The organism is Amphritea sp. (assembly GCF_050300915.1).
GTDB lineage: Bacteria > Pseudomonadota > Gammaproteobacteria > Pseudomonadales > Balneatricaceae > Amphritea.
In genome coordinates, this window is the sequence record NZ_JBNKYN010000020.1 from 1 (window position 1) to 57,671 (window position 57,671).

50 protein-coding genes are annotated in these 57,671 nt (G+C 50.9%); 9 read left to right on the plus strand and 41 right to left on the minus strand.

Annotation, left to right across the window (positions count from 1 at the left end; translation table 11 throughout):
* From ACQY8X_RS07400 to ACQY8X_RS07430, 7 genes are all read right to left on the minus strand, one after another.
* The coding region (locus ACQY8X_RS07400) for a GGDEF domain-containing protein (protein ID WP_428034509.1) at nucleotides 1-991 on the minus strand (991 nt) is incomplete at its 3' end.
* 224 nt (nucleotides 992-1,215) lie between these two features.
* Entirely contained in the window at nucleotides 1,216-1,662 is a 447-nt protein-coding gene (locus ACQY8X_RS07405) for a GNAT family N-acetyltransferase (RefSeq protein ID WP_428034510.1), read from the minus strand.
* Nucleotides 1,663-1,744: 82 nt separating this feature from the next.
* Nucleotides 1,745-2,428, minus strand: a complete 684-nt coding sequence (locus tag ACQY8X_RS07410; RefSeq protein ID WP_428034511.1) for a type 1 glutamine amidotransferase — start codon at nucleotides 2,426-2,428, stop codon at nucleotides 1,745-1,747.
* Between the two features lie 9 nt (nucleotides 2,429-2,437).
* Nucleotides 2,438-2,752, minus strand: a complete 315-nt coding sequence (locus ACQY8X_RS07415) for a DMT family transporter (protein ID WP_091353196.1) — start codon at nucleotides 2,750-2,752, stop codon at nucleotides 2,438-2,440.
* Between the two features lie 69 nt (nucleotides 2,753-2,821).
* Entirely contained in the window at nucleotides 2,822-3,841 is a 1,020-nt protein-coding gene (locus tag ACQY8X_RS07420) for a heme-dependent oxidative N-demethylase family protein (RefSeq protein ID WP_428034512.1), read from the minus strand.
* Nucleotides 3,842-3,853: 12 nt separating this feature from the next.
* Nucleotides 3,854-4,813, minus strand: a complete 960-nt coding sequence (locus ACQY8X_RS07425; protein WP_428034513.1) for a PDR/VanB family oxidoreductase — start codon at nucleotides 4,811-4,813, stop codon at nucleotides 3,854-3,856.
* A complete protein-coding gene (locus tag ACQY8X_RS07430) occupies nucleotides 4,813-5,334 on the minus strand; it encodes a dimethylamine monooxygenase subunit DmmA family protein (protein WP_428034514.1) in 522 nt (173 codons plus the stop codon). The genes ACQY8X_RS07425 and ACQY8X_RS07430 overlap by 1 nt, the downstream gene beginning before the upstream one ends.
* A 253-nt stretch (nucleotides 5,335-5,587) precedes the next feature.
* On the opposite strand from ACQY8X_RS07430, the gene ACQY8X_RS07435 reads away from it, so the two are divergent.
* Nucleotides 5,588-6,538 carry a cupin-like domain-containing protein gene (locus tag ACQY8X_RS07435; RefSeq protein WP_428034515.1) on the plus strand — a complete coding sequence of 317 codons (951 nt, stop codon included), beginning with the start codon at nucleotides 5,588-5,590 and terminating at the stop codon, nucleotides 6,536-6,538.
* 8 nt (nucleotides 6,539-6,546) lie between these two features.
* Here ACQY8X_RS07435 and arsJ read toward each other — a convergent pair whose 3' ends face one another.
* The 5 genes from arsJ to ACQY8X_RS07460 form a co-directional block, all read right to left on the minus strand.
* On the minus strand, nucleotides 6,547-7,758 hold the full coding sequence (gene arsJ / locus ACQY8X_RS07440) for an organoarsenical effux MFS transporter ArsJ (RefSeq protein WP_428034516.1): 1,212 nt from the start codon (nucleotides 7,756-7,758) through the stop codon (nucleotides 6,547-6,549).
* A 3-nt stretch (nucleotides 7,759-7,761) separates the two neighbouring features.
* Complete coding sequence (locus ACQY8X_RS07445) at nucleotides 7,762-8,772, minus strand: ArsJ-associated glyceraldehyde-3-phosphate dehydrogenase (protein WP_428034517.1); 1,011 nt, start codon at nucleotides 8,770-8,772, stop codon at nucleotides 7,762-7,764.
* Nucleotides 8,773-8,847: 75 nt separating this feature from the next.
* Nucleotides 8,848-9,084 (minus strand): thioredoxin family protein, encoded by a 237-nt coding sequence (locus ACQY8X_RS07450; RefSeq protein WP_428034518.1) that lies wholly within the window; start codon nucleotides 9,082-9,084, stop codon nucleotides 8,848-8,850.
* A gap of 35 nt (nucleotides 9,085-9,119) precedes the next feature.
* Complete coding sequence (locus ACQY8X_RS07455) at nucleotides 9,120-10,109, minus strand: permease (RefSeq protein ID WP_428034519.1); 990 nt, start codon at nucleotides 10,107-10,109, stop codon at nucleotides 9,120-9,122.
* 16 nt (nucleotides 10,110-10,125) lie between these two features.
* Nucleotides 10,126-10,470, minus strand: a complete 345-nt coding sequence (locus ACQY8X_RS07460) for a metalloregulator ArsR/SmtB family transcription factor (RefSeq protein WP_428034520.1) — start codon at nucleotides 10,468-10,470, stop codon at nucleotides 10,126-10,128.
* A 169-nt stretch (nucleotides 10,471-10,639) separates the two neighbouring features.
* On the opposite strand from ACQY8X_RS07460, the gene ACQY8X_RS07465 reads away from it, so the two are divergent.
* Nucleotides 10,640-11,323, plus strand: a complete 684-nt coding sequence (locus ACQY8X_RS07465; RefSeq protein ID WP_428034521.1) for a TatD family nuclease-associated radical SAM protein — start codon at nucleotides 10,640-10,642, stop codon at nucleotides 11,321-11,323.
* 20 nt (nucleotides 11,324-11,343) lie between these two features.
* Here the strand turns inward: ACQY8X_RS07465 and ACQY8X_RS07470 are convergent, their stop codons facing one another.
* From ACQY8X_RS07470 to ACQY8X_RS07485, 4 genes are all read right to left on the minus strand, one after another.
* Nucleotides 11,344-12,969 (minus strand): putative bifunctional diguanylate cyclase/phosphodiesterase, encoded by a 1,626-nt coding sequence (locus ACQY8X_RS07470; protein WP_428034558.1) that lies wholly within the window; start codon nucleotides 12,967-12,969, stop codon nucleotides 11,344-11,346.
* A gap of 358 nt (nucleotides 12,970-13,327) precedes the next feature.
* The gene (gene putA / locus ACQY8X_RS07475; protein ID WP_428034522.1) at nucleotides 13,328-16,951 is read right to left on the minus strand and encodes a bifunctional proline dehydrogenase/L-glutamate gamma-semialdehyde dehydrogenase PutA; all 3,624 of its coding nucleotides are present in this window, start codon (nucleotides 16,949-16,951) and stop codon (nucleotides 13,328-13,330) included.
* 290 nt (nucleotides 16,952-17,241) lie between these two features.
* Nucleotides 17,242-18,711 carry a sodium/proline symporter PutP gene (putP, locus tag ACQY8X_RS07480; protein WP_428034523.1) on the minus strand — a complete coding sequence of 490 codons (1,470 nt, stop codon included), beginning with the start codon at nucleotides 18,709-18,711 and terminating at the stop codon, nucleotides 17,242-17,244.
* A gap of 492 nt (nucleotides 18,712-19,203) precedes the next feature.
* A complete protein-coding gene (locus ACQY8X_RS07485; protein ID WP_428034524.1) occupies nucleotides 19,204-23,997 on the minus strand; it encodes an NAD-glutamate dehydrogenase in 4,794 nt (1,597 codons plus the stop codon).
* Between the two features lie 291 nt (nucleotides 23,998-24,288).
* Here ACQY8X_RS07485 and ACQY8X_RS07490 point away from each other — a divergent pair, with 291 nt between their 5' ends.
* Together ACQY8X_RS07490 and ACQY8X_RS07495 are read left to right on the plus strand one after the other, a co-directional pair.
* Nucleotides 24,289-24,750, plus strand: coding sequence for an Lrp/AsnC family transcriptional regulator (locus ACQY8X_RS07490; RefSeq protein WP_428034559.1), 462 nt, complete (start codon nucleotides 24,289-24,291; stop codon nucleotides 24,748-24,750).
* A 20-nt stretch (nucleotides 24,751-24,770) separates the two neighbouring features.
* On the plus strand, nucleotides 24,771-25,646 hold the full coding sequence (locus ACQY8X_RS07495; protein WP_428034525.1) for a DMT family transporter: 876 nt from the start codon (nucleotides 24,771-24,773) through the stop codon (nucleotides 25,644-25,646).
* A 9-nt stretch (nucleotides 25,647-25,655) separates the two neighbouring features.
* Here ACQY8X_RS07495 and ACQY8X_RS07500 read toward each other — a convergent pair whose 3' ends face one another.
* From ACQY8X_RS07500 to ACQY8X_RS07565, 14 genes are all read right to left on the minus strand, one after another.
* Complete coding sequence (locus ACQY8X_RS07500) at nucleotides 25,656-27,818, minus strand: hypothetical protein (protein WP_428034526.1); 2,163 nt, start codon at nucleotides 27,816-27,818, stop codon at nucleotides 25,656-25,658.
* A 64-nt stretch (nucleotides 27,819-27,882) separates the two neighbouring features.
* Complete coding sequence (locus tag ACQY8X_RS07505) at nucleotides 27,883-28,230, minus strand: hypothetical protein (RefSeq protein ID WP_428034527.1); 348 nt, start codon at nucleotides 28,228-28,230, stop codon at nucleotides 27,883-27,885.
* Nucleotides 28,231-28,277: 47 nt separating this feature from the next.
* Complete coding sequence (locus tag ACQY8X_RS07510; RefSeq protein WP_428034528.1) at nucleotides 28,278-28,853, minus strand: PASTA domain-containing protein; 576 nt, start codon at nucleotides 28,851-28,853, stop codon at nucleotides 28,278-28,280.
* A 17-nt stretch (nucleotides 28,854-28,870) separates the two neighbouring features.
* Nucleotides 28,871-30,151: a PASTA domain-containing protein gene (locus tag ACQY8X_RS07515; protein ID WP_428034529.1), complete on the minus strand. Its 1,281-nt coding sequence runs from the start codon at nucleotides 30,149-30,151 to the stop codon at nucleotides 28,871-28,873.
* Between the two features lie 6 nt (nucleotides 30,152-30,157).
* The gene (locus tag ACQY8X_RS07520) at nucleotides 30,158-30,823 is read right to left on the minus strand and encodes a hypothetical protein (protein WP_428034530.1); all 666 of its coding nucleotides are present in this window, start codon (nucleotides 30,821-30,823) and stop codon (nucleotides 30,158-30,160) included.
* A 21-nt stretch (nucleotides 30,824-30,844) separates the two neighbouring features.
* A complete protein-coding gene (locus ACQY8X_RS07525) occupies nucleotides 30,845-31,756 on the minus strand; it encodes a hypothetical protein (protein WP_428034531.1) in 912 nt (303 codons plus the stop codon).
* Nucleotides 31,757-31,782: 26 nt separating this feature from the next.
* Nucleotides 31,783-32,346, minus strand: coding sequence for a hypothetical protein (locus tag ACQY8X_RS07530; RefSeq protein WP_428034532.1), 564 nt, complete (start codon nucleotides 32,344-32,346; stop codon nucleotides 31,783-31,785).
* 25 nt (nucleotides 32,347-32,371) lie between these two features.
* Nucleotides 32,372-32,932, minus strand: coding sequence for a hypothetical protein (locus ACQY8X_RS07535; RefSeq protein ID WP_428034533.1), 561 nt, complete (start codon nucleotides 32,930-32,932; stop codon nucleotides 32,372-32,374).
* Nucleotides 32,933-32,970: 38 nt separating this feature from the next.
* On the minus strand, nucleotides 32,971-33,459 hold the full coding sequence (locus ACQY8X_RS07540; RefSeq protein WP_428034534.1) for a hypothetical protein: 489 nt from the start codon (nucleotides 33,457-33,459) through the stop codon (nucleotides 32,971-32,973).
* Between the two features lie 14 nt (nucleotides 33,460-33,473).
* Nucleotides 33,474-34,106, minus strand: coding sequence for a hypothetical protein (locus tag ACQY8X_RS07545; RefSeq protein WP_428034535.1), 633 nt, complete (start codon nucleotides 34,104-34,106; stop codon nucleotides 33,474-33,476).
* 18 nt (nucleotides 34,107-34,124) lie between these two features.
* Entirely contained in the window at nucleotides 34,125-34,649 is a 525-nt protein-coding gene (locus tag ACQY8X_RS07550; RefSeq protein ID WP_428034536.1) for a hypothetical protein, read from the minus strand.
* The gene (locus ACQY8X_RS07555) at nucleotides 34,642-35,772 is read right to left on the minus strand and encodes a hypothetical protein (RefSeq protein WP_428034537.1); all 1,131 of its coding nucleotides are present in this window, start codon (nucleotides 35,770-35,772) and stop codon (nucleotides 34,642-34,644) included. Before ACQY8X_RS07555 ends, ACQY8X_RS07550 begins: the two co-directional genes overlap by 8 nt.
* Nucleotides 35,773-36,031: 259 nt before the next feature.
* Nucleotides 36,032-36,268, minus strand: coding sequence for a hypothetical protein (locus ACQY8X_RS07560; RefSeq protein WP_428034538.1), 237 nt, complete (start codon nucleotides 36,266-36,268; stop codon nucleotides 36,032-36,034).
* A 104-nt stretch (nucleotides 36,269-36,372) separates the two neighbouring features.
* Nucleotides 36,373-36,834, minus strand: a complete 462-nt coding sequence (locus ACQY8X_RS07565) for a flavodoxin family protein (protein WP_428034539.1) — start codon at nucleotides 36,832-36,834, stop codon at nucleotides 36,373-36,375.
* Between the two features lie 91 nt (nucleotides 36,835-36,925).
* Here ACQY8X_RS07565 and ACQY8X_RS07570 point away from each other — a divergent pair, with 91 nt between their 5' ends.
* Nucleotides 36,926-37,771, plus strand: coding sequence for a hypothetical protein (locus ACQY8X_RS07570; RefSeq protein ID WP_428034540.1), 846 nt, complete (start codon nucleotides 36,926-36,928; stop codon nucleotides 37,769-37,771).
* Between the two features lie 54 nt (nucleotides 37,772-37,825).
* Here the strand turns inward: ACQY8X_RS07570 and ACQY8X_RS07575 are convergent, their stop codons facing one another.
* The 6 genes from ACQY8X_RS07575 to ACQY8X_RS07600 all read right to left on the minus strand — a co-directional run bounded on the left by ACQY8X_RS07575 (nucleotide 37,826) and on the right by ACQY8X_RS07600 (nucleotide 45,470).
* Nucleotides 37,826-39,040 carry a hypothetical protein gene (locus ACQY8X_RS07575; RefSeq protein WP_428034541.1) on the minus strand — a complete coding sequence of 405 codons (1,215 nt, stop codon included), beginning with the start codon at nucleotides 39,038-39,040 and terminating at the stop codon, nucleotides 37,826-37,828.
* 1 nt (nucleotide 39,041) lies between these two features.
* A complete protein-coding gene (locus tag ACQY8X_RS07580) occupies nucleotides 39,042-39,830 on the minus strand; it encodes an outer membrane lipoprotein-sorting protein (protein WP_428034542.1) in 789 nt (262 codons plus the stop codon).
* Nucleotides 39,827-42,148, minus strand: coding sequence for an efflux RND transporter permease subunit (locus ACQY8X_RS07585; RefSeq protein ID WP_428034543.1), 2,322 nt, complete (start codon nucleotides 42,146-42,148; stop codon nucleotides 39,827-39,829). Before ACQY8X_RS07585 ends, ACQY8X_RS07580 begins: the two co-directional genes overlap by 4 nt.
* A gap of 74 nt (nucleotides 42,149-42,222) precedes the next feature.
* Complete coding sequence (locus ACQY8X_RS07590) at nucleotides 42,223-42,993, minus strand: TetR/AcrR family transcriptional regulator (protein WP_299204393.1); 771 nt, start codon at nucleotides 42,991-42,993, stop codon at nucleotides 42,223-42,225.
* Between the two features lie 190 nt (nucleotides 42,994-43,183).
* The gene (locus tag ACQY8X_RS07595) at nucleotides 43,184-44,446 is read right to left on the minus strand and encodes an NAD(P)/FAD-dependent oxidoreductase (RefSeq protein WP_428034544.1); all 1,263 of its coding nucleotides are present in this window, start codon (nucleotides 44,444-44,446) and stop codon (nucleotides 43,184-43,186) included.
* Nucleotides 44,447-44,504: 58 nt separating this feature from the next.
* The gene (locus ACQY8X_RS07600) at nucleotides 44,505-45,470 is read right to left on the minus strand and encodes an ornithine cyclodeaminase family protein (RefSeq protein ID WP_428034545.1); all 966 of its coding nucleotides are present in this window, start codon (nucleotides 45,468-45,470) and stop codon (nucleotides 44,505-44,507) included.
* Between the two features lie 124 nt (nucleotides 45,471-45,594).
* Here ACQY8X_RS07600 and ACQY8X_RS07605 point away from each other — a divergent pair, with 124 nt between their 5' ends.
* Nucleotides 45,595-46,395, plus strand: a complete 801-nt coding sequence (locus ACQY8X_RS07605) for an AraC family transcriptional regulator (protein ID WP_428034546.1) — start codon at nucleotides 45,595-45,597, stop codon at nucleotides 46,393-46,395.
* Here the strand turns inward: ACQY8X_RS07605 and ACQY8X_RS07610 are convergent, their stop codons facing one another.
* Entirely contained in the window at nucleotides 46,396-47,052 is a 657-nt protein-coding gene (locus ACQY8X_RS07610) for a cupin domain-containing protein (protein ID WP_428034547.1), read from the minus strand.
* A gap of 286 nt (nucleotides 47,053-47,338) precedes the next feature.
* On the opposite strand from ACQY8X_RS07610, the gene ACQY8X_RS07615 reads away from it, so the two are divergent.
* Complete coding sequence (locus ACQY8X_RS07615) at nucleotides 47,339-48,937, plus strand: HD domain-containing phosphohydrolase (RefSeq protein WP_428034548.1); 1,599 nt, start codon at nucleotides 47,339-47,341, stop codon at nucleotides 48,935-48,937.
* 4 nt (nucleotides 48,938-48,941) lie between these two features.
* On the opposite strand, the gene ACQY8X_RS07620 is transcribed toward ACQY8X_RS07615, so the two are convergent.
* Entirely contained in the window at nucleotides 48,942-51,137 is a 2,196-nt protein-coding gene (locus ACQY8X_RS07620) for a CHASE2 domain-containing protein (protein ID WP_428034549.1), read from the minus strand.
* 234 nt (nucleotides 51,138-51,371) lie between these two features.
* On the opposite strand from ACQY8X_RS07620, the gene ACQY8X_RS07625 reads away from it, so the two are divergent.
* Entirely contained in the window at nucleotides 51,372-52,133 is a 762-nt protein-coding gene (locus ACQY8X_RS07625; RefSeq protein WP_428034550.1) for an MBL fold metallo-hydrolase, read from the plus strand.
* A gap of 50 nt (nucleotides 52,134-52,183) precedes the next feature.
* Here ACQY8X_RS07625 and ACQY8X_RS07630 read toward each other — a convergent pair whose 3' ends face one another.
* Together ACQY8X_RS07630 and ACQY8X_RS07635 are read right to left on the minus strand one after the other, a co-directional pair.
* Complete coding sequence (locus ACQY8X_RS07630; protein WP_428034551.1) at nucleotides 52,184-53,926, minus strand: FecR family protein; 1,743 nt, start codon at nucleotides 53,924-53,926, stop codon at nucleotides 52,184-52,186.
* Between the two features lie 9 nt (nucleotides 53,927-53,935).
* Nucleotides 53,936-55,240: a surface lipoprotein assembly modifier gene (locus tag ACQY8X_RS07635; protein ID WP_428034552.1), complete on the minus strand. Its 1,305-nt coding sequence runs from the start codon at nucleotides 55,238-55,240 to the stop codon at nucleotides 53,936-53,938.
* Nucleotides 55,241-55,611: 371 nt separating this feature from the next.
* Between ACQY8X_RS07635 and ACQY8X_RS07640 the strand changes: the two genes are divergently transcribed.
* Nucleotides 55,612-55,728, plus strand: a complete 117-nt coding sequence (locus ACQY8X_RS07640; RefSeq protein WP_428034553.1) for a DUF1289 domain-containing protein — start codon at nucleotides 55,612-55,614, stop codon at nucleotides 55,726-55,728.
* Here ACQY8X_RS07640 and ACQY8X_RS07645 read toward each other — a convergent pair.
* A complete protein-coding gene (locus ACQY8X_RS07645; protein ID WP_428034554.1) occupies nucleotides 55,717-57,651 on the minus strand; it encodes a RecQ family ATP-dependent DNA helicase in 1,935 nt (644 codons plus the stop codon). The genes ACQY8X_RS07640 and ACQY8X_RS07645 overlap by 12 nt on opposite strands.
* Nucleotides 57,652-57,671: the final 20 nt, after the last annotated feature.

Genomic DNA, 57,671 nt, shown 5'->3' on the forward strand with positions numbered 1-57,671 from the left:
AATTGAAAGAGGTGTTATCCTCACTGTGCATTGTAATAGCCGTTATTTCTGAACGGATCCGCTCGGCTACCTGAACCGCCTGGTACTGATCACAGGCGGAGAGCAGAATGGCAAACTCTTCTCCTCCCAGGCGGGCGACAACATCAACATCACGGGCAAACTGTTGACAGATAACCGCGACATGATGAATCACCCGGTCACCGGTCAGATGCCCATAGGTATCATTCACCCGCTTAAACATATCGATATCCAGCATTAACAGAGACAGCTTTTGCCCTGTGCGTTCCGCTCTGCGGATCTCCTTCGCTAACAACGGGATAAAGTAACGGCGATTTTTTGCCCCGGTTAAGACATCTGTAGTCGACAGTTCTTCCAACTGTCGCTCAAGCTGGTAACGCAGCAGATAGTGATGGGACTGGACAATCTGAGCCACTATCGCCAGCAACGCCGCAGGCCAGATCAGAGCCGCATATTGAAAATGCTGAAAGTTATCGGCGATCGCCAGCTCTCCCGCAAGATGGGGAAGCAGCGTAGCTGACAGGGTGTAAATAATATTGGTTGTCAGCGAGAAACACTGAAACACCAGCACCGCGATAAACATGCAATACATGAAACCACCGAGACCATACACAATACCGTCATCAAGATGGTTCAGGATCAGAATAAAGTTTGCCTCCGCCGCCAGCATTCCCACAACCGTGATAATTGCCAGCCAGGCGGAGGTCTTGCGGATAAAATACAGTGTCAGTGAATAGGCTAAAGCCACCAGAAAAAGCAGCCGCAGAACCCTTGTATTATCAGCGCCCACCGGATCGGTCACCCAATCCCACCCCCACAGGGCAGCCCAGAGAACGGACAGAAAGGCCGAGACAATGATGGTAAATCGGCGGTGGTCTTCATACTTCTTCTGCAGATAATCATGACTGGAGAAAAAGAGAAAACCAAGCCCTGTAATCAGACTGCCGGGAGACTTTACTGAGGCGTTGATCACTGTTTACTCCTTACCAGATGGTCTGGTGAGAGAATATATCGTGCATCACAAGAGTTCCATCATCGTAAACTGACTGAAGCCAGATGAATGCCCTGGCCCCTGATTATATCTGTTTTAACTAAGCAGTGGATGATAAAAGTAGTAACAGGATAAAGAGAGTTCCTATTCTGAGCAGATAGCAACCTGTTCCCTGAGCCGATGATGGCAGACAAACCATCCGCTACTCAGGTGATCATTGTACGCATCGCCACCATCGGCGAAAGCACAAATCCCTGCCGTTGATAAAACTGCTGGGCAGCAGCATTATCATGATCTGTAAGCAAAGTAATACGCTTTACCCCCTGTTCACGGGCGTAGTCGATTGCATGGCTGAGCAGTTCAGAGCCGATAGCTGAGCCCCGTTTGTCTGGCTCAACCACCATATCTTCCAACGTACAAACCCGGCCACCCAGCGCGGTAGAGATACTGTACAGCAGGCTGACCATGCCAACAGGACGACCCTGTTCCCGGCTCACCAGAATGGTGCCGCTTTGAGGCGATTCGATAATCGCTTTTAATCCCCGCTGCTGCAACTGAATCTCGGGGGTAAACTCCGCCTCCAGTTCAAACAGATAGCCTAATAATCGGCACAGGTCGGGAATATCATCCAGAGTTGCCAGAGATATATTCATTACGCCTCCTGTCAGGACGAGTCGTTTCTTACCTGACGACAGATATCACAAGAACGATCTTTAGCATAACAGGAAGATAAGACTAAACCAGCGAATCCAGCAGCCTGTGCATTATTTTCTGGCTCTGTAATAGAAAGGCATCACTGAGCAGTTGCGGTTGCGTCTGGACATATTCCCCTTCAGGCAACCCCTGCGTTTCAAACGCCAGAAAAGCCTCCACGGTTCCGGGCTGGGCTTCCAGATGAAACTGCAATGCCCAGACACGCGGCCCCAGACTGAATCCCTGGCAGGGAGTGACAGTACTGCTTGCAAAAGGAACCGCTCCTACAGGTATTCTGAAACAGTCACCGTGCCAGCTTAACACTGTTGCCGTTTGTGGAAACCATTGAGCACCAGTATCGGTTCTGATAACCGGAAACCAGCCGATCTCCACAGCACTGTTGCGATATACCTCAGCGCCAGCGGCTGACGCAATCAGCTGGCCTCCAAGGCAGATCCCGATTATGGTTTTATTGTCTGCAATAGACTGACGAATCAGTTGTTTCTCTTCACGCAACCAGGGATAGTCAGATTCATCATTAACACTCATCGGCCCGCCCATAATCAGCAACCAGTCAAATGAGTTTCGCCCGGGTAGTGCCTCCCCGTGATCAAGGCGAATAGTCGTCAACGTAAAACCGCTCACTCTGGATGGTTCGCTGAACCAGTCATTCATTGAACCGATCCACTCACCTTCTGCATGTTGCAGTATCAACACCCGAACCATTAATCTTCCTCAGGCAAACACTTTGAGTCCCGCACCACCAGCAATGATCATGAAGATGCAACTGATTCGGATCAGACTTCCGGATTCATCGAGAAACATTATCCCGTAGACTGCCAGCATAGCCGCTCCAATGCCGCTCCATACCGCATAAGCAGTACCTACCGGAATGGTGCGCATCGCCAGAGACAACAGTCCAAGACTGATAATGATCAGAGAGATACTGATGACCGAGGGCCATAAACGGGTGAAACCATCGCTGTATTTCAACCCAACCGCCCAGAGGCACTCCAATATCCCGGCTATACAGAGATAGACCCAACCCATATTTTTCACCCTGACTACTGATTAACCATATAGAAAAACAGGACTGCAAAACGATTGCCCCGTAAAAACTCAGTTTACTGGATCAAACTGGGACAGATAATCCACCACGGTTCCGTGAAAACGGGTTAAGCCTTTGTAGTTGATCAATGGCGGCGGCAGGGTTTTCAGCGCCCGGTGCATCCGCATAGCCCACTCTTTGTTAGTCGCCAGATCTTCAAGGCTGAGCAGATAGGTACGGATGCTGAACATCATCGCATTACTGCGGGGCATCCGGTCCAACACTTGTAACTCGACCCGCAGATAGACTTTTTCACCCACATTTTCCGGAGTCACAGTAGTCCGTTCATGGCCCCACTCATGATATTTTTCCGGAGAGGTATCCATCCTGGCATTCACCGTCAGGGTCCAGTTAAGACGGCGCACCGGTTTACCCACCGGAATCGCTATCAGATATTTCAGCGCCCGGTCGAAGATCCCTTCGCTATGGGCCATCGGCACCGGACCGTGCCACTCTTTGAAACTCATACCCGCATCAAACGCCAGTGACCAGTCCGCCGGACAGGTGACCATACCAGCATCGAGAAACAGATCGCCATCACGCTGATCCAGCAGCGCAAAGTCCCCCTGCACCTGCCGGCCAATATAGTCCAGCGGTGGCAGCGGCAGCGAGCTGCTGTCACCAAAGGTAAACTGGTCCTTAATATTCAGCAGTTTATTTTCCCAGCTCCAGTGATCGCCGTCGCGGATCAGACTGAAATAGTCCGGGTAATCCTCTGACAGAGACACCATAATCCGCTCAACCATATCCCAGCAGGCCAGATCCATATGAGGCATCGCCAGACAGCGGTGTGGCATCTCTTTTAAGACCAACTCACGCTCAGCCATCTCCGACAGATAATGCTCATCAATATCGAGAAAATGCTCATAGGCCGAACCCTCCCCGCCTTTTGGCAGGTGAGGTTCCATATTCACCGAATAACGGTACTCATCTTCAGCGAAGGGAAAGGGGAAACGTTCTATCGCTTCGGCACTGTTACTGTAGGTAAAATCGTCACGAAAACTCTGAATCTCTTTCGGTGCTACACGCATTGCTCTGCTCTCCTAAATATCTAAAACCAGGCGCTCACCTGCGGCCCGGGAAACACAGGGCATCATCACCTGACCCGACTGTTTTTCACGGTCACTGAGATAGCTGTCCCGATGCTCTACTTCGCCTTCGGCTACCTCACAGACACACTGTCCGCAAACACCTGCACGACAAAGGTTAGGGATCGCAATATCAGCGCCCTCAAGGGTTTCCAGCAGACTGCTATCGGCAGAGACAGCCAGCTCGATGCCGCTGCGGCTCAGCTCCACGACAAAGGGCTGACCCGGCTTCGCGCCAGCGAACTCTTCCCAGTGAATCGCACTGGCAGGAATACCCATTTCGTCCGCGGTGGCCCGAACAGAATCAATCAATGACTGCGGGCCGCAGATGTAAAAATGTGTACCCAGTGGCTGCTTAGCCATCACCGCAGCGATATCACAGCGGCTCCCCTGATCGGCATCATAGTTACTGCAATGGTTACCTAAGGTTTCCGCCAGTTCAGCGCTATAGGCTCCGGTCTGTTTACTACGAAACATATAGTGCAGTTCAAACCCGGTCTCACGCTGCAGCAGTTCCGGCAAATAGGACAGGAAGGGAGTGATGCCTACCCCTCCGGCAAACAACACCTGCTTTTTCGCCATCCAATCTGGCGCAAAAAGATTTGCCGGGGGTGAGATCATCAGCTGATCTCCCACCGCTACCTGTTTATGCATATAGATGGAACCACCGCGGGAATCCTCCTGAAGGCGAACCGCTATGCGATACTGACTCTTATCCTTAGGGTCACTCATCAGTGAATAGGCATTGCGATAGACTGGCTCTTTCTCAGCGCCTCCCATCGTCACAACCACATGCGCACCAGGTGAAAAAGGCACCAGCTCAGCATCAATTGCTTCGAGCGTAAACTCTTTGATCATCGGTGCGACCTGCTTAACGGCGGTCACCCTGACCGGGTTTTGATCGATAACACTCATTAGCTCACCTCCCGTTTCTCTGGCATATCGCTGCTATCTTCTGCATTGGCCTGATAGCCAAAATAGGCGCTGTGTAGACGGGCAAAATGATCGGTGACTTCGAGGCTCAGGCCACACCCGCTGCAGATAAAAGGTGAATAGGTCACCCCCTCTGTGATCTGATAGCAGTGACAGCAAAACAGGTGTCGTTCGCGACTGACCGGCGCCATCATGCTGATCTGATCAGGACGTAAACCTGCCTGCCGTGCATGGCTGGCCACCCGCCAGATAAAAGGCTCACTGCCAGCCAGGTAGAGAGTGCCTGTTAATGGCATAGCCGCCAGTGATTCAAGCAGTCGGGAATCACTGGCATCGCTGTACACTGCGATCTCTTTCTCAACACCACAGCTATCAAAAAGAGACTGCATCTGACCGGTTACAGCCTGTTCAGCGATAAAGAGATGAAAGCTGGACTTCGGGTTTAGCTCTACCGGCGAATATGCCGGTTTGCTGACAACCCCATTCAATTGTTCTGTCTGCATCTGAGCCCTCCTGATAAGGTCCGGTTAGCATCATGATGTGCAAATAAAATTTCTGATAAGAATATTATGAGAGGCAGACAGAACCCTCAATTGTCATGAAGAGGTACTTCAAAGGGGGTAACAGGAGGAGAGTCTGAACAGTGTCAAAAGAAAACCGTACTAACAGTGCAACTTTTAACGGCTGTAAGATGGATTAAACACCCTCTATAGGGCATATTAACCTTCATATTTCCAGTAATGACCAGGCCAGATTATGCAGACTCTGCCAACGCAGAATAGTGGTTTCTTTGAAATCGCACGTGAATCGTCAGATATCTCTTTTGAAGAGCTCTCTGAGAGATACCTAACGCCAGAAATACCGGTAATCATTGAGGGCGTTGGAAAAGAGTGGCACGCCCGTGAGTGTTGGAATGAGCATTATCTGCATGAGAAACTATCCCAGGAACCCTCTGCATCCACCGCATCACTCTGGTACTGGATGAACCGGGATTCACTGACAGAAGACTACACCACGCCTGATTTTGTCAATCAGAGTCTGGACTCTCCACTGGTATTCCCCCGAACTCAGCATCTGCGATTATGGATTAATAAGAAAGGACATGTCTCTAGCTGGCATTATGATGGTAGCCTGGTTAATGTATTTAATGTGCAGGTAAAAGGGAAAAAAGAGTGGGTCCTTGTATCTCCGCATACCCCACTTGATTGCTATCCATATACCAACTTTGCCATTATCAAAGGCGATGATGACAAAATGCTTAACGGCAAGGTGTTTACCCGGTTCGTGATCAATGAGGGGGATATTCTCTACATCCCCCCGGTGTGGTTCCATAAAGTTGTTGCCTGCGATGTCGAAAACATTAACCTGAACTGGTTGTTTACTAAAAAAGAAACCACGGCTACCTCAGCAACGCTTAAACGAGAGGTTGAGCGTTATATAATCAATGACTACCTTAAAAATCATCGATTTAAACTCGTAAGAACGATGCTTAAACAGTTCAACAGGTATGCACCGGGGTATGTCAAAATCAGCTGGCGCTATCAGGAACTGATCAAAACGCCCTACAGCATCTCAAAAACTGATCTGGCTAAACATATCGCTAAGGAAGCCATTCTACTGGGTAAAACCCTTTGGCATCTAAACAAGGTCAAAGCCTATACAAAAACGCTTTCTAAGCCGCGAAAAATACAAAAATCCCTGCCATAGCATCAACTTCAACGCGCTGGCAGGTACAGAGAGATCCCCGCAGCTATCGCCAGAAACAGTGCCGACACCCAGAGACAGGCGGTTAATCCGGCGATCTGAAACAGATAGCCGGACAGCACTGTACCAAGCAGCCGCCCCATCGCATTGGCCATGTAGTAAAAGCCGACATCCATTGAAGCGCCATCCTCCCGGGCATAGCTGACGATCAGGTAGCTGTGCAACGAAGAGTTGATGGCAAACACTCCGCCGAAGATCATCAGACCAGCCAACAGAACGGTTTGAGGATAAAAGTGACTGCTCAGCGACACTGCGATCAAAACAGGTAACAGCAACAGGCCCAAAGCCCAGAAAAAAACCGCCCGCCCTCCGGGAATATGGCCGGAGCGTTTGCCTGTGAAATAGGGTGCTACTGACTGAATAATGCCATACCCGATCACCCACAACGCCAGAAAGCCGCCAACGGACCAGTGATCCCAGCCCATAGTACTGGCCAGATAAACCGGCAGCGCCACCACAAACCAGACATCCCGCGCACCAAACAGAAACATGCGGGCGGCCGAAAGGGTGTTAACGGCCCGGCTTTTAGAAAAGACCTGACTGAACTTAGGCGAGGTTTTCGCCCGGCCCAGTTCCTGTTTCAACGACACCAGGCTCAGCAACCACACCAGCGCCAGAACAACCGCCATTGCCAGTACCGCGCCCTGAAAACCCAGCAGCGTTAGCAAAACGCCTCCCAGGAAAAATCCAGCGCCTTTCAGAGCGTTCTTTGAGCCGGTGAGTATCGCGACCCACTGGTACAGCGTGCCTTGCGCATTGGCTGGCACCAGTTGCTTAACCGAACTTTTAGCGCTCATCTTGTTCAGGTCTTTAGCGATACCCGACAACGCCTGCGCCAGCATGACCCAGGGTACGGTGAGCATCGCAGCGGGAACTAACAACATCCCCAGCGCCACCACCTGCATCCCCAGACCGATATTCATCGTCCGGTTGAGGCCGATACGTGCCCCCAGCCAGCCACCCAACAGATTGGTGACAATGCCAAAAAACTCATAGAACAGAAACAGCAGTGCTATATCCAGAGGGCTGTAGCCGAGCTGGTGGAAATGCAGCACCACCAGCATCCGCAACGCACCATCCGTGAGGGTAAACGCCCAGTAATTGCCGGTCACGATGAGGTATTGACGCAGTTGTGGCGTCAACCGGGAGAGTACAGTGACCACCACCTACTCCTGTTCTGCCACCAGCCGCACCAGCTCGACCGTACGATTGGCATAGCCCCACTCATTATCGTACCAGAGATAGAGTTTTAGCTGAGTATCATTGACCACCATCGTTGACAGCGCATCAACAATGCAGGAGCGGGGATCGGTCTTATAGTCCACCGATACCAGTGGCCGCTCCTCGTACCCCAGTATCCCCTTCAACTCGCCCTCTGAAGCATGCTGCAGCAACTGATTGACCTCAGCTTCCGTCGTGCCCTGTTGCAGCTCAAAGACGCAGTCGGTAATTGAGGCGTTTGCCAGCGGTACCCGTATTGCATGACCATTCAGTTTGCCCTTCAGCTCCGGAAAGATATGGGTGATCGCGGTGGCTGACCCGGTGGTCGTGGGTATCAGACTGCTACCGCAGGCCCGCGCCCGGCGCAGATCTTTATGGGGGGCATCGAGAATCGTCTGGGTATTGGTGATATCGTGAATGGTGGTCATTGAGCCATGCTTGATACCCAGCTGTTCATGGATCACTTTTACAGCCGGTGCCAGACAGTTGGTAGTACAGGAGGCAGCGGTGATAATAGGATGAATCGCTTTATCATAGAGATGGTGATTCACCCCCATAACGATATTCAGCACCCCCTCCTCTTTCACCGGTGCGGTCACCACGACCCGCTTAACCCCCTGATCAAGATAGGGCTGTAACTTCGCTTTGCTTTTCATCGCTCCGGAGGCCTCAATGACGATATCGCAACCGGACCAGTCGGTATCTTCTATCGCCCTGTTCCGGGTACAGTGCAACCGCTTACCCTGAATAAGCATCTCACTGTTATCAGCGTTCGCTATCGCTGTATGTTTCCAGATCCCATGTACGGAATCAAACATCAGCAGATGTGCCAGTGTTGCCGCGTCACCCGCCGGATCATTGATCTGCACAAACTCCAGCTCCGGCCACTCCCAGGCGGCTCGCAGGGCTAATCGTCCCATCCGGCCAAAGCCGTTAATACCCACTTTAATCGCCACCTTCTCACCCCTTATCAATGCCCTGGTGTAACTGTTTTATGGTCAGTCAGTTTGTCGTGTTTCGAATCGACAGAACTACTGTTGCAACCAGCCAGTAACTTCAGCCTGGGTTGGAATACTACCGCTATGAACCAGCTCTTCGTCGATCACAACCGCCGGTGTCCGCATGACCCCGTACGCCATAATCACCTGAACATCGGTCTCTTTCTGCACCATCGCCTCAACACCCAGTTCGGTCGCCAGCTTCTCAATCAGCTCGGCTGTTTTTGTGCATTTAGTACAACCACTGCCTAACACTTTGATATTTTTCATCACACACTCCTTGGTTTTATCTCCTTTCCCAACAATCACAACACCGGGAAAAGAAAATTAAAGATCCAGCCAATCAGGGTGAAAGCAAACAGCAGCATGGCAAACAGAATCGCCAGTAAACGCCACTGCATCACCTGTTTCAGCAGGATAAATTCAGGAAAACTGGCCGCTACTGTACTCATACAGAATGCCAGGGTTGTGCCGATCGGCAGGCCATTGGTAATCAGACTCTCCATCACCGGGATAACACCGGTCGCATTGGAGTAAAGCGGGATGCCAACCACAACCGCCGCAGGCACAGTCCACCACTGGCCATCGCCCAGATTAGCTTCTATCCAGCCATCCGGGACAAAGCCATGCAACGCCGCCCCCAGACCCACGCCGATAATCACCCATTTCCACACCCGGCCAAAGATCTCCAGGGTTTCATCACGGGCAAACTGATGCCGTTCAGCCATCGACAGGGTCTCTGCTGAAGCAGAGCTGACCGGTCCGCTCTGTTTGCCTCGCTCCAGCGCTTTTGCAGCAAACGACTGCAGCCAGCGTTCAGCCTTAATGGCATCGAGAAAAAAGCCCCCGGCAATCCCCACCGCCATGCCGACAAGAATATAGACAACGGTAAACTTCCACCCCAGCAGACTGAGTAACAACAGTACCGCAACTTCATTAATCAGCGGCGAGGTCAGCAGAAATGCCATGGTAATACCCACCGGTATCCCGGCTGAGGTAAACCCAAGAAAAACCGGGATACTGGAGCAGGAACAAAACGGTGTCACCGCGCCAAATCCAGCCCCCATCAGATAACCAGCCCCACGATGTTTTCCGGCCAGAAAGTCCCGCACCCGCTCAACATTCAACGAGGCCCGGATCAACGCAATCAGGTAGATCATCACCACCAGCAGCACGAAGATTTTGGTCGTATCCTCAACAAAAAAATGCAGCGCCTGCCCCATTTTTGTTTCTGCTGACAGCCCCGCAAAAGAGTAGATCAGCCAGTCGGCTAACCGGGTAAATATCTCAAACATGATGCCTCCCTTCTGTTTAGCAGAATTTCTTGCTGCGATCCGGACGATCGCCCATCTGACTCAGCCGCTGAAGCTCAACCTCCAGGTAATTCCTGTTGGTCACCGAGGTCTCCCAAAGTATATTGCGGCACCAGCCTGGTAGCTCTGGACTGATGCGATAGAAAACCCACTGCCCGTGGCGGCGATCACTCAGCAGCCCCGCCCTTTTTAGTTGCGCCAGATGACGGGAGACTTTTGGCTGACTCAGATTAAGAGCGGTCATCAATTCACAGACACACAACTCTTTTTTCTGTTTAATCAACAACACAGATTTAAGCCGGGTTTCATCGGCAAGAGATTTAAACAGCTCAACTGGGCTCATAAAAATATAACCAAATCCATATATATGGTTAATCATATATATCTAGCGCTTAATGTAAAAGTGAACAATTGATGAATCTTCAGTTTCAATGCCAACAGCTTGATCCCAATCAGCCCAGACGATGTCTGTTGTGGTATTCTCCACAGACTAACTTATTGTGGATCAATTAATGCTTTCCCCGAAACACCCTCCTGAACACTCAGCTGCAAAACAGATAAAGCCCAATTCGCCGGGCCAGCCTAAGGCGATCCCGATGGATGAAACGCTGGTCTATCAGATCGAAAACAATCTCTATATCAATCTGACCGACCGCTGCACCCTGGCCTGTCAGTTCTGTCCCAAGCATAATGGCAGCACCGAAGTAAAAGGCTATGATCTTGCGCTGGAGGTCAAACCTCCAGCACAGCAGATTATCGATCTGATTGGCGATCCTGGCCGCTACGATTGCATTGTTTTCTGTGGTTATGGTGAGCCCACATTACGCCTCAAACCACTCCTGGAGATTGCCCACTGGATAAAGAATAACGGGGGTAAAACCCGGCTGAATACGGACGGCTTAGGAAACCTTGTGAACAAGCGCAATATTTTGCCTGAACTGAGTGAGTGTATCGATGCCTTGTCGATCTCCCTTAACGCGCAAAATGAAGAGGTTTATAAACGCCACTGTCAGCCGGCACTCAAGGGTTCATATGCCGCGATGCTGGAGTTTGTAGCCCTGGCACCAGACTATATCAGCGATGTCAGTGCCAGTGCGATTAACGGACTTGAAGGGGTAGACATCAACGCCTGCAGACAACTGGCTGAGCAGCGAGGGGTCAGGTTTAAACAGCGGGAGCTGGATATTGTCGGTTAAACCGGTTGCGTCACCATAAATCATACATAATTTCGTTCACGACACCACTGGGTAAAGCCGTCTTCCGACATCGGCTTACCCAGCATAAATCCCTGCGCCTGATCACACCCCTCTTGCTTCAATAACTCAAGGGTTGCCTGATCCTCAACCCCTTCCGCAGTCACCTCAAGGCCCAGATTATGAGCCAGATTGATCGTCGCATTCACAATCACCGCATCACTCTCATGCCGTAAAAGATCAGACACAAACGAGCGGTCTATTTTCAGCTCTTTCAGAGGCAACCGCTTCAGATAGGAAAGGGATGAATAACCGGTACCATAATCATCGATGGAAAACTGAAAGCCCATATCATGAATACGATTGATCACCTGCATCGCCGCGTCCGGATCCGTCATAATCGAACTCTCAGTAATCTCCAGCGTGACCCAGTTGGGGTTTATACCTGTCGCCCCTTTTATACCGGAGATCAGATCTGGCAGCTCCGGATTGTTCAGATCTTTCGCTGACAGATTAATCGATAGCATCAGATCTAATCCCTGCTGATGCCACTGCGCGCACTGTGCAAAACCCTCCTGAATCACCCAGAGAGTTAATCCCTGAATCAACCGGCTACGCTCCATCAAAGGGATAAACTGATCTGGATAGAGCAAACCATATTTCGGATGGTTCCAGCGCACCAGAGCTTCCGCGCCGTTTAGCACGCCATCGGCCACCCTGATTTTAGGCTGATAGAACAGTTCCAGCTCCCTGTTTTCAATGGCATGATGAAGCTCGCTCATCAACGTTAATTGTGTCGGGCTATGGGCATCAAAGGAGGAATCGTATACCGCGCAGCCTTTATTGGAATTGTGCGCCATATAGAGGGCAATACCCGCCCGCTGCACCAAGGTATCAACATCCGTACCGTGCTGAGGGAAGTGAACAATGCCGATATTCACCTGGGCGGTCAATTTAACCTGCCCAACATAAAACACATCATGCAACACCCGATGCACACTCTCGGCCAGTTCCAGCACCACTGAACCGGCAAGGTGATCACTGACCAGCATACTAAAGGTGTTGTTTTCCAGTCGGGCGATGGTATAAGGCGCAGGAAACGCGCTGTCAAGACGCACAGAGACCTGCTTAATCAGGCTGTCACTGCTGTTACGTCCCAGGGTATCGCTGATCTCTTTATAGTTAGCGACCTCAATCAGTAACACAGAAAAAGCATCTGTCCCCCGGGGTGAAACAATCTGTTGCTCTACCCGATCATAAAACAGCTCTTTATTGGGCATATCGGTGAGCAGATCGTGGGTAATACTATGACGAACCTGTTTTTCAAAGCTATCCGCTTTATCACGCAGCTCCTGAGTCTGATCCATCACCATAGCGCTGGCTTCATAGGCGAGAACAGTGCTGGAGTATTGCCCCCAGAATGCAAACACAAAGGGCACTATATCCAGAACCCAGAGGGCAAAGTTAGTCTGCTGAACATTGATCAGACTGGCAGCATCGACTGTGCCATGCTCAACATAGGCCACCGTTAGCGTTGCGATAACCAGAGCAATAACAGCGATCGCAATCCCCTGCCAGGCGGTTTTGGAAACCCGGGAGCGCAACACTTTAACATTGTTGTGCAGAAAATCGCTGGTCGGCCCGTTCATTACGCTCACAACTGACTCCTTGTTGTCTAACCAAACCCAACATAAACGATAAATGCTACTGCGAGAGAAGCAATAACATCAGTTGATTCAGGTCACCCTACTGACAGCTATCATCAGCTTCCCTGCGGCTCAGCATAAAGAAAACATTCTATCCTAATCAGACAGCGTCTTTAAGTCATCTACTCATAAGCTAAAGATAAAAAAAACCCTCCGCAGGGAGGGTCTGAAAATGTCGGATATAGAGACTTACACTATGCCGACAGATACACAATCCCGCGGAGAAAGGATTGCAGAGGTGAAGCATCAGGGTGAAGCAAACAGCACTACCTTACTGAGAGCTAACCTGAGCAACCGGGTGTTACTCAGATGCAGCGATCAGGCTGGCGTTGCCCCCGGCGGCTGTCGTATCGATGCAGAGGTGACGTTCAAGAGTAAACCGCTCCGCCGCATTGCGCTCAGTAATCAGCGGCAACAGGCCCCCTTCACGAGACGCCAGTGCAACCCGGTAAGACTGCAAAATAGCCGGTTCGGCACAACTGGCCACTGCGGCAAAACCAGTAGCTTTAGTCAACGCCTCTGGCTGCAACAATCCACTGACCGCCTTAACCGGCAAGCCTTCAGCAATAGCAGCCTGACACTCTGCTTCGGCACCAGGCGCTACCACAACCACGGCATTGCCCTGAGACAGTGCCAACACCGCATGACGCAGTGCAGTGGTCAGATCAGGTCCCAGACAGAGAACCGTACCCCGGGCATGGGTGGAGAGCAGGTTCAATTCACCGGTAGGTCCCGGCATTGGCTGCGCATCATGCTGCAATGTAGAGAAATCAATGTCAGTTGCTGTAAACAGCTTTTGCAGCTTTTCAAGCTTGCTGTTATCGGTTGCCCATTTGCTGTTATTCAGACCATCAATCGCCTGTTGCAGTGCTCTGTTTCCAACAGCGGCAATCAGATCAGACGTGACTGACTGACTGGATTCAAGCTGCATAAAGCGCTTCACATACTCAGGACCACCGGCTTTAGGACCAGTACCCGACAAACCTTCACCCCCAAATGGCTGGGAGCCGACAATCGCACCGATCTGGTTGCGGTTAACATAGATATTACCCACTTTGATACGGTTACAGATCTGGGCAACCCGTGTATCAACCCGGGTATGCAGACCAAAGGTCAGGCCATAACCGGTCGCATTGATCGCATCAACCACTTTGTTGATATTACCCGCCTCGAAGGTCACCACATGCAAAACCGGTCCGAAGATCTCCTCTTCCAGTTCAGCAATACTGTCCAGCTTAATCACAGTAGGCGCAACAAACAGCCCCTCTTCAGGAGCAACCAGAGACTTCAATAACAGACCTTTAGCTGCATATTTGGCACAGTGCGCTTCGATCTTAGCTTTTGCCGCCTCATCAATAACCGGGCCCACATCCGTGCTCAGCAACGCAGGGTTACCCAGGCGTAACTCATCCATCGCCCCGAACAGCATCTCCAACAGGTTATCAGCAATATCTTTTTGCAGATAAAGAACCCGCAGCGCAGAACAGCGCTGACCGGCACTCTGAAAAGAGGATGCCAGAACATCACGCACCACCTGCTCAGGCAGGGCAGTGGAATCAACAATCATCGCATTCATACCACCAGTTTCAGCCACCAGCGGTGCATCAGGTGCCATATTTTCAGCCATCACCCGGTTGATCCGCTGCGCTGTCACCGTAGACCCGGTAAAGCAAACACCGGCGATACGACTATCAGAGGTCAGCGGTGCGCCCACGGCCACACCACTACCCGGCAGCAGCTGGATCACATCTGCAGGAATCCCCGCTGCATGCATCAGTGCAACCGCACGGGCAGCAATCAGAGGCGTCTGATCTGCCGGTTTAGCCAGCACCGCATTACCTGCAGCGATAGCCGCCAGCACCTGGCCGGAGAAGATCGCCAGGGGGAAGTTCCACGGCGAGATACAGGTTATAACACCACGCGCTTCACCGGCTGACTCATTACGCTCAGCTTCATTGGCATAGAAACGGGCAAAATCCACTGCTTCGCGCACTTCACCCACCGCATCACGCAGGGTTTTACCCGCTTCACGGGTCGCCAGCGTAAACAGCTCTGGCGCATTCTGTTCCAGCAGGTCGGCAAACTTACGCAGCGTCTCTGCCCGCTCAGCCGCACTTTTTTGTGACCAGCGGCTGTACCCCTGCTGTGCAGCAACAATTGCCGTTTCAATATCTTCAGGCGATGCAGTCACCACCCGGCCGACACAGTCTCCTGGCATAGCCGGGTTGTGAATTTCTGCGGTTTCATCGCTCTGTGAACTCCCCACGATAATTGGCGCAGCAGTCCACTGAGCTTTAGTAAACGCGGCCTGCTGCGCTTCAAGATCAGCAACCTGCAGCGGATCGGCAATATCCCAGCCCTTGGCATTTTTACGCTTTTCACCAAACAGATTCGCCGGACGTGCAATAGCAGTACTGCTGATATTGTCGCCCATCGCTTCAACTGCGGCTAACGGATCACGGGCAATATCTTCCGGTTTGATCCGGGTATCAACGATCTGGTTAACAAAAGAGCTGTTAGCACCGTTCTCCAGCAGACGACGAACCAGGTAGGCCAACAGATCACGGTGAGCACCGACAGGCGCATAAATACGGCAACGGGTACCTTCGTTTTTTAGTACGGTGTCATGCAACGATTCACCCATGCCATGCAGACGCTGAAACTCAAACTGTTTGTTATCCAGATTACGCGCCAGATGCAGAATGCCCGACACTGAATGGGCGTTGTGGGTGGCAAACTGCGGGTAGATACGATCGGTCATTGCCAGCAGTTTTTCAGCGCAGCACAGATAAGACACATCAGAGTTCACCTTACGGGTGAATACCGGAAAGCCTTCCAGGCCCAGCTCCTGAGAACGCTTGATCTCAGCATCCCAATAGGCACCTTTTACCAGACGCACCATGATCTTACGATCCAGTCGGGTCGCCAGAGCATAAAGCCAGTCCAGTACAAAGGATGCGCGTGGGCCAAACGCCTGCACTACAATACCGAAGCCGTCCCAGCCCGCCAGCGCTTCATCGGACAAAACCGCTTCGATAACATCCAGGGAGAGATCCAGACGGTCCTGCTCTTCCGCATCAATATTGAAACCCATATTGGCCTGTTTAGCCTGCAACGCCAGGGCTGTCGTCCGCTGAACCAACTCTTTCATAACCCGCTCTTTCTGACCAAACTCATAGCGGGCATGCAGGGCAGACAGTTTTACCGAGATACCCGGATTCATACGGATATCAGAGTGAATACACGCCGGTGTCAGTTTACCAATCGCAACACTGTAAGCCTGATGGTAGCGCAGCGCATCAGCATCGGTACGGGCCGCTTCACCCAGCATATCGTAAGAGTAGGAATAGCCCTGCTTTTCCAGTTTACGGGCATTCTTGGTTGCTTCCTCAATCGTACGACCGAGAACAAACTGACGGCCCAGCTCTTTCATCGCCTGGCCCACGGCCGTGCGCACCACGGGCTCTCCCAGACGCTTCACCATTCCGCGCAGAGTCTGTGTTACCCCCTTGTCTTCGGTTGGCGCAATCAGTTTACCCGTCAGCAACAACGCCCAGGTAGAGGAGTTCACCAGAGAGGATTTAGATTTACCCAGGTGTTCGCCCCAGTTGCCAGACGCTACTTTATCTTCAATCAGGGCATCAATCGTCATTGCATCAGGCACACGCAGCAGTGCTTCAGCCAGACACATCAGGGCAACCCCCTCTTTGGTGGTCAGGCCGTACTCACCGAGAAACTTTTCCATCATTGAAGGCGAACTGTCATGACGCACTGTCGTTACCAGTCGCGCGGCATTCGCAGAGATCTGCTGACGATCATCTACGGTCATACGTGCATTTGCCATCAGACCATGGATAACCTGGGTCTCGTTCGCAAGGTAGTGCTCCCGTATTTCGGTACGGCACTGGTCAGTTGTTTTTGTCATAGTCTCACCTTAAAAAATCTACTTTAAACAGCTTTGTTCTACTGTTCGCGAGTTACCCATAGTCATTACAATAACGATTTATCTACCTCATTCTAAACAGACATATATAGATAATTTCACTATAGATTTATAAAAATAAGAGAAATAAAACAATATTCTATAAATAATTAAAATTATAGTAATTTTATATCAGTATTTTTAGGTATTACGACTTACAGCCCTTATCAGAAAAGAGCGCAGTTGATACAAAAAAAGCCCCTAATGGGGCTTTTAACGTGTATAGCGTAAGTTTAGCCTTTTATTTCAGCTTCGACAGTTTCAAACTGTTCAGTCACTGAGCGCGCCGGTGCAGGCGTTGCCAGCGTTGCGACAACAATTGCGATAAACGCAAAGATCACCCCAGGAATAATCTCGTAAAGATCGAACCAACCACCACTTAACTGCTTCCAGACCACCACGGTCACGCCACCAACGATAATACCCGCCAGGGCACCCGCAGTGTTCATCCGTTTCCAGTAGAGGGAGAGAATCAGAGCCGGACCAAAGGCTGCACCAAAACCAGCCCAGGCATAGGACACCAGACTCAGCACCTTAGAGTCCTTATCCAGAGCAAAGAAGGTTGCGATAACGGCGATAGCAATAACCGCAAACCGACCAACCTGCACCAGTTTTTCCTGGGACGCCTCTTTATTAAACAGCGCTTTATAGAAATCTTCAGCCAGGGCAGATGAGGATACCAGCAACTGGGAATCGGCGGTGCTCATCACTGCAGCCAGAATAGCCGCCAGCAGAATACCGGCAATTACCGGGTGGAACAGTGCATCAACCAGCACCATAAAGACCGTTTCGTTGTCGCCAAGCCCATCAGGCAGATAACCGATAGCGGCCAGACCGATCAGACAAGCCCCCGCCATTGAAAATGCTGACCAGATAACGGCGATACGGCGAGCCGAAGGCACCGCATCTTTACTGGAAATACCTTTAAAGCGCGCCAGTATATGTGGCTGACCGAAGTAACCCAGTCCCCAGCCCAGCAAAGACAGAGTACCTATCAGGGTAATCGCACTGCCATCGGCCTCAGTAAACATATTCAGCAACTCTGGATTCTTAGCATTAACGGCCGCCAGGGTCTGGCTCATACCACCCAGCTCACCGATAGCGATCAACGGCACTAACAGCAATGCGCCCACCATCAGCAACCCCTGTACAACATCGGTCCAGCAAACAGCCAGATAACCACCAAACAACGTATAGGAGATAACCGCCAGAGCGCCGATTAAGACCGCAAGGGTGTAATCAAAACCGAAAACTGTCTCAAACAGCTTACCTCCGGCAACCAGACCGGAACTGGTGTAAAACAGGAAGAAAACCAGAACAAAGAATGCAGACACAACCCTCAGGCTATGGGTTTTATCGTTAAAGCGATTCTCAAAAAAAGCTGGCAGCGTGAGTGAGTCACTCGCCTGAGCAGAGTAAACCCGCAGTCGCTGAGCAACCACCAGCCAGTTCAGCCAGGTTCCTACCAGCAGTCCACCCGCCAGCCAGAACGAACCATAACCAGCAGACATTGCGTAGCCAGGCAACCCCATCAGCAACCAGCCACTCATATCAGAAGCTCCGGCACTCAACGCACTGGGAAATGCACCGAGATTCCGGCCCCCGAGAACATAATCTGAAAGATCCTGTGTGCGGCGGTAAGCAACCAGTCCTATCGCCAACATCAACACCAGATAGATAACAAATGTCAGTGTTATTATCATTCGTAAAAACCCCATCGATTCTGGAATCTGCTGACAATCGGCCTGCCGCTGACAGTCGATCGCCCCTAGACTCACTTATTGTTATAGCCGGCATCGCTACCGGTATTTTTATATGCAACAGAAACAGCGCACTTCAAGCTGCACGAATGCGCTATGCCAGCTCAGAAGTTGACTCAGTGACACTCTGAAACAATGAGTCTGCCTACCGCTACATCAGCACCGATAAACAGGCATGCAAGCGGTATAGCTTACAGAAGAAGAAAAAGTCTTTTTTCCTCTTTAACGGTCAAAAAAAGAAAATCAGCTTATTTAATAAATTAAATTTAGTTATTTCTATATATATGTACACCATCGATAGGAAAACAGACCTTCAGCAATACACATAAAAAAAGCGGGACTGACATACGTCAGGCCCGCTTTCATACCCCGCTGTTTTACAAGAGCAGTTTGTCCGTGCCCATGCTTAGCTTAATACAGCCTTCACAACATCCATTAACTCAGTTCAAGCAGCACACTCAGTGCAACCGAGAAGATAGAGCAGTCAACCAGTTTGGTATTCTGAATATCCCGCAGGGTGTAATGCCAGCGCTCCAGATGCACCGCCCGATCCTTCTGCCAGCACTCAAGACGCTGTTCAACGCTACTGCCCGGCTCTCCGGACTGCAATACTTTCAGCGTCAGCGCCCGGTGCTGATTATCTAACTCAATCCGATAGCTATTTTTCGCCAGAGCCTGCCAGTGATTCACCGCAACAAACTGACGAATCTGCTTATCGAGCCAGATCAGGTTGAGACTGGTACCCACGCCGAAGTAAGTCATCGCAACCTGTTCAACATCTTCGTTGGTTTCGCGGGCAACATCGATCACATCCAGCAGCCAATAGATATTTTCACTGGCAGCACAGAACGCGGATAGCTGACCCGGAACCCCTGCGGTGGCATAGCGCTCATATTTTTCAGCCAGGCGATCCGCCGGTATCACTCTGTGAATCTGCTCATCAGACACCACAACCTGATCAATCGAGGGCTTATACACCTCCAGACAGTTCTGCATATCCAGGCCATCACGATGGTGCCTTAACAACCACTGAGTACCCCGGGCAAGCAGCTGAATCAGATCCCTCATCATTGAGACCTGCAGGTCAGCAGGAACTTTATTATCCAGCTGCTCTATCTGCTTCCACTGCGCTTCAATACCAAAGATTTCACGGGCAACCATGTAGGCTGCCGCGATCTGATCATAACCAACACCGATCGCCGAGCTAAGGTTATTTACAAAGGTGATCCCCATCCGGTTGACCAGATCATTAGCGATCTGGGTTGCGGTAATCTCCCGGTGCAGTCGGTGATTATGCAGTGCCTTAGGAAACTTTTTCAGCAGACGCGCCGGAAAAGCGGTTTCCATCTCTTTGGCAAAGCCTTTATCTTCAGTGATCCAGGAGTTAATCAACGCCTGTTTCAACTCAATCCGGGCATAACAGATCAGCACGGACAACTCAGGCCGGGTCAGCCCCAGCCCTTTTTCGCGACGCTGTATCAGCTGTTTTTCGGTTGGCAGGAATTCGAGTTCCGGATTCAGTTTGCCTTCACGCTCCAGACTCTTGATCAAGCGAATATAGTCATCAAGGGCTTCCTGAGAGAATGCCTCAGCGATATTCAGTGCCTGAGCCTGACGATAGTTGTTTTTCAGCACCAGCTCGGCTACATCATCGGTCATCTCACGTAACAGCTGATTACGCTGTTTCATGGTCATATCCCCCTGACTGACCAGTTCATTCAGCAGAATCTTAATATTCACTTCATGGTCAGAACAGTCAACGCCACCAGCATTATCAATAAAGTCAGTGTTGGACGAGCCACCCTTCAGCGCAAACTCAATCCGTCCCAGCTGAGTAAAGCCCAGGTTACCCCCCTCACCCAGCACTTTGCATCGTAGCTCACAGCCATTCACCCGCAGACCATCATTGGCCTTATCACCCACATCGGCATGGGTTTCCTGGGTTGCTTTCACATAGGTACCGATACCACCGTTCCAGAGCATATCTACTGGCGCTTTGAGCAGCGCATTAATCAGATCGGTGGGCGCCAGACGGTCTGCGGCGATATCAAACCGGGCTTTCATCTGTGGCGAGATATCGATCCATTTGGCTGAACGGTTAAAAATGCCGCCGCCCTGACTAATCAGTTTGCTGTTGTAATCGGCCCAGCTGGAGCGCGGCAGCGCAAACATCCGTTTACGCTCAGCGAATGCACTGGCAACATCCGGATCAGGGTCGATAAAGATATGCATGTGGTTAAACGCTGCCACCAGGCTGATAGTCTCGGACAGCAACATGCCATTACCGAATACGTCACCCGCCATATCACCGATACCGACAACCGTAAACGGCTCTTCCTGGGTGTTGATCCCCTTCTCACGGAAATGAAGCTTAACCGACTCCCATGCGCCACGGGCAGTAATCCCCATACCTTTGTGGTCATAACCCTGACTTCCGCCTGAAGCGAACGCATCGCCGAGCCAGAAGCCATACTCTTCAGAGATGGAGTTGGCGATATCAGAGAAGGTCGCGGTACCTTTATCCGCAGCAACCACCAGGTAAGGGTCATCCTCATCATGGCGCACCACTGATTCAGGGTGAACCACCTCACCGGCCACCAGGTTATCGGTGATATCCAGCAGACCCCGAATATAGGTTTTGTAACACTCAATGCCCTCGGCCTGAATCACTTCACGGTCGGCGGTTTCCGGCATCCGTTTACAGATAAAACAGCCCTTCGCCCCCATTGGCACGATCACCGAGTTTTTCACCTGCTGTGCTTTTACAAGGCCCAGCACTTCGGTACGGTAATCCTCCATCCGGTCGGACCAGCGCAGACCGCCGCGAGCAACTTTACCAACCCGAAGATGCACACCCTCAATTCGCGGCGAATAGATAAACACTTCAAACTTGGGTTTCGGTTGCGGGATATCAGGAATCGACTGGGAATCGATCTTAAATGAGAAGTAGGCTTTATCAACACCGTCCTTCTGCTGATAAAAGTTAGTTCGCAGGGTGGCTTTAATCACCACCATAAAGCGTCTTAATATCTTGTCATCATCGAGACTGTTCACGCCATCCAAAGCAGTGAGAATGCTCTGTTCAATCGCAGCTTCCTGTGCGGCATCCTGTTTACCTGGCTGAAAACGACAGCGGAACAGCTCGACCAGCTGGCGGGCAATCTCGACATTACGCGTCAGCACATCGGCCATAAACGGCTGGGAGAAGCCGAAACGAAGCTGTTTGATGTACCGTCCAAACGCTCGCAGCATGGCCACTTCACGCCAGTTAAGACCACCGGAAATAACCAGACGGTTAAACTCATCACTGTCAGCCTGACCATCCCAGACTTTAGCAAAAGCTTCCTGCAGAATCACTTTAACCTTATCCAGATCAACCACCGCCTGCTGACCATAGCTGACCCGGAAATCACTGATCCAGTACTGTTTGCCATCCCGGTCTGTAACCACATAGGGATGCTCACTGAGTACTTTCAGCCCCAGATTCTCCAGTAACGGAATGACCTCAGAAAGCACCAGCGGATGATCAACACTGAACAGCTTAAACTTAAGAATACCGTCAGACTCTTCAAATGAGCGGTAAAAGCTCATCGCAATCGCATCGGCAGACTGCAGATAAGAGATGTGCTGCAGATCATACACACCGTTGCCGGTAGAAAAGTTCTCTTTATAGGCCGAACTGAAGCCTCCGCTGAAACGGTTGACGAAGCGGCTGCCCTTCTCTTCACCATAGGTTTCGATCAGATTAACATTCAGATCGTCATCCCAGGAACGGGAGATCTCCAGAATCCGGGCCTCAATCGCGGCAAGATCCACCTCAACCTGATGATCCGGATCAGCATAGATAACAAAATGGGTGCGGGACAGAACCGACTCAGAGATCTGTGAATTAGCCTCATAATCCCGCCCGTGCAAACCTTTGTACAGCAGACTTAACACCGAATTACGTAATTTAGTGGTGTACAGGTCACGGGGAATATAATACAGACAGGAATAGAATCGCTTACTGGTATCCTGGCGCACAAACAGACAGGCGCGTCGACGCTCCTGCATATTAAAGATACCGAAGCTGGTCTGTTTCAGGTCGCTGGTTTTCGCCAGAATCAACTCTTCACGGGGCATATCGGTGAGAATCTGCACCAGCGCTTTATGACTGTGGCCACCGGGTTCAAAACCACAATCAGATAGAATACTGATCAGTTTCAGCCGCACCACGGGAATACGTAGCGGGTTAGTGATAAATACGGATGAGGTATACAGACCGTAGAAACGGCACTCGCCACACACCCGTCCCTGTTCATCAAAGCGCTTGATAATTATCAAATCACGGTAAACCGGCCGGTGCACAGTGGAACGCATCACATCCTTGCTGAACATTACCAGTTTCTCAGCCAGCACAAACTGCTGCTCCAGCTGGCTCAGCTCTTTGGTCTCAGGCGTATTACGCTGAGTACCCAGCTGCGAGCCCGGCACCGTGTCAGCAAAAACTTTGCCCTTTTCCTGACGGACAGCAACCTCTTCATACCCCTGAAAGATAAAGTTTTCATCCATTAACCAGTCAAGCAGCTTACGGCTCTCTTTAATCTCCGGGCTGTTGGCATCGCGCAGCCGCAGCTCCTCTTTGAGATCCTGCCCCTTTTCTTTAATAGGCAGAAAATCATCAACAACGGCTTTCACATCACTGAGTACTTTTAACAGACTGTCACGTATGCCATCGAGAGTGGACTGATCTGAATGACGCTCTATCTCCAGGTAGATCAGCGACTCAACCCGTGAGTTTTCATCCCGCTCACGGGCAGATTTAAGACTTTGCAGCTTATGGTTCTGAGTGCGTTCGCAGGCCAGTACACAGTTGTTAATACCGAGTATCGCCAACTCTCGACGATTGAGTTCCATCCTCACGGAGTCAACCAAAAAAGGCACATCAACGTTATGAATCTGAATGACGGTATGTTTGGAGTGCCAGCCATGCTGCTCATGATCAGGGTTGAACACCCTCACGTCCGGGGCAGGCCCCTGGTAGTCCTGCATCAGCTGCCAGTATGACAGCGCCGAAGAACAGAGATACTCCAGTGTACGGCTTTGTAACTCTTCCGGTGCTGCAACACTGAAAAACTTTTGGGTAAACAGTTGCATCGATGCTTGCAAACTACTGTTCACCTGAGCACAAAGCTTTTCACTGAGCAGATCGATAATCTGTGATTTGTTCAGGCCCACTAAATCATGCATTTTGTCTAGACTCCAGATAGCACTCGCTACGCCCGGTATATACCGGATTGTTATTATTCCCTGTATCGGCTCATACAACGTCCCAAAAAACAGAGATGTTGGCGCTGACATCCCGGTCTTTTTCCACCACAGTAATGATAGGATAAAAACCACGATGCATTAGTTAATGACAAAGTATAGGGAAAGTATAGAAGTCTTTTTCACTGTATTTTTGTTTTTTATAGCCGTATCCTTCCCATAAAGATCAAATAAAAACACGAACAACCAGAACTGCGAAATCATATGGATAATTTGGATAAGCTGGATAAACTGGATATGGCGATTCTGCGTGAACTGCAGAAAAATGCCCGTATCACTGTGACAGAACTGGCCTCACGGGTTGGTCTGTCAAAAACCCCCTGCCAGATCCGTATGAAACGTCTGGAAGAACAGGGCTACATTCTCGGCTATATCGCTTTAGTCGATCAGAAGAAGCTGGGAACCAAACATGTCGCTTTCGTTCAGGTAACCCTGAGTGACACCAAAACCAAAGCACTGCTGGCATTCAACACTGCGGTCAGAGAGATCCCGGAGATCGAACAGTGTCATATGATCGCCGCTAATTTTGACTATCTGCTGAAGGTTCGCACGACCGGAATGGAGTCCTACCGTGAAGTGCTGGGAGAGAAGATATCTTCACTGCCCTATGTTACTCAAACCAGCACCTTTGTGGTGATGGAAGATGTTAAGGATATCGAATCCACACTGCTCTGAATGACCGCTGAGAACAGCCCATGAACCGGACATCTCTGATTCTGGCACTCTCTGTGGTGCTGATGTGGTCTACTGTTGCCACTGCATTTAAGCTGACCCTGGCGCTTATCAGCCCATTACAAATGCTCTGGATTGCCGTGGCCACCACCTTTGTCATCCTTTGCGCAGCGACCATCTGGCAGAAAAAAACCGCTCTGGCCCGCCAGTATCTGCGAGAGTCGCCGGGCTATTTTTTACTGCTGGCACTGCTTAACCCAACACTCTACTACCTGATTCTGTTTGCCGCCTATGATCGCTTGCCTGCTCAGCAAGCACAGGCTCTGAACTACACCTGGGCAGTGGTGCTGAGCATTCTGGCGGTACCCTTTCTCGGCCAGAAATTCACCCTTAAAAACCTCATCAGCATCTTGCTGGCATATGGTGGCGTGGTGGTTATCGCCACTCAGGGCAATTTGCTGGCGCTGGATTTCAAAAACCCGCTGGGTGTTGCTCTGGCGCTCAGCAGTTCGCTATTTTTTGCGGGCTACTGGATTCTTAATACCCGCAAACCACAGGACGCAGTCGTCTCTCTGCTGCTCTGTTTCGGTCTGAGTTTACCGATTCTCAGCGTACTGATGCTGCTACAGGGATACCTGACGGCGATCCCCTGGCAGGCGGTTGCTGGCGGCATCTATATCGGCACCTTTGAGATGGGCTTTGCCTTCCTGCTGTGGATGCAAGCGATGCGTATGGCCGATAACACCGCCCAACTGAGTAACCTGGTCTACCTCTCTCCTCCTCTGTCGCTACTGTTGCTGGCAACCATCGCTGACGAACCGGTAATGATTTCGACAATCGTTGGACTGGGCCTGATTATCGGTGGTGTACTGCTGCAACAGCTTAAACGCAGATGCTGAAGCACCCGCTCAGGCAATCAGTGAATCAATCAGCTCCTCCGTCTGCGCCTTTTTCTCCCGATCAGTGATCTGATCCAGACCAAACAGATAGTTCAGTGCCTCTCTTGCACTGCTGCGCAAATCTTTAACTTCAGCGGTGTGATGATAGTGCCTGACGTCTTCAAAATAGCTGTTGAGTCGCGAGTCGTTGCGTAACTGACGAGAGAACAGATCAGCACTGCCAAGATGTTCTACCAGCCCCTCCACCAGCGCCTCGCTATTGGAGTCGGAGGTAAAGAAACTGATGATTGCGCCAACCAGACCGGCAATTAGCGCGGCCACAAACAGTACCGCCGCCAGGGGCGGAACCTCAATGGTTCCCGCTGACATCCACAACATAAATCCAGCCAGACTAAGTACGCCGCTAGCCAGTCCAAAGCTGGCAACAGTCATACCCGCATAATCCCGGGTACGATACTCCTCCGCCAACATCGCACTACTGGAGGCGATGGCCGCCAGAGAACCAATAATTCCTAAAACCCGGGCAGCGGTGGCCGCCCCTGCAGAACCACTGCCGATAACACTCTGCCGCACATATTTAAACCGTTGCAGCGCCTGAATCAGCGAATTGGCAAAACCGGAAAACTGAGCAATAGTATCCCCCCATAAGCGCACCCGGGTGATCATGCTGTCGGTGGTACTGGTTAGTGCACCAACAAAAGCATTGAGAAACAGAATGCCGGTAATCATCGACATAAACAGGCCCCAGCCCGGACTGCTGATCACTTCGGAATTAACAATTCTGCGACTCCAGCCCCTGACACCAAGCACCTCCTCTGGATCAGAGGAGCTGAGGCGGCGGATAAATTCGCCTTTATTAGCATCAGTCAGACCGATCAGCTTAGCGGTTACCTGAACAGTGAGGTCGCGTAAGATCCGGCCCGTAGCTGGGTCCTGGGATGCTATCTGGATCATTCTTGGCATTGCCGCTTCCATTACCACCATCAATAGCGAAGGCGGCCCCGGGAGATTTCCGACGATGGTGGGGACAACGCTGATCTTCGCCGCCACGGTTGCCAGACAAGAGGGGTTGGCAAAGCTACGCCACTCTCCGCTGACAATCATCTCCAATGCGGGTTGCAGGCGGTTAGTGATCAATGCTTCAGCATGATTACTGGTCATGATTACCCGGTAACAGGCTCCCAGCTTGCTGTAAATGCCGTGCATAAAACTGCTGGTAATCAGCGCGTCACTATCACAGGCCTGCGCCAGTAACTCGTTAAGACGGCTGCTTCCCTCCAACATACCATATAAGCTGTCAGTATCCCGACGGATAGCCTGTTGCAGTCTGCTGGCTTCCCGGGTCGGCTCACGCCCCAGTGTTCTATTAGCATGGGCTTTGAGACTATTGAGCTTACTTTGCAGGTTGTCTATTGTACGCTGTTCAGATGTCGAGTAAGCCGACTCAGGAAACACCTCCGCAATATCAATAAACTCCATTAGTAGTTCAAGCGTCCCCAGTTCTTGCTGATAGGGCTGCAGAATACGTCCGAGCCGTTGCTGGCAATCAGCAACCCGGTTTGCTTTTGCCATGGCATCATCCACTTCGGCAGACAGCAGTGAGCTGAGTTGCTGCATATCAGCTGACACCAGAGCGGTACGATTGAGAGCGACCTCCTGTTCTAACGCTTCGGTTCTTGGCAGTATCAGGCGATAGTTTCTGCCTGTGGGCAAACGCCAACGGTGATAGGCGGGAGTGCCTGCAGCGGAATCGCCATTTTTAATCGCCTGTAAGGCGGCAACCTGGTCCTCTACCGAGGTTGCATCACCGCCCACATAACGCCGATAGAGCGATTCTCTGACATGGCCATTAGGCCCCGCATGCCAGTCCAGAATACGATTAAACAGCGTACTGCGCTCAAGATGCAGCACCTGCGCCAGTTCACCGATAGTGGTGCGACCATATTCCTGGCTGTAGCTATCCAGTTCGATGCGCACCAGAGGGTAGTTGAAGTTAGCGATGCGGTAGAGAAACACTCCGGCTATGCGGGTACGCTCATTGCGTTCGGCATTGCGCACATCATCAATCTGCTGGTTGTAGATCTCGGAATAATTTACTGCATCACTGATACAGGCGAACCCTTCACTGACATCAGCACCCGGATTCGTTACTTCACAGACATCGTTGCACATCGGTTTCTCCCCGGACGGTTAAACCATTTCTCTTTTCATCAGAGCCTGAGGTAAAAAGCAGCTTTCAATCGGGCTCATCATCTTCAGACGGATCAGGTGGTGCATCAAAACGGCTGTCTACAGGCGGCATCGGAATGCTCTCTGGGTCGGGCCAGAGAGACTGCAAATCGAGATTCTGCTGCAACCGCTCGCTATTCATCCCCGGCTGCTGATGCAACATTCTCAATGACGAAATCAGACTATTGAAGCCTTGCTGGTTGGGCCTGCTGTTATTAATCAGGCTGACAGAACTCACCCGCCCCAAGCCCCCGGCAATGGGATTTTGCAGACTAAATAACTCACCCGCCGGAGCATTCTGCTGCTGTGAAATTCGCCTTAACAACGATTCGATTCTTTGACCACCACTGCTCATGACAGACTCCTCATAACACACGTCATCAGACGTTGATAAACCAGACCTTATAACGTCACGGTTATCGCTTTGCCTGCGTCAATAAATGCCCCCGCCGTGGGTGTTGTCGACGCGACAACATCACTGTCTTTAGCATTTGCAGGTGAGACCTTAAACTCGATTCCGATTCTCTCCAGTAACTCTTTCGCCTCACCCAGTGGAATACCTGAAAGCAGAGGAACGACCTGCAGGTTGTCGATTTCAAGTGGTGCAGGCACGGGCCTGAAGGTCAGTTTAAGTTTACTGGCGCCCTCTATTTTGAAGTCATACTGATTCTGATAAGAAGCATCGACCGAGGTTCCTCTGATCTCTGTTTTAACCTTCCGATCACTGCCGATCGATTGCTCTACCGTGAGTGCCATACTGATCTCAGCTTCCGCTTCCGGTATCACATACCAGGTGGGCCGATAGCCGATACGGCGCATCTCTTGCAAAATCTCATCATCAAGGCTGTAAATCTGCTTAAGATTCTCAATAGTTTTTGCATCAATGGCATACTGCGCCTGAGCAACACCGATCCCCAACTCAGCAATCATGTCCCCCAGTGGCGTGGCCAGGACTTTTGTAAATGGATTTTCTGCCATAACCGTCTCCTTGATGCTCAGATACCGACAATCAGAATGATCTGAGTATCAGGCTGTAATGAGGTATTCGCTTTAGGATGCTGACTGATAATCTGACCGGCGGAGAACGAGTCTTTATCGGTCAGTTGCTGTTCATACCAGTACAACTGATCTTGAAGTCCATCCAGTTTGCGCCCAGCCAGCTGTCGGGTATACCCGGTAACATCAGGCATTTTAAGATCAACGGCCACACTCTCAGAACTCTCCCCCGTATCCGTCAAATCAATATCAAAACGGAGATTACCAAAGCAGTTTGAAGGGATACGGGCCAGATCATCCGCCGTTTCAAACAGCATCAGATCTGTTTGGTTAGCGGCGGCAATAACCTTGAGATCAACACTGGCCTTACTGATTCGGTATCCCCCCTGTTGCGCCAGTTTAGTGCTGGCCCGGGATATCGCTTCGGATGTAGAAAAGATAAGATCTTCGCTCTTAACTGTTGTTGATTTGATAGGCACAGCAATCCCTCCGCTGCTAACCAGACCTTCGAGCTCACCGATGCGATTATCTTTTAATTTCAACTGACTTTTCAGGTCTGCAACCAGGTTTTTCTGTATGTTCAGGGCTTCAACTGTCGGCCTTTTATTCAGTTCAACTTCAAGTAGTTTGCGCTGCTGCTCTTTCACCTCCAGCTGGCGACTGATCTCTCCGAGTTGTCCATTCCCCCGTTCTAACAGCGTTATTCGATCATCCCTGGCTTTAATCTGTGACTTTAAGCTGCTCACCTCAGACTTCTCAGCATTCAGCATCTGCAGCGTTGGCCGGCTTTGCAACTCTGTCTCTAATGTTTTACGCGCCAGCTCTTTACTCTTCAGCTGTTCCGAAAGTGTTTTAGTTTCATTCGTGAGCTGGAGATTTTTTCTTTCTAATAACTTCAGTTTGTTTGTGTCAGCAGTACTGACAGCATCACTCCCGGCAGTGATCACCGGAATAGTATGCAGCGTGGTAGTCGCCAGCGTCAGCACCGGCTCAGCACTCAGCTTGACGATGCCAAAATCGATGCTGGCCTGGCTGTAAGATTTCGGAGTATTACTGGCGTTGACCCACTTATTATTCAGCTTTACCTTTAACAGAACTCTGGGCAGAAAGCCGCTGAATACAGTATTCGTCGCCAGACTCAACGCACCGTTTGCACCACTGCGCCCCGATGCAATCATCTTAGTAGCACCACTCAGGGTATAAAAAAACACCTGCGCATCGGTGCTGGCTAACGCTTTATCATTACTATCCCGTAATACGGCTTTGATATTAGTCGCCATCACTCATCATCCTTGCTCAAAGCGGTATAAAAGTGTCTGAGTCTGACCAAACAGGTCGGCAATCAGTGCGATAATCTGCCCTTCCGGTTCCTGATTTGCGATGATCAGACCCGCAGAGGCGACACTCTCCTGGTTCAGTATCAAAGAAGCCTGCTCCAGTCGGGTTGAGGGTTTCAATGGGGTTTTATTGAGACGTTCAGACAGTTCGCGATCAATGTTCAACTCCACCGTCGCCCCCTGCACTGACCTTCCCGGCGCCGCAATTACAGCAACATTCACCTGAGCTTTACGGGCGGCCTTCTTCTCGACACTAAGGCTTAACCGTACCTGTGACACAGTTGCATCCAGCGGTGTTGCAACAAACACCCCTTTGATAATACTGGTGGCAGAACTGCTGCTCTGATGCTGTGATGCTTTCACCGGCAAGAACTGCACCCGGGACTTTTTCTGTAATGGCAAACGCCCACCAGACCCGGATGATGCTGGAGTCTCTGCCGCTGTCATCTGCAGCTTGAGCTCAAACTCCAGCCGGGGAATGTGATAAACCATGCTTTGCTGGCCCACCGCATTCATCACCGGATATCGGTTCAACCGGCTTTGAGCCCTGCTTAGCCCATCCGCCAGGTTAATCAGAAAATCATCCAGATTTTGCCCTTTCGCTACATCATCCATTCAAATCTCTCCAGGTTCTGATCAACTGAAAAATTGCATTCTTTCCTGTTTCGCAGCCTTTCTTCTCTCTTCAGACCGCAGCGCTTGCCGTTGACGGGAGGATTCAGCCTGACGCTCTTCACGCTTCGCCTCGGTACGACGAATAAGCTCGTCAAGCATATCGTCCTGCTGCCCCGCTTGCAGACGTGCTTCTATACGAGCACTTTCCTGTCTCAGCCGCTGTCGCTCTCGCAGCTCCTGCCATCTCTGCTGCTCCTGCCGTTGTGCCTGACTGAGTTGTTGCAGCCGTTGCCTTTTACCGAGATCCCGTTCAATTGCCTGTTGTTTCTCCTGACGCTGGTGCAACATACGGCTTAGAATCTGTTGTTGACGCTGATAGTTATGCTCCATCTGTCGTTGCAGCTCTTTTAGCCTGATCTGCGCCTTATGCCGCAGCTCTCGCTGCTTTTCCAACTCCAGTCGATTCAGGCGCTGCTGCAACTGCAATGCCTGACTTTTTTTCTGTCTTAACTTTTCATGCCGGGCCAACTCTGCTTCCGCCAATCCCCGCTCAAGCTGCAGGCGGGATAGCTGTCTTAGATTGAGCTGCTGTCTGACCTGGCTGCGGTATTGCTCCCGGCGCTGAGCTTTGTGTTTATCTGCCAGTCGGGATTCAGCCGTATGCTGAGGCATAGGAAAACGCTGTTCATTCCAGTCCGGCACCGGAGCGCTTCCTGTCAACTCATCCAGCTGTTGCTCCAGCATCCGCTGACGATTGACCAGCTGCTTTAATTCGTCCGGAACATCGTCCATCTCCAGCAGGTCGGTTAAGGAACGCTGCCGGGGCGCTCCAGATGCCCCGTTATCCTTCCAGAATAGCTCTGGCGACGGTTGACCCTCAGCCGGTTCGTCTGCTGCTTCGAGAGAGGTCCAGTCAAGATACTCAGTTGCCATCGGACTATTCCCTAAAAATACAGCTATCAGCCATCCGCAGCTGCAGGCTTATTCCGTTCGACAATCGCTCGGATCCGCTCCTCCAGCACCGCGGGGGCCGGGGTGGGTAAGATCTTAGTTCTCATCAGACTGGAGCCTTCGGCGCTGTAGTTAAACTTATTGGCATAGCGAGCGCTGACCGAGGTTGTTCTGGCCCGCGCCATCCCCATCCCCAAGAAGCCACCGGCCATTGCGCTGATGGTTTTCGTGGAGGACTTGCGTTCAAACTCCGAACTCTGAGTGAAACTGATCGAGACCTTTATCTCAATCAGCGACTCAGTAAACTGATAGAAGGTTGGGGTGAACCCAAGCTCAATCAGTGACATCTCCTCGCCATCAAACTTAACCAGCGATTTCTTGGTGACGGTGGTTATCTCGCCGGTAATCGGATCAACTTCTGGCACCTCATACTCGCCGCCCATCATCTGGGCCAGTCTGAGACTGGTTTCATCCATCGCATACTGCGCTTCTGCAATCGCAAGCCCCATGCTGGTGATCATCTCGCCAAAGGGGACATCGCTCAGTTCACGTCCGATACTTGGTCTGGCCATAATTGCTCTCCTTCAGATTGCGTGATTAACCATCAGCTTCTTCATCCGTCTCAAACAGGTCTCTTACCCGCTCTTCAAAAATGGCGGGTGGTGGAATAGGCACCAGATTGCAACGCAACAGACTCGCCCCTTCTGCGCTATAACTGTATTTACTGGAGTAAGTTGCATCCACGGTGGTGGTTCTCAGCTTTGAGCTGCCACCAAAAAAACCACCAAAAGCGGGCTTACTGCGACTGGTTCCTGTGGTTTTGGTATTGCGTGTATAAGAGCTTTCACGAACAATTTTAATCGCGATTTTGACTTCGATAATATTGTTGGTGAACTGATAAAAAGTTGGCGAAAAGCCCAGCTCCAACATACTGACCTTCTGCGCTTTGTTATCCTCATCCGTACCAAAATAGACCCGGGTATCTTCGGTGCCAGTGACCGCGCCGGCCTCATTCAGAATCGGCACCCGCCCTCCCATCATCTGGGCAACACGAATACTGGCCTCATCCAGTTCATACTGGGCATCTGCAATCGCAAATGCCATCTCTCTGATCATCTCCCCCATTGGGACATTGAGTAGTTCCTGACCGATCGACATAGCTCTCTCCTTGCTAACCTGTAGCGGTTAGATCATCTTTATTCGGTATCAGTGGGCTGAGCAGCCTGCTGCCTGCTGGCGATCCAGTTCTGAAAGGCATTAGGCGGTGGAATTGACGAGATCCGCGCAGTAATAGAACTGCTGGCCTCGGACGAAAAACTGTATTTATTGCTGAACTCGGCGCTCACGGTTGCCGCAAACATCACAAAATAATACGCACCGCCAACGGTGGCTGAGGTGCCAAATTTTGTTTCGGTTGTGGTCGATGTTGACAGTGACACTCTGATATCAATGGTGGCTTCATTGAAATGATAAAACACCGGGGCAAACCCCAGCGATATCAAAGAAACCTTCTCGCCATCGCCGATATCGACACCGTGCTCTTGCGCATCGCCCAACTGCATCGCCATGCGGATCGAATTGTTGTCCAGCTCCCTCTGGGCAGAGGCGATTGCTGTACCTAACTGTGTCAGAAGTCCCGGAAGCGGGGACTTTTCCAGCGAGGCCATCACTTTGCTATTGGACATAGATCAATCCTCTATCAACCTGGATCTGCCGGGGTTGGATCTGCCGGATCAGCGGGATCTGCCGGTGCCGGATCGGCAGGGTCTGCAGGTGCAGGCTCAACTGGATCTGGCGTTGGTGCCGGGCCATCAGGCGCAGTGATTGATCCCCCACCCGAGGCGGCATGGTTACGGATAGCATCAAGAAACGCCTGAGGGGGCGGAACCGATTTCATGGTGGTTTTTATCCGTGAAACTGCCTCCATATCGAACTCATATTTATGATGCAGATCGAAGGAGATAGTCCCGGCGAATGCCACGGGTAAGCCCGCACTTTCGGTAGAACCCAGCCCCGCTTCAACACCAAAATCTATCCCCGACTCCACCCGTACAGAGATGGTCACCTTAAACTCCATCTCGGTTTCTTTGAAATGATAAAACTGAGGGATAAAGCCTAATTCCAGCAAGCTGCGTTCGCGGGAAGTGCCATCAACATCATTAAAACTGATCCGGGTTTCACTCAGCATCGTCGCTGCACGTACAGAGGTGGAATCCAGCTCATACTGGGCGGCGGCGATCGCCTTGGCGGTGTTTTCTATTAGCTTGGGGATGGGCACATCCATCAGTGCCTGCCCCGGCGTCATTCCGGCTACCTGATTATCAAAATTCATCTCCCTGACCTCGCTGAATTAACCTGACACGATTAATTGTTGTGACAACTGAAACGAACCCATCTGCTTCTGCTCTCTCAACAGCTGATTTTTTGTTGCTTTGGAGTATTTCAGAATACGTGTAAAGAGTTTGTGATATCGGATTTTGTCCTGAAGTGAACGGGTGTGTTGGAACGCATCTACGGCATTTCGGGCTTGCAGATGCTGATCCAGCTTAACCAACAGGCAGATTCTGCGAAACCTGAGCAGTGCAAGATCATTGGCTACCGCTGCAGACGCACAATCCCGCGTCTCTTCATACTCAGCTATCGCCCGTTCACAGTATTCCAGCGCCGCCTGATCCTCTCCCGCCAGCTCCAGACACTCAAACACCAACTCTGAAATATAGCGCTGCAGTAACAGGGGAAACTGCTGGGCCATACCGGCCTGCAACAGCTTTTGCAGCACCAGCAGAGCCGCTTCATACTTTTGTTGACGCAGGCTTTTGCCCACCTGCTCAAGAACGGCATCAAGTTTGACTCTGGGGATCTCTGAGTTACTCATGTTCACTTCTCATCAGTCGGCAATGAATACCTGACTGGGCTGCTTCGTACTGAATCCACAACCCCTGATGCAGATTAGCATCGGCCTTCACCGACCAGCCTGTCCCTGCTTCAGTAAACTTAAGAGGCCGTCCCATGATCGCGGCGCACAGTTTTTCTAGCCTGACAAGCTGCTCCCCTGTATCAAACAGCAGGTCAAAACGGAAGCCTCCCACCCATTCCGCCGTGACCACGGCCCCCTGTGCCGCCAGTGCGGTTAGTAGCTCATCATAATCGTTGATCCTGATACACCTTTTCAGCACCATCGGCAGCTGTTCAAAAAGTCGTTGATGCAGATGTTCAGGTATCCCCAGTGATTCTGTCAGCAGCCGGGAGATCGTTTGCCTAGCAGACCTATCCTCGGGTACCGATCTGAGCAACAGATCAAAGCGAAAATAGTCCTGGTTATGAATCACCAGCGGCAGATGCAGCTCGTTAGCTCGCTGCCAAAGGGTATGAGCTTTTCCCAGAGAGAGATCGGTTAGCTGCCAGCACTGGGCCTGTTCGCCCTGATCAGCTGCCCGCTGTAAACCAAACTCCCGGTAATATCCGGTCAGAGTCTGGTCACCACCCGGAGCATAGGCAACGACAGTATATTTAGCGGTTTCACTACAGGATCGGATCAGCTCAATACCCGGTTTGCTAAACCGGCCTATCAGTTCTTCCGCAACGCTTTCAGAGAGATTACCGAGAATAATGGCCGGGGTCTTAGCAAGGCAACGCAGCAGCTCTTCGCTACTCTGCCCGGTAAACAATGCCAGATCGGTTATAAACGGGGTGATATGGGTAAAGTCAGTAATATAAACTGCTATCTCATAGCGTTCCTGCGAAGTAATTATCTGGTCACTTTGAGGTACAAGGTCACAGGGCAGATCTGCACTTTTAAGTACATTTACCATCGCCTCTGCGGAGTGAATATCCAGCCTGTTCTGTAAAATTGAAGGGGCCGTCAGAATTCGGCGTATACAGTCCTGTCGGCTTAGCCCAAGACGCTGATGAAAACGCCCTATGGACAAAACGTCGGCATTACCCACACCGAGAACCCTTACCTGGTAGCAGTCCTGAAGATAGCTTTCCTGATGCACGATAAATTCACCCTGAGTAAAGTGATATTCTGGCCGCCCGGATATTCAGAGAAAGAGCTATACATATAATTCTTATACTATTCGGGCAAAACGTTATCTTTGCTTTGCATGTCTGTTCCTGACGGTTAAAAAAAAGCATAGGAGAAATATTCCAGTAATCAAACAAAAGTTTGAAAATACGAATTTTTCTCAGAAAATAAAAAAATCAAAAAAAAGCCCGCTCAACTGAGCGGGCTTTCCTGACATCAGAAAATGGAGATTATGCGCTAACTTTCGCTTCCATATAGCGGGCGTAATCTGCACCTACACGGCATCCATAGACACCCACCTCACCTTTCCAGCGCATCCAGGTAATGAAGTTACCAACAGCCTCAATCACCTTACTCAAAGAAGACTTATTCTCAACGCCGAGTTCATCATAGTAACCCATCGCCTGGAGTTCGCTGGCGATACGACGATCATCACATTCGACTCCGGTAAAAACTGATTGCTTCATTGCGGGACTCCCGACTGGTTAAAATTTAGACATAAGTATAATATTCACTTGTGCATTGCACAACACAGGGGGAGAGTTGCAGACCAGAAAAACAGTCATTCAGATCAATAAATACCCATTTCCAAACCTGCGGCCATGGTTGCCCCCAGCGTCTCGCACTGCTGCAGAAAGTCATCCTGCCAAGCACCACGGCACACCAATGGCGTCTGAATCCAGTGCCAGCGCAGACCGGTACAGATAGTTTCAACTGCCCGGCAGGCCCCAGTGCCATCATGGCCTGCACGAACATAGAGGGCACAGGGTAAGCCCTGCTTTTGTTCGAGGCACGGGTAATAGCAACGGTCGAAAAAATCTTTCAGAGCACCGCTCATATAGCCGAGGTTTTCAGGAGTGCCAAGGATGATACCGTCACACCCAAGCAGATCTTCCGGTGTAGCATTCAAAGGCTCGATCCAACGGCATTGCACTGCATCAATATCCGGATGGGACGCGCCGGTTAATATAGCCCCGGCCATCCGGCGAGTATTATCTGAGGGGGCGTGAGCCACCAGCAATAACTGTTTCATCCTGTTACTCTTGCTGAAAAAACTGTATTCACTATACATCAGCCCTCCGACAACGTAATCTGACTGAACGTAATATATCCGGCGTAACCCGATGTCAGATTCACTCTTACAACAGGCTCAGCGCATCACTCAGTCAGCGCTTAAATGCGGTGCATTATTACCCGTCGGCACCGTTATTGAGACCGTCGTTGAAGCGCCTTTTACTTTTCAGCTGAGAACCTTAAGCAGCCTGCACTATAAAGAGAATGACCAACGCATCAGGCAAGCGGCGAATCACTCAGCGAACCCGTTTAAACCCTATGACCCACAACTCTATGTCGGGGATATCGGTGCCGGGCATATCTGCCTGCTAAATAAGTTTAATGTTATCGAAAACCATCTGTTGCTGGTGACCCGTGAGTTTGAACCACAGACCAGCCTGTTAAGCCCGGCTGACTTCAAGGCAGCCTTGCTGGGACTCAGTGAGGTCGATGGTCTTATTTTCTTCAACGGCGGACGAGAGGCCGGTGCCAGCCAGCCACATAAACACCTGCAGCTAATACCCATTACCCCCTCTGACCTGCCCCTCGCAGAGCAACTAAATCGTTTTTCTGAGCAACCGGAGTCCAACCCGCATCTCCCCTTCAATCAGGCAGGGATTCAACTGCCGACAGATATAACGGAGGATATTGAAGCCGGATCACTGTGGTTGTACCGTCGTTATCTGACACTGCTGGATTACCTTCGGATCAGTCACACACAAGGGCAGGCAGAGGCAGCCTATAACCTTCTTCTGTGTCGCAACTCGCTGATGCTGGTACCCCGCAGTGCCGAATCTTTTGCTTCGGTATCTTTTAACGCCCTGGCCTTTTGTGGCGCCCTCTTGGTAAAAAACGCTACCCAGGCTAACGCCTTGAAAGCGGCAGGTATCGCCAACGCACTCTCCAGTGCGACCTAAACCAGACGACAAAAAACCGCCAGAAAGGCGGTTTTGTGATCGGTCTATGCAACCTCAGAAATAGTACTCGGCAGTCAGCTGTATAAGATCATCCTGCTCAATACTGGTCATCAGATCCCGACTGCTGCCAGAATCAAACAGCCGGACATCCAGACTCAGCTTAAGACTCTCACCAAAGCGACTGCTGGCTTCGACAAACAGACTGCGACTGCTGTAGTCGATATCGTAACCCAACCCTGCAAGAAACTCAGTGCTGGCAGCATCATTCAACGTAATCCGGCTACCAATAAACAGATCGTTCTGGAAGATCGTATCGGCCCTTTCGCCCCGTTCATCCCAGCCAAACTCCGCCAGCACTCCCAGATCGGCACTGCTGTCGCGGATACCGTAGAAGGTGTATTCGACGCCAGCCTGCATCGCGCTGTATTGCCCTGCAGCCTGATCCCGCCAGATCAGTTCAAGTTTCCATAACCAGCTATCAATGGTAGCCTGACCGTCAAAGCCGATCTGGTCCATCTGCTCATACACAGGGACTAATACTGGCAGACCATTCTTCATAGCGGTTTCAAAACGGGGGTCACGGTTGGTACCCCTGAACCAGTAAAGCCCGACATCATAGAGATCAAAGCTCTGACTCCAGCGAACTGCGGTATCGATATGCTGATCACCGGCATCCGATTCATAACGGGCATTGGCAGTATCAACCACCAGACCGCTGCGCAGTCGGCCAGCGGTTCCGGCAAAGGTGCGTTCCCGAAACCCCGGCAGCACAAACAGATCGAGGATACCCCAGTCCCGCACCAGCGAGAGGTTGACCATCGGCTGACCCAGCTTATCCTCACCATCACTGTCTTCAATGCCATCGGCCTGGTTAATCACATCGACCAGATGGTTAAACTCGGTAACGCCCCAGAACACTTTGCGCAGACCGGTACGCAGTTCCCAGTCATCACCCACATGAATCCAGCTCAACTCGCGGATATCGCCGTGGCTGCGCTCATCATCCTGCTGATCCAGCCGGTAAAATGGGGTAAAGACAACTGAGTCACGGCCCCCATTAAACTCCCAGTACAATTCAGGTTCCAGCGCCAGCGAGGCGTTGCTCTGATAATGCTGCCCGGCAAACTGGCCCTCATCAACATAGCCCTGGAGTTCAGCCGAGAACTTACCGCTAAATTCGAAAACAACCTCTTCTGCTTTGGCATCACTCAGGGTCACGCCACTGAACAGCAGCGTTGCCAGCCCCGCTGTAAACAGTTTGGTGTTCATATCAACGGGCCCGTTTCAATGTATTCTTGTTGAAGTCAGAATCATCCAGACCTGCCTGAAACTGATAGCCAGACCATTTCAGCTCGGTACTTTTTCCGTTCTGATGATTCTGCATCTGCTGCAGATCCGCTCGCCAGTATCTGTTCAGATATTGCTGATAACCTTTGAAACTAAGGGTTTTTAACAGGCTGTTCTTGCGATCATAGAAATCAACTTTCCAAACCCGATAATGATCCTGATCGATCCAGGCCACCCGCCGCGTATAACCGGAATCTTTGTCCACCGGGTATTGCTCCACCACAAAGCAGGTGCCCCCCTCACAGGGTTCATCCTTAATATATTTGTAGCTGTACTTTTCGATTTCAAATGAAGAAAGATCCTCGTAGGCAAACTCCGATCCCATAAACGGGCCGGACTTGTTGCGGGATGAGATCCGCTTCACCCGTTTAAGCGCGGGCAGATAGAGCCACTGATCATCCGCTTCAAGGGGGTGGGAAAAGCTCAGAAATGCAGTCCCTTTTACATCCAGGGGTTTATCGAATATCGTCAGACTCTTATCACCATCACCCTCTTGTTCCAGAGACTTGATACGGATCTCCCGAACACTCTCTTCGCCCTGTTTGTTACGCAACACCATTAACATTTCGGCCTGCATGTCGGCCCAGCCAAAATCCCGCAGCTTAACCTCTTTAGCAATCTCCAGCCCCCGCTCTTCAGGCGTCTGAGCCACTACCGGGCCACTTAACAAAGTAACGGCCATTAGCAGATAAAAGTATTTAGTCAGATTCATCGTTCAACTCCTTGAGCGGTTTTAGCGGGTGTTTCAATCGTAGATTTATCGAACATCATCAACAGTGGCGGCAAAAAGAGAAAATCCACCACCAACGCGATGAGAATCGTCAGTGCCGTGAGGAACCCCATATCGGCATTGAGCTTAAAGCTGGACTGTGCCAGCACCATAAAGCCACACACCAGTACAAATGTCGTAATCCAGAGCGCCCGGCCGACACTGCCAAAAGCATACTGAACAGCGGCGACAGAGTCTGCACCCCGATGGCGACGGGCGTACAGATATTTACTCAGAAAATGGACCGTATCATCCACCACAATACCCAGTGTCATACCCGCCACCACGGAAAGCCCCAGCCCCACCTGCCCATCGATCAGATACCACAGACCGAACCCCATCGCTGCCGGTGCCAGATTTGGCAGCAGAGAGATCAGGCCAAAACGAACCGAGCGCAAAGCAAAACCCAGCAACAGGGAGATCAGCACCAGTGCCAGCGCGATACCTGATAGCATACTTTTGATATTGCGTTGACTGATATGGGCAAACATCAGGTTCGGGCCGGTGGTCTCTACCTGATATTCAGGGGCATTTCTGACAAACCAGCTCTGCACCCGCTCCTCCAGCGACACCAGTTCATTACTGGTAAGGTTTTTGAACGTCCCCACTACCCGCACCGAGGATTTATCCACGTTAAGCTGATTATTCAGATCCAGCCCATAAGGCAACGACATCTCATAGAGCAGCAGATACTGGGCCGACAACTCACGATCTTCGGGCAGACGATAGTAGCTCTGATCATCCCCATGCATATTCTTATTCAACCGCTTCAGGGTATCTGTCAGGGTGCTGACATGATCGGTTTCCGGCTGGGATCGCAGCCAGTCACTGAACTTACCCAGCGTTTGCAGAAACGCCGGATCATTAATGCCACTGGACTCACCGGAATCGATGGAGATCTCCATCATGGTCATACCCGACAGGTTATCCTGCATATAATCAGTGGCCTGACGAAACGGTACAGAGGTATCAAAATACTTCACAAAATCATCATTCAGCTGGTTCATCGGCAAAAACGCGATCAACAACAACATAAAGACACTCATTCCCGGCAGTAACATACGCCGCTTAGCCGTGACGAACGCTGCCAGAGAGCGGGTCCAGTCCCGATCTTCCTCACGGGTCTGTTTCACCCGCACCGGCAATACCATCAGCAGCGCCGGAAACAGGGTGATAGAGAACAGAAACGCCAGCATCACTCCCACTGCAACAATGTTGCCCAGATCACGGAATGGCGGAGAATCGGAGAAGTTCATACTCAGAAATCCGATCGCAGTGGTGACGCTGGTGAGCATCACCGGCTGAAAGTTGATCCGCAGGCTATCCAGCAATGCATCACGTTTCGCGATACCGCGACGCATCTCATAAAACATAGTACTGAGAATATGGATACAGTCCGCTACTGCCAGGGTCAGAATCATGGTTGGCGCACTGGCCGATGGCCCGGTGAGGAACATCCCGCTCCAGCCAGCCAATCCCATCGCAGCGGCGATACTGGCAGCAATAATAATGACTGTTGAAAAGGTACCGCTGAAAGTACGCAACAACACCAGCATCGTCAGCACCACCACGCCAAACATGATAGGGATCAGCGTGGCATTATCTTTCAGAGCCGACTCGGCGAAGCTGTTGTTCATCATCACGATGCCGGACAGTTTGATCTCCAGTCCCGGATTTTCCGCCATATACTTTTGCTGAATTTCACGCACCCTGGCAACAACCTCAGGCACCTCAGCCACCGGATCGATCATCGGCATCTGCACGGTCACATTCACCAGCGACACCTGGCCTTTAACCGATGCAATCTTGTTCAGTAGTATTGGCTCGGTATTCACAATCTCCCGTATCCGGCCGAGTGCAGACGAGTCCAGAGGCTGTCCCTCTGCGACCAGATCCTCAACGATCATATCGTCCTCTTCCGCCCAGGTATGCTGGTAGTTTGCAATCGAATCAACCCGGGTAGAATAGGGTATCTGCCAGGCGTCGGTAGTAATCTGTCTGAGCAGTTGCAGATGCTCAGGGGTGTAGATATTCCCGTCGGCCGGAATCACAATAAAAGCGACATTGTCACTCTTGTTAAAAATATTCTGGATCGACTCATAAGCCACTAACTGGGGGTTCTCTTCACTGAAAAACACCCGGTAATCACTTTTAAAAACCAGATTTTTTCCACCGACTGTCGCCATAACGGTCAACACAAGACAGGCCAGTAGAATCAAAGCCGGGTAGCGCAGAACCGTTGCAAATAGTTTTTCCTTCATCCTGATGCCTTTAGTGACGATTCGTCAGTGTTATATTTAAAAAAATACGGCTATGCCGTCGGCAAAATTACAATCTATAGAGTGCCGCAACACTCCTGCTTCTGGTTCATCTCTCCCGCTGTTAACAGCGCAACCTCGTCGGCAAAGACCTCACAACGGATACGTTCAAGACTGGTGTTGTAGTCAAACTGGGAAGACAAAGGACGCCAGTTCAGGCCATCCAGAACAAGACTCACATTGGCCAGCAGAGATTCTTCTAACGCCAGACCTGCACGGATATTGCACCGGTCAGTCCCTTTACTGAGTAGAGAGATTGAACCAAACGATGCCGACCAGTTAGCAAACGCGATCTGCTCAACAGACATATTCAATGGGTTACCACATTCAGCGGTTTCCAGTGCCTGCCGAATAAGCCCAAGCAGCCGCTCCCCCAGTAACGCCTGAAGCTGGATATGCTTTTCACGCTGCCGCTCAGACGATTTTTCAACCACACCCGGTGCTTTAGCAGTGATAACCAGCATAAAAAATATGGGATACAGGCGGGCGTAAAGCTGATAACCATAGATACAGGCCAACAACCGTTCCCGGGTGACACCTTCAAATGCCCCGGCCCTTTTGAACATACTGACTAACAGTGCCATACCGCGGTTACACAACGCCAGCAACAGGTCCTCTTTTCCACTGAAATGGCCGTATACGGTGCCTTTAGAATAAGGTACTGCACTCACCAGCTTATCCATCGTCAACCCCTCTACTCCCTGATCACCGATCAGAGTCATCGCCGCATCCAGCAGCTCCTCTTCACGTTGATCGCGGGTTTGACTATCGATTTGACGCGGACTCATACAGACCTCTATATAAATGACGATTCGTCAATTATAGAAAAAAAAGTACCGTCCGCAAGTTAAAAATGATGACAATCCAGTGAAGCTTTGTCGTAAAAATAAAATAGATACCATTGCGCCCCTTTCAGTCGGGTATTAAAACGGATACAGGAGACAACGACATCATAAGGCTGCAGGCCCCGTCACTGCTTCAAAAACGGTTCACCTTAAACAGCTCCATATCGATCATACTGGCCTCGTTCTGCAGCAGTTTGAGTGTCAGTTCAGCGGTAACGGCGGCCTGAGTTAATCCCAGATGCTGATGGCCAAAAGCAAACAGTATCTGCGGGTGTTGTGGATGCCGATCAATCACCGGCAGAGAATCTGGCAACGTTGGCCGGTGTCCCATCCATTCGCTGACTTCGAGCTCAGGTGTATTCAGGCCTGGCAGAAGTTGACGGCTATGGTAGCGCAACACATCGAAGCGCTGCTTAAAGGGAGGCAGTTTCAGCCCCCCCAGCTCAGTCATCCCCACCACCCGCAGGCCACTGTCCAGAGGCCCCATGACAAAACGCCGCTCAGCCGAACCTATCGTATGTCTGAGCATGAAACCGGCTTCCGGGATCGTCAGATGATAGCCCCGCTCAGCCTCCAGCGGCACGTTAATCCCCATATCCCTCAATAGCGTTTTACTCCAGACACCGGCACAGATCATCGCAGCGTCATAGCGGTGATCCTGCGCTTCAGTGAAGACGGTCACCTGTTGACCGGATGGCCTGACCTGAGTCACGCTTTGCTGAATAAACACTCCGCCGCGCTCGATAAAGGCCGAAAACAACCGCGTGCACAATTGATAAGGTTCGCTGACACGACAGGCATCCGGAAACAACAGCGCATGATTCACGCGCTTGGCCAACTCGGGCTCCAGTTGCGCCAACCGTTCGCCCTGAACCAGTTCGGTTTCAATACTATGTTCCCGCAGCCAGGCCTGATGCTGACGTGCTTCATCGACCTTATCTGCCGATTCCCAGACCAACAGATAACCAGACTTCACTATCTGTTCAGTCGCACCAATATCTTCCAGACAGCGCTGCCAGGCGGCAATCGCCTCCCGGTTCAACTGCATCAGCCCTTTACGACTCCGCCGCAGTGTTGCAGCACCCGCCGCGCCGACGAAGCGAAGCAGCCAGGGAACGATACGGTGAAAATATCCCAGTGGCAGAAACAAGGGGGCTTTTGGACTAAGCCAGAGCGACAGGGCTGAGCGCAGAACTTTCGGATTAGATAGCGGTTCAAGCAACTCTGTCGCCAGATAGCCTGCATTACCGAATGAAGCCCCGCAGCCCGCTGCATCCCGATCAAACAGAGTCACCTGATAGCCCTTTCGCTGAGCTTCCAGGGCGCAACACAAACCAACCACCCCCGCACCGACAACCGCAACTGTGGCGTTACTCTGTTCTACATTCTGACTCATCTGTGCTGCTGCCACCGGCTTTTTCCTTAATCATTGAAACACTGGAATGAATCCAGATTTATCCCTGACTCTGTACGGTTTGTTGATACGCCAGAACCGCAGCCGCCAGGTCTTCTCGGGCATCACCGACGGATTTAAACAGGGTAATCGCATTTTGCCAATCATCCAGATCAGCCCGGCCTTTATGCTTACCGCCACACAGTTGCGCAAACTCCGCATGGATAATCTCTTCAGTGATAACACCATCTCTGATTGGAATAATCAGATCACCGCTTTCACTCAACGCACCAGCGCGTACATCGACAAACACCGCGCTGCGCTGCATCGCAACATTATCGGTCTCTCGCATGAGCGGCGTAAAACTCCCCACCAGATCCAGATGAGCACCAGGTTTCAACCAATCACCACACACCAATGGCTCTGTAGACATCGTTGCGCAGCTGACAATATCCGCACACTCAACCCCCGCTTGTAGCAGCGCTGCAGGACACACCTCAGCGGCGATACCATCGGCTTTCAGCTCGGCGACTAAATGTGCAGCAGCCTCCTCATGACGGTTCCACACCCGTACCTTGGTAATCGGCCGTACACTCATATGTGCCGGTATCAGGTAGCGGCTCATCCGCCCGGCCCCAACCATTAATAGTTCTGCTGAGTCCTCACGGGAGAGATATGTTGATGCCAGTGCCGATGCGGCGGCGGTGCGCCGCGCAGTCAGCTCATTAGCATCAAGTTGTGCTAATGGCGCACCGGTTTTACCCGAAGACAGCATATAGCTACTGTTAAGCCCTGGAAGACCACGGGCATTATTGCCAGGAAAAACATTCACCAGCTTTACCCCCAGATACTCACCCTCCAGCCAGGCGGGCATCAGCAGCAACGTCGCCTGAGGATCATTCGGTACGTTAATGCTATGATGATGGCGAACCGGCGCACAGACATTTTTGGTAAAAATCTCATCCAGCGCTTTAATCAGTCGATCCCAGGGCAGCGCCTCTCGGACCTGAATAGAGTTCAGTTGCATAACAGCTTCTCTTATTTTCCGGTTTTAAGTAATGTTAGCTGGAAATAACGCCTGGAGGTTGGCTAAAGCTACTGAGTTTTTGACTCAGACTCTGGAGCATATTGATTAACCGGATAACCCGCCTATGAAAGAGAGCCAGGCCCGTCGTAACCTTATCGCCCGCCACAGTGGAGAGCATCTGCATGACTTTGCGCAGATCCTGATTGGCCTGCATGGCAGAATGGAGTGCGAATTCACCAGGGGCAGTGGGCAGATAACAACGGGGACGCTGGCTATCGCCCCTGATAAAGAGAAGCACCTGTTCTGTGGGCTGAGTGATGACAGCGAACTGCTGGTGATTGATCTTGCACCGTTCGACCCCTATATTCAGGCTCTGGAGCAGAGCTGCAACCTCTCATTTAAAGACACAATTTTACGAAATCCAGAATTTATCACGCTTGGCCCAGCGTTCTTGCCGATGCTGGAATTCGCCGCCAGGCAGCTCATAAAGAGCGATCAGCAGAATCATCAAAGCCGCGACCAGATCAACTGCCAGCTGATTACTCTGTTTATCACCCAGCTGTGCCAACAGTATTCGGCCACCGCTATACCAGACAGCAAACACCATCGACTTAATATTACTAAACTGAACAGCTATATTGATCTGCGCTTATCCAACCCACCAAGCAATCTCGAACTGGCTAATGCCCTTAACCTGAGCGAAAGTCATTTTTACTACCTCTGCCAGAAAACCCTGTGCCAGTCACCCCAGCAATATATGTTGTCACGACGCATGCACCGGGCACGCTTCCTGCTGCAAAACAGCGATGTGTCACAAGCGGTGCTGGCTGAAGATCTGGGATTCGCTGACGCATCCAGCTTCTCCCGGGCATTTAAGCGCTATTTCAGCATGACCCCGGGAAACGCACGCAAGCTGAAACCCTGACTAAAGGTGATTAATTTTTATCCAGAGCTGGGCGTCTGCACTTAATTGATAATCAGCTGAACGGGCGATATTGCCCACCGGAGGACGACGCAGCCAGCAACCTTTACCATAACGCTGGCCATTTTCACTTAGCTCCCCCTCCATCACATACAACTCAAGGCCGTTGTGTGCATCACCAAGATCTATCTCTGTCTCAGCCTGGCTGCGCAACATATACACCTTTTCAGCGCGATGCTGATGAAGTATCAGCTGTTGAAGATCAGCATTAAGTGAGCACCATTCAGCGTTGCTCGTTTGCACCGCCATATGTGAGCTATCATCCGCTTGAAACTGATGTAACTTGACCAGAATCAGACACCCCTCCTGACTGAAAGGCGCATGACTGAACCCCTCAGGATTGCGAAAATAGGTCCCGGCGGAATAGTCACCGGTCTGATCAGAGAACACCCCCTGCAAAACCAGAATCTCTTCCCCCTGGGGGTGTCCATGGGAGGAGAAGGATGCACCCGGGTCATAGCGTACGACACTCGTCGCATGCCCCTGCTCTGCATCTTCACGAGCCAGGGGCTTACGCCATACACCGGGCTTCGGACTGGCGACCCAGGGCTGTTTACGGGTATCAATACTTACGGCTTGGGTAAAGTCCATATTTAGCATAACGGCTCCGACGGCTTTAACGATCTCAGATAGACCTGCAGATTATAGCCTGACAACAGCTATAGATTTCACTGTAATACAGCCATCATTTGTACCAACAGCAGAGTGCTATATCTTGCACACCAAACCGCATAAACCTTACCTTTCGAGTGGATAAGCAACCCATTTTACCAGCTCAGCCAGGCTATCTTTAAATGATTCTTCAGTTCGCAGTGAGTTCACCTTGACACTGAGACCAAGCAACGTCACATTTAAAGCAATTAATGGATTATCACTGGCTTACATCATGCATCATTTAGACACTCAAGAAATCATCAGGCAGCTTGCGGATCTGACAAGTGCTTTGACCACTGAAAAGGATCATATACAGCTTCTTGACCGGATCATTCTGGGCTGTATGTTTTTAACCAATGCTGATGGTGGCACACTCTATACAGTAGATGAGGAGAATGACAACGAACTCCGCTTCACGATTCTCCACAACCGTTCACTGGGCATTCACCGTAAACCCCAGGATATGCCGACAGTAGAGATCTATAACGCACAGAAACAGGCGTCCAAGCTGGTCGTGGCACAAACGTTTATTCAACGCGAAACCATTAATATTGCCGATGCCTACAGTTCTGAGCACTACGACTTTTCCGGCACCCGAAACTTTGACAAGCAGCTTAACTATTACTCTAAATCATTTCTTTGTGTCCCATTGCAGGACCATGAGGGAGAAATTATCGGGGTTCTGCAACTGATCAACGCCCTGAACAAAGAAGGTCAGGTTATCACCTTTCCTGAAGATCAGCAAAACCTGGTGGAATCACTGGCAGCGCTTGCGGCGACTGTTTTAACAAAGCGCCGGCTTATCGATGCCCAGAAAGAACTCTTTGAATCATTTATTAAACTGATGGGTCGGGCTATTGACCATAAGTCCCCAGTCACCGGTAAACACTGTGAGCAGGTGCCTGAGATCGCCATGCTGCTGGCAGAAGCAGTAAACGAAAGCGTCAAAAGCAAATATGCAGATACTCAGTTTGACGAGCAGGAGATGTACGAACTACGGATTGCCGCCTGGCTTCATGATTGTGGCAAGATAACCTCGCCCGAATACATAATTGATAAAGCCACAAAGCTGCAGACGATGTTTGACCGGATCGACCTTCTCAAATCCCGCTTTCGCGAATACAAGCTACAGCTACAGCTTGATCATTTTCGTAAGGCGCAACAACTGTCCCCCGCCGAAGCAGAGCTGGCAGAGCAGGAACTGCAAAGCCACTGCAAAGCACTGGATGAAGATATTGCGTTTCTCAGTCTAAGCAACACTGGTTCGGAATTTATGGCCGATGAAGATGTTGAACGGATAAAACAGATCGCAAAGATAACCTGGACGGATAATGACGGCCAACTGCGTCAACTACTGACTGAAGACGAGGCAGAAAACCTCTGTATTCGCAAAGGCACACTGCTACCCAGTGAAATTCAGATTATGCGTGACCACATTAAGGTCACCATTGATATGCTGGAGTCTCTCCCCTACCCAAAGCACTTAGCCCAGGTGCCTGAGATTGCATGCAATCACCATGAGCACCTGGACGGAAGTGGTTACCCCAGAGGGCTGATGGGTGAGCAGATATCGTTACGGGCGAGAATCATGTGTATTGCTGATATTTTCGAAGCGCTGACATCACCCGACCGCCCCTACAAAAAGGGAATGTTGTTATCCCATGCCATGAACATCATCGGCCGTATGGTTGAGGATAACCACCTTGATGCCAACCTGTTCACCGTATTTGTTGAGAGTGGCGCCTATCTTGAGTATGCCAAACGGCATATGGCCCCCCGGCAGATTGATGAGATTGACCTGAGCAAGCTTCCTGGGTTGCTAAATCTCTGAGCTTTTACTTTTGCTCATGATTAAAAACTGCGTCCCAGTCCTCTCCCGGGGCGCTGCTCTGCAACTGCGCTATCCGCTGCAGATACAGTTGCGCCACCCCATCCGTCGGGTAAACAGCTAACCACTGCTGAAACAGCGGTGACGCAGCCAGCCATTGCCGCTCACGATAAAGGTCAACAGCCTGATTAAATAACCGCACCTGTTCCGACAGGTCTGAGTCAGCCGCATTTCTGGGCGCCATCGGTTGGAACAACGCTACCGGCTCTGAGCGGCCTTTCACCCGCGCCCAATCAATACTCCGGTAAAGATAATCAGGCTGGCGGGCACGCAGCTCACCACTGACCAACAGCGGGCAGCCATAAAATTTTGTCAGCCCTTCCAGCCTGGACGCAAGATTGACAGCATCCCCCATAACCGTATACGCCATCCGGAACTCTGACCCCATGTTACCGACACTCATCGTACCAGAGTGGAGACCTATACCAATTTTAACTTCCGGCAAACCCGCAGCGACTAAACGCCGGTTCAACTGAGGCAGCTGCGAGAGCATCTGCAACGCCGTATCCAGACCATGCCTCGCATGCTCCTCATCTTGCAACGGCGCGCCCCAGAAGGCCATAACAGCATCACCAATATATTTATCAACGGTGCCCCGTTGCTGGTGAATGATGTGTGTCATCTCGGTCAGATAGATATTCATCATCCGACTCAGTTGCTGTGGCGTCAGCTGCTCTGATATCTGCGTAAACCCCCGGACATCGGAGAAAAACACCGTCATATCGCGGTTTTCACCACTCAGGTGTACACCCTCCTCCTGGCGACTTAACTCCTGCACCACTTCAGGTGGAATATAGTGACCAAACTGTCCGGTCAGCAATTTAATATTCCGGGCCTCGAAAAAATATCCGGTGGTTTGCTGAAACAGATAGAGCATCAGCACCAGAAAAAGCGTATACCCCAGAGGGATAACCCAAAGCAAACTCTGCCAGGCATATAAGTTAAATCCAACCAGGCAGATGCTCCACACCAGAGTTATAACCGTCGAGAACATAACCGAACTTCGGGGAATCAGAATCGACAGTAAAATGCCACTTATCAAAATCTGCAGAATCTCGACACCCTGGGTATAGTCCGGTTCACTGGCAATACGGTCATCCAACAATCCGGACAGTATATTCGCGTGTACCTCCACCCCCGGATAGCGACTACTCACCGGGGTCACACGCAGATCCAGCAAACCGGCGGCGCTGGTGCCAATTAAGACAATGACTCCTTTAAGTAGTGCAGGATCAGCCTGTCCGGTGATCACATCCGTCGCAGAGATGTAGGGAAAGCTCCCCTGTCCTCCCCGGTAGGGCACCAGCACCGCACCCGAGCGGTCAACAGGGATCTGTTGTCCAGCTGCGTTAATGGCAACCAGCGCCTCATGCTGGCCAAAGATATCCGTCTCAAGTTCAGGCACTGCCTGGCGCTCTTCAAACAGTGCCAGCCAGATCGCCAGGGATAAAGAGGGGTAGTACTGGCCCTGATAACGCTGCAACATCGGCACTCGCCGATAAACCCCATCGCTATCAACCATCGGGTTATCAAAGAAGCCACTGTAAGACTGTTGACTGTGCAGTGCATCGACACTGGCAATAATCCCGGTAGCCTGGGGTACAGGTTGCTGATCAAGCATCAGCGGTGTATTAATCGCAGCCATCCCCGGATCACCCTCCTGAAGTTGACGCTCACTGCGGTCAAATGCATAACCCAGCACCACCGGGCGTCCCTGAATGGCTCGGAATAGTCGCTGATCGGGATGAAGCTGCTGTAAAAAAGTCGCCAGGTCTGGAATCTCTTTCGAGTCGAGCAGCAAAGCTGTCAGCTGGTTCAGATCGATACTGTTGTCCGCTTCGGAAAACACCATATCAAACCCCGCAATAGCGACGCCATAATGGTCAAACAGCTGATCCAGCAACTGCGCAAGTTTCGCCCGGTTCCAGGGCCATCGTCCCTGCTCTATCAGACTTTTTTCATCAACATCCACAATGACAATACGCGGATCCTGCCCCGATTTAACAAAGGATTTCAGGCGCATATCATAGAGGTCATATTCAAACCGCTGCAACAATGCGGGTCTGCTATCCTGAATCACCGGCAACAACATCAAGAATGTCAGTATGATGCCCAGTAAAGTCCGGATTTTGCGTTGTTTCATAAACCATCCCAAAAAGAGGAGATAAACCGGATATCGAGCCCGGCTTCAGTCGGGCAGAGGTTTTCTCTTATCATATCCTGCAACCACCTTGAGGTTGTAGCAAAGCGTTCATTTTTATCACTAAACTGTACAGTAACGGTAGTTAACAACTATAAGAGAACCTTGCCCTGTGATATAAAAGTAGCTGAACTGCATTAACCATATGCGGATGCTTCAGGGTAACCGGAGATGTAAGTGAAAATTGAGATTCTGGGATGTAGCGGCGGTATTGGACCAGGCCTGAAAACCACCACATTTCTGATAGATGATACTCTACTGCTGGATTCTGGCACGGGGGTAGAGCTGCTATCGATGGAGCGCATGCTGAACATTCGTGACGTGGTGATTACCCACGGTCATCTTGATCATATTATTGGCCTGCCGCTGATGCTGGCGACCATCTTTGATCAACATCAACAGCCCATCCATGTCTATGCTCTGCCTAAGGTTATTGCCGCACTTGAGCAGCATATCTTTAACTGGACAATCTGGCCCGACTACACCAAATTGCCCGAAGAGCGGCCTATTATTTCCCTTCATCAGGTAGAGGTGGGTGACGCCCTGACGATTCAGGGTAAAACAGTTACGGTGTTACCCTCAGAACACCCTACACCTACGGTAGGCTATCTCATTGATAATGGCCAAAACAGCTTTGTTTTTACCGGCGATACGGGCAGCAATGATAAACTCTGGCCACTTATCAACCAGCATAAACCCGATCTGTTGATTATTGATGTATCCTTTACCGATGAGTCCGATCAGTTAGCCCGGCTTAGTGGTCACCTCACCCCGGCGTTGCTTGCGCAGCAACTAATCCAACTGACACAGAACCCCCGCATCGCGATTACTCACCTGAAACCCGGCGTAGAAGATACCATTATGCAGCAGTGTCAACGACTACTGCCACAACGGCAGATAGACCGCCTGCACCAGGGCGAAGTGATCACGCTGGAGTAAGCGGTATAACCGTTACAGGTTTAGTGCGTAAAATGACAACCGGTCAGGATCTACGGCGCAGGACCACTGCTATCCAGCAGCACCGTTCCGACCAGGGTAATATCCTGATTGATCGGATTGGAGCCTGACGCACCATACGAGGTAACCGCGCCATCCGCCTTTGCACCGACCAGATCAAAAGTCATCTGCCCGTTCATGGTCGTATCATTGCCCCCAATGCTGCACTGACCACCACTACAGCTACCGACAAGCGCCAACTCGCCCCCCTGGAGAACATCGTTCAGCGAGGTTTTTATAGCAACCCCTTTATTATCAACCGCCTCAGTAAGGTTAAAGCTGCGAATACCGGTACCATCATCGACATCGGCCTTGATGCTCACCTGCTCGATATCAAGCGAATCCCAATTCACCAACACATAGGTACCGCCGTAAATTCGACCCGGAGCAGCTGCACCGCTTCCATATCCAACCAGAGACCCGGTAGCGCCATTGTCAATCTGAGGTGCAGTTAAATGGGTTGAGCCACTGGTAAAGGTGTACAGATAAGCACCACTGCGGGCCGTCGTTAGCGCATCTAACTGGGCCTGAGTGGTCAGGCTATCACTGTACATAAAGTGATAATCCCCCACCAGAATCTGATCTTTACGATTCTCGCTGAGGTTAAAACCTGTGTTCCAGCGCCCCCAGGTGACATTTGCCCCACCCAGGGCCAGGTTACCCGCCCCGGAAATTAAACCGGTAGTATTGCCGCCGTTAAAAACACAGGGAGAACAGGCATGTGGGGTGGTATTCGGCTGAGGATCGATATAGGAGAGTCCAGTCAGCAGATCTCCGGTGCCACCACTGCTATCGGTCATAATAACAGCCTTAGGGCTTGCCACTACCGAGCCATTGGCCGATAGCAAGCCTTTGGCCTTGTCATTCCGGGTAAAAGCAACCGCTACCAAAGCGCCATCACTAGCCGCAGAGCCATTACCGCTCGGATCAGGAGCGCCCTTTGCACTGATCTCAGATTGATCAGTATCAATGCCCTCTTCTGCGGTATCTGACGCAGGAATATGACTGGCGCTTTCTGAAGCCGCATCACTCTCAGCCAGATCATCCCGCTCCTCTTCGGGGGTAGCGGAATTAGTCGACTCCTTTTCCGCTACACCACCTTTCTCTTCAGCAGAGATTGCCGCATTAGTCTGATTCTTACTGTGCAGAACATAGTCTCCGGTCTGCCCGGTTGCTTTGCCCTGGCGTACACTGCCTCCACGAGCCCACCATGCCCCCTGACCGGCACTCACCACGATACTTTTCTTCAGCGTTGCTACGTCGATGGCCCCTTCAATTGTTTCACAGTAGATCCCCTCATCAGTGTACTCTACGCCGTAGTGGGTGCCACGGATACCGATCGTGGCCACGGTGGTTTCGAGTTGGTAGTTCTCTTTATTCGGTTTCCCAATCTGGCCAGAGATGGTTCTCATCCCCCCTTTCAGCAACTGAAAGAAAGCTTTTCCCTCTTCCGGTTGCTGCTGCTCAAAATGGTACTCCGCAATGCGAAACTCAGACTCAGGTTTGAGTGCCAGACGTGAACTATCACTAAACCGTAACTGTAACCGCCCTTCTCGTCCGGTTTTCAAGGTATCATTGGCAAACACTTCGGAATGACGTTTCAGAACCCGCTCACTGCCATCAGCAGCCACCGCGATATTCTGACCAAAACTTAAAATAACACTGCCTACAGACTCAGCTGCGGAAACCAGTCCCGAACTCAGAAGTAATACAATGGTTACAAGCAGAGATCTCATAGTTATACCTCACTCGAAGCTATAACGCAGACCCAGCATTCCCTGCTGTCGGTCATACTCATATAACTCAATATTGGAATCGGCATGGTTAGAGCTGAAATTAGCCAGCACCGTCCAGTTTTTTTCTACAGCCCATTCAAGATTAATATTCAGAATGACAAAGTCGTCTTCCCGCCGCAGACCATACAACCAGTCATCGCCTTTATAATGACTCGACTGGTAAGTCACGACAGGAACCAGACTCAGGTCAGCCATAGGCTCTAGCTGAACCCCCATACTTGCCCCCCAGAAAAAACGGTCAACCTGTGCATCCGCCAACACCCCGGCAGTATCCGGGGTTTCCTGCCCGGCAAACAGGCCGGCAAACCAAAGCGGACTCCAGCGCCCCGTCCCCATCCACAGATAGTTACCGCCAAGATGATACTGAGTAGCATCCTTCCAGTTGTCATCCGCATAATCCAGCAGGTTTACCCCGCCATATAACCTGAGCTGAGATGCCTTATCAGGAGAGTAGCTCCAGCTGCCATTAACACCCAACAGATCGCGATAGCTTTCACCATCGCGGCTGAAATGTTGCAGATCAGCCCCCAACCGGTAGCGACTCTGGTTATCGATCCAGGTATGCCCCCCCGATACAGAAAGGGTGGTGTAATCCTGTGCCATCTCATCATCATAGCGTCTTAAATCGCCGTTCAGGCTGAAATCTAACTTACGCTCTGCTGCATACTGATGTTCAACAGTTGCGCCCATGCGCAAACGATTGAACTGGTTTCCTCTGCCAAGTGCATCACTGGTCAGCGTCACCAGATTGGTCTGAGACTCTGGGCCAGTATTAATATTACTGTCATAACCCCGCCATAACTCAACGAAACTTTTAACATGAGTGGCAGGAAGGGATTGTTTCTTCGCAATCAGATCAAGATACTGAGCGATACGGATACGCACATTATCCGGGGGATCCAGTAACAATACCTGCTCAAACAGTTGCCGGGCCTTATCAGTCTGCTGTAACAGATAATAGCCGCGGGCAAGTTCCAGCCGAACTAAAGGGTTCTGCGGGTCTGAAAATGCCACCCGCTCCAGTGCAAATACACCCTCGCTGACATTCCCACTATCTATAGCCGCAACACCGTATTGAAAATCAAATTCAGGGTTACCCTCATAACGTTGCAAATAACTCATAGAAAGATCGTAGGCTTCATTGAAGCGACCCGCATCTAATAACTCTTTTATCAGCTCCGCACCACTCGCTGAAGCATAACTATCAGTGCAGAACAGAGTCGTTACTACCGCTATCCCTGTCAGTTTAATCAAAATGTTCACTCCGGACGATTCGGTTACTGATGCCAGATAACTGCTCAACTGTATGCTCAATAAGGTGCCCGCATCTGCGTGCAACTAAACATACAACTACCCTAAACACTCTGCGTTATTCATACTATATAGAATAATTCAAACAAATTAACCTAAATATATAGCGATTTTGGGTACTTTGGTGAAAGTTACACTACCCGTTAACAGCGCCCGTTTTTTCTACTGACAACCCGTTGAATGGCGTCTATATTAAAACCTCCCGCTGGAGCAGAAAGATGCAACTGCCAAAACCCACACAAACAGCCAGAAGCACCGCTATTTCGGCTTCTCCCTGCATCCGCAATTGCTGTTTAGATGAACAGGATATCTGTATGGGATGTTTCAGAACCCTTAAGGAAATTCTCGCCTGGCACCACGCCACAGATGACGAGAAACGCATCATTCTCAGTTTATCTCATGCCCGACAACTCAGTAAATCAAACAGATAACTGCTCTACTTTCGCTCGAATCCCGGCGTATCTCAGGCTTTCACAACTGGCGAATCCACGCAACTGCCGCACTTTATGTCGGGCAAATAACGGTACACTGATGCCCGCCAGAAAACGACACTGGGTATCCAGAGTGAGCCCGTCTGAAAGATGCTGACGCAATCCTCTCAGGTCGGCTATCAACTGCTGGTCGGATGGCCAGCGGGGCGCTTCAGAATATTCAAGCACGGCGGGAAAACCACGACAAACGGAGCAATGACCGCAGTTTTCAGCGCTCTGATGATCATCAAAATAAAGTGCCAGATGACGGCTGAGACAGTAGTCAAGCTCGAAAAACCCGACCAAAGCAGCGATTCTGGCAATCTCTTTGCGCTCTTTATCAATAAAGTAATCATACAATTGCGGTCCCAATAGCGGATCAGACAGCACCTGCGAACTTACCTGATAGACGTCTGTCACCTTTTTCGTTTCCAGCTCGATTAACCGCTGTTCCTGCAGATAATCTAATGCCGCAACCACCCGCTGACGATCACAGCGGTAGTCCTTAAACAACGTCTCAAACTCTAAAGTACCCCACACCCGTTTGAACTGGGTATGCGCTAATATTGCCTCAAGAAATGCTCTTCGCTCACCGTTAAACCGCTCAAGAATCGCTGTTTCCGGCTGTAACAGTTTGTATTTGAAGTCAGCAAAGTACGCATACAGAGGCTGCAACACGCCCAGTAGCTCCAGCTGCACCAACAATGTTTTCAGCGGTAACTGGCGGATATTGCTGGCTGACGATAAGGCGTTCAGCTGTAACTCCCACTGGCCGCCCTGACACTCATTGCGAATATTATCCAGTACAAACTCAATACCACTCAGTTCCGGGGTATCCCCATAGACAAAATTTTCTACCGTATTCAGGCCATCCAGATTCGCCAGGGTGATGCAGTTGGAGGGAAGCCCATCTCGCCCCGCCCGGCCGATCTCCTGACTGTAGTTTTCAATCGACTTGGGCAGGTCATAATGGATAACAAACCGGATATCGCTTTTATCAATCCCCATACCAAAAGCGATGGTGGCAACCACCACATCAACACGCCCGGTCATAAAACCGGTCTGTATCTGCTGGCGTTTCTGATCCTCAAAACCGGCATGATAGGCAGATGCGCGAATCCCCTGCTGAACAAGAAAGTCGGCAACCTCCTCGGCACTGTGTTGCAGAGTGACATAGACAATTCCAGAACCCTGCTGTTCGCTAATCAACTGTAACAGACGATGACGCTTTTCGACTGTGGTTACCGGCAAGACAGTAAGATCCAGATTAGCGCGGTAGAAACCGGTCTGGACAATATGGTGTTCATCAATGTCAAACTTAGCCGCCATATCCATTTTTACCTGCCGGGTTGCTGTCGCAGTTAATAGCAGTACCAAAGGGATATTGAGTTGCTGCCGATAAGTTGGCAGTTTCAGATAATCGGGTCTGAAATTATGCCCCCATTCGGAGATACAGTGAGCTTCATCGACCACCAGCATCGACACCGGTACCGACTGAATAAACTGCCGGAAACGCTCATTCTTAAAGCGCTCAACCGACACCATCAGAATTTTTGTCGTACCGTTTCGAACGTCGCTCATCACCTGGCGGTTCTGTTCCGGGGTCAGCGTTGAGTCGATGCTAGCAGCGGGTATTCCCTTCGCTGCCAGGAACTCCAGCTGATCTTTCATCAACGCCAGTAATGGTGAGACCACCAGTGTCAGATGGGGTAAAAGTGTCGCTGTCAGCTGATAACAGAGCGATTTACCGGAGCCCGTGGGAAAGATCGCCAGAGAGGAGTGACCCTGCAGTAGCTGACTCACGGTTTGTGCCTGACCCGGACGAAACTGCTCAAAGCCAAAAAGATTTTTTAGTGGTGCATAGATAGCGGTGTCTGTGTTCATGCCCGGTCCTTAAAATAAAA

What these genes read in the sequence shown, in the direction of transcription:
- ACQY8X_RS07405 (WP_428034510.1), bottom strand. Translation starts at nt 1,662, where the DNA reads ATGAATATATCTCTGGCAACTCTGGATGATATTCCCGACCTGTGCCGA.
- ACQY8X_RS07410 (WP_428034511.1), bottom strand. Translation starts at nt 2,428, where the DNA reads ATGGTTCGGGTGTTGATACTGCAACATGCAGAAGGTGAGTGGATCGGT.
- ACQY8X_RS07415 (WP_091353196.1), bottom strand. Translation starts at nt 2,752, where the DNA reads ATGGGTTGGGTCTATCTCTGTATAGCCGGGATATTGGAGTGCCTCTGG.
- ACQY8X_RS07420 (WP_428034512.1), bottom strand. Translation starts at nt 3,841, where the DNA reads ATGCGTGTAGCACCGAAAGAGATTCAGAGTTTTCGTGACGATTTTACC.
- ACQY8X_RS07425 (WP_428034513.1), bottom strand. Translation starts at nt 4,813, where the DNA reads ATGAGTGTTATCGATCAAAACCCGGTCAGGGTGACCGCCGTTAAGCAG.
- ACQY8X_RS07430 (WP_428034514.1), bottom strand. Translation starts at nt 5,334, where the DNA reads ATGCAGACAGAACAATTGAATGGGGTTGTCAGCAAACCGGCATATTCG.
- ACQY8X_RS07435 (WP_428034515.1), top strand. Translation starts at nt 5,588, where the DNA reads ATGCAGACTCTGCCAACGCAGAATAGTGGTTTCTTTGAAATCGCACGT.
- ACQY8X_RS07450 (WP_428034518.1), bottom strand. Translation starts at nt 9,084, where the DNA reads ATGAAAAATATCAAAGTGTTAGGCAGTGGTTGTACTAAATGCACAAAA.
- ACQY8X_RS07455 (WP_428034519.1), bottom strand. Translation starts at nt 10,109, where the DNA reads ATGTTTGAGATATTTACCCGGTTAGCCGACTGGCTGATCTACTCTTTT.
- ACQY8X_RS07460 (WP_428034520.1), bottom strand. Translation starts at nt 10,470, where the DNA reads ATGAGCCCAGTTGAGCTGTTTAAATCTCTTGCCGATGAAACCCGGCTT.
- ACQY8X_RS07465 (WP_428034521.1), top strand. Translation starts at nt 10,640, where the DNA reads ATGCTTTCCCCGAAACACCCTCCTGAACACTCAGCTGCAAAACAGATA.
- ACQY8X_RS07470 (WP_428034558.1), bottom strand. Translation starts at nt 12,969, where the DNA reads ATGAACGGGCCGACCAGCGATTTTCTGCACAACAATGTTAAAGTGTTG.
- putA (WP_428034522.1), bottom strand. Translation starts at nt 16,951, where the DNA reads ATGACAAAAACAACTGACCAGTGCCGTACCGAAATACGGGAGCACTAC.
- putP (WP_428034523.1), bottom strand. Translation starts at nt 18,711, where the DNA reads ATGATAATAACACTGACATTTGTTATCTATCTGGTGTTGATGTTGGCG.
- ACQY8X_RS07485 (WP_428034524.1), bottom strand. Translation starts at nt 23,997, where the DNA reads ATGCATGATTTAGTGGGCCTGAACAAATCACAGATTATCGATCTGCTC.
- ACQY8X_RS07495 (WP_428034525.1), top strand. Translation starts at nt 24,771, where the DNA reads ATGAACCGGACATCTCTGATTCTGGCACTCTCTGTGGTGCTGATGTGG.
- ACQY8X_RS07500 (WP_428034526.1), bottom strand. Translation starts at nt 27,818, where the DNA reads ATGTGCAACGATGTCTGTGAAGTAACGAATCCGGGTGCTGATGTCAGT.
- ACQY8X_RS07505 (WP_428034527.1), bottom strand. Translation starts at nt 28,230, where the DNA reads ATGAGCAGTGGTGGTCAAAGAATCGAATCGTTGTTAAGGCGAATTTCA.
- ACQY8X_RS07510 (WP_428034528.1), bottom strand. Translation starts at nt 28,853, where the DNA reads ATGGCAGAAAATCCATTTACAAAAGTCCTGGCCACGCCACTGGGGGAC.
- ACQY8X_RS07515 (WP_428034529.1), bottom strand. Translation starts at nt 30,151, where the DNA reads ATGGCGACTAATATCAAAGCCGTATTACGGGATAGTAATGATAAAGCG.
- ACQY8X_RS07520 (WP_428034530.1), bottom strand. Translation starts at nt 30,823, where the DNA reads ATGGATGATGTAGCGAAAGGGCAAAATCTGGATGATTTTCTGATTAAC.
- ACQY8X_RS07525 (WP_428034531.1), bottom strand. Translation starts at nt 31,756, where the DNA reads ATGGCAACTGAGTATCTTGACTGGACCTCTCTCGAAGCAGCAGACGAA.
- ACQY8X_RS07530 (WP_428034532.1), bottom strand. Translation starts at nt 32,346, where the DNA reads ATGGCCAGACCAAGTATCGGACGTGAACTGAGCGATGTCCCCTTTGGC.
- ACQY8X_RS07535 (WP_428034533.1), bottom strand. Translation starts at nt 32,932, where the DNA reads ATGTCGATCGGTCAGGAACTACTCAATGTCCCAATGGGGGAGATGATC.
- ACQY8X_RS07540 (WP_428034534.1), bottom strand. Translation starts at nt 33,459, where the DNA reads ATGTCCAATAGCAAAGTGATGGCCTCGCTGGAAAAGTCCCCGCTTCCG.
- ACQY8X_RS07545 (WP_428034535.1), bottom strand. Translation starts at nt 34,106, where the DNA reads ATGAATTTTGATAATCAGGTAGCCGGAATGACGCCGGGGCAGGCACTG.
- ACQY8X_RS07550 (WP_428034536.1), bottom strand. Translation starts at nt 34,649, where the DNA reads ATGAGTAACTCAGAGATCCCCAGAGTCAAACTTGATGCCGTTCTTGAG.
- ACQY8X_RS07560 (WP_428034538.1), bottom strand. Translation starts at nt 36,268, where the DNA reads ATGAAGCAATCAGTTTTTACCGGAGTCGAATGTGATGATCGTCGTATC.
- ACQY8X_RS07565 (WP_428034539.1), bottom strand. Translation starts at nt 36,834, where the DNA reads ATGAAACAGTTATTGCTGGTGGCTCACGCCCCCTCAGATAATACTCGC.
- ACQY8X_RS07570 (WP_428034540.1), top strand. Translation starts at nt 36,926, where the DNA reads ATGTCAGATTCACTCTTACAACAGGCTCAGCGCATCACTCAGTCAGCG.
- ACQY8X_RS07575 (WP_428034541.1), bottom strand. Translation starts at nt 39,040, where the DNA reads ATGAACACCAAACTGTTTACAGCGGGGCTGGCAACGCTGCTGTTCAGT.
- ACQY8X_RS07580 (WP_428034542.1), bottom strand. Translation starts at nt 39,830, where the DNA reads ATGAATCTGACTAAATACTTTTATCTGCTAATGGCCGTTACTTTGTTA.
- ACQY8X_RS07585 (WP_428034543.1), bottom strand. Translation starts at nt 42,148, where the DNA reads ATGAAGGAAAAACTATTTGCAACGGTTCTGCGCTACCCGGCTTTGATT.
- ACQY8X_RS07590 (WP_299204393.1), bottom strand. Translation starts at nt 42,993, where the DNA reads ATGAGTCCGCGTCAAATCGATAGTCAAACCCGCGATCAACGTGAAGAG.
- ACQY8X_RS07595 (WP_428034544.1), bottom strand. Translation starts at nt 44,446, where the DNA reads ATGAGTCAGAATGTAGAACAGAGTAACGCCACAGTTGCGGTTGTCGGT.
- ACQY8X_RS07600 (WP_428034545.1), bottom strand. Translation starts at nt 45,470, where the DNA reads ATGCAACTGAACTCTATTCAGGTCCGAGAGGCGCTGCCCTGGGATCGA.
- ACQY8X_RS07605 (WP_428034546.1), top strand. Translation starts at nt 45,595, where the DNA reads ATGAAAGAGAGCCAGGCCCGTCGTAACCTTATCGCCCGCCACAGTGGA.
- ACQY8X_RS07610 (WP_428034547.1), bottom strand. Translation starts at nt 47,052, where the DNA reads ATGCTAAATATGGACTTTACCCAAGCCGTAAGTATTGATACCCGTAAA.
- ACQY8X_RS07615 (WP_428034548.1), top strand. Translation starts at nt 47,339, where the DNA reads ATGCATCATTTAGACACTCAAGAAATCATCAGGCAGCTTGCGGATCTG.
- ACQY8X_RS07620 (WP_428034549.1), bottom strand. Translation starts at nt 51,137, where the DNA reads ATGAAACAACGCAAAATCCGGACTTTACTGGGCATCATACTGACATTC.
- ACQY8X_RS07630 (WP_428034551.1), bottom strand. Translation starts at nt 53,926, where the DNA reads ATGAGATCTCTGCTTGTAACCATTGTATTACTTCTGAGTTCGGGACTG.
- ACQY8X_RS07640 (WP_428034553.1), top strand. Translation starts at nt 55,612, where the DNA reads ATGGGATGTTTCAGAACCCTTAAGGAAATTCTCGCCTGGCACCACGCC.
- ACQY8X_RS07645 (WP_428034554.1), bottom strand. Translation starts at nt 57,651, where the DNA reads ATGAACACAGACACCGCTATCTATGCACCACTAAAAAATCTTTTTGGC.